General features: G+C 61.3%; 53 protein-coding genes and 2 pseudogenes (1 of these 55 cut by a window edge). 21 read left to right on the top strand and 34 right to left on the bottom strand.

Annotated features, from left to right (window positions below):
* Positions 1 to 996: the 3' portion of a YadA-like family protein gene (locus HX811_RS04785; protein WP_177044991.1), read on the top strand. Its footprint begins 4149 nt before the window's first position; the window shows 996 of its 5145 coding nt (coding positions 4150-5145); the start codon falls outside the window, past its left edge; its stop codon occupies positions 994 to 996.
* Positions 997 to 1154: 158 nt separating this feature from the next.
* Here the strand turns inward: HX811_RS04785 and HX811_RS04780 are convergent, their stop codons facing one another.
* On the bottom strand, positions 1155 to 2366 hold the full coding sequence (locus tag HX811_RS04780) for an SIR2 family protein (protein ID WP_177044989.1): 1212 nt from the start codon (positions 2364 to 2366) through the stop codon (positions 1155 to 1157).
* 410 nt (positions 2367 to 2776) lie between these two features.
* Between HX811_RS04780 and HX811_RS04775 the strand changes: the two genes are divergently transcribed.
* A complete protein-coding gene (locus HX811_RS04775) occupies positions 2777 to 3076 on the top strand; it encodes a hypothetical protein (protein ID WP_102606381.1) in 300 nt (99 codons plus the stop codon).
* A 468-nt stretch (positions 3077 to 3544) separates the two neighbouring features.
* Here HX811_RS04775 and HX811_RS04770 read toward each other — a convergent pair.
* Positions 3545 to 3694, bottom strand: a pseudogene (locus HX811_RS04770) (YeeE/YedE family protein); the annotation flags it as partial.
* A gap of 328 nt (positions 3695 to 4022) precedes the next feature.
* Here HX811_RS04770 and yiaY point away from each other — a divergent pair.
* Positions 4023 to 5171 (top strand): L-threonine dehydrogenase, encoded by a 1149-nt coding sequence (gene yiaY / locus HX811_RS04765; RefSeq protein WP_177044987.1) that lies wholly within the window; start codon positions 4023 to 4025, stop codon positions 5169 to 5171.
* Positions 5172 to 5312: 141 nt separating this feature from the next.
* On the opposite strand, the pseudogene HX811_RS04760 reads toward yiaY, so the two are convergent.
* From HX811_RS04760 to HX811_RS04720, 9 genes and pseudogenes are all read right to left on the bottom strand, one after another.
* A pseudogene (locus HX811_RS04760) lies at positions 5313 to 6110 on the bottom strand (methyl-accepting chemotaxis protein); the annotation flags it as partial.
* A 283-nt stretch (positions 6111 to 6393) separates the two neighbouring features.
* Entirely contained in the window at positions 6394 to 7287 is an 894-nt protein-coding gene (locus tag HX811_RS04755) for a LysR family transcriptional regulator (protein WP_003209726.1), read from the bottom strand.
* Positions 7288 to 7369: 82 nt separating this feature from the next.
* Positions 7370 to 8422: an alpha/beta hydrolase gene (locus HX811_RS04750; RefSeq protein ID WP_177044985.1), complete on the bottom strand. Its 1053-nt coding sequence runs from the start codon at positions 8420 to 8422 to the stop codon at positions 7370 to 7372.
* A 48-nt stretch (positions 8423 to 8470) separates the two neighbouring features.
* Positions 8471 to 9415 (bottom strand): alpha/beta fold hydrolase, encoded by a 945-nt coding sequence (locus tag HX811_RS04745; RefSeq protein ID WP_173406085.1) that lies wholly within the window; start codon positions 9413 to 9415, stop codon positions 8471 to 8473.
* A 121-nt stretch (positions 9416 to 9536) separates the two neighbouring features.
* Positions 9537 to 10310, bottom strand: coding sequence for a carboxymuconolactone decarboxylase family protein (locus HX811_RS04740; RefSeq protein WP_177044983.1), 774 nt, complete (start codon positions 10308 to 10310; stop codon positions 9537 to 9539).
* Positions 10311 to 10538: 228 nt separating this feature from the next.
* Positions 10539 to 11006 (bottom strand): cupin domain-containing protein, encoded by a 468-nt coding sequence (locus tag HX811_RS04735; protein WP_008432610.1) that lies wholly within the window; start codon positions 11004 to 11006, stop codon positions 10539 to 10541.
* Positions 11007 to 11068: 62 nt separating this feature from the next.
* A complete protein-coding gene (locus tag HX811_RS04730; protein ID WP_008432612.1) occupies positions 11069 to 12061 on the bottom strand; it encodes an aldo/keto reductase in 993 nt (330 codons plus the stop codon).
* A 24-nt stretch (positions 12062 to 12085) separates the two neighbouring features.
* Complete coding sequence (locus tag HX811_RS04725; RefSeq protein WP_102605912.1) at positions 12086 to 12676, bottom strand: flavodoxin; 591 nt, start codon at positions 12674 to 12676, stop codon at positions 12086 to 12088.
* Positions 12673 to 13662: an aldo/keto reductase gene (locus HX811_RS04720; RefSeq protein WP_003209745.1), complete on the bottom strand. Its 990-nt coding sequence runs from the start codon at positions 13660 to 13662 to the stop codon at positions 12673 to 12675. Before HX811_RS04720 ends, HX811_RS04725 begins: the two co-directional genes overlap by 4 nt.
* A 316-nt stretch (positions 13663 to 13978) precedes the next feature.
* On the opposite strand from HX811_RS04720, the gene HX811_RS04715 reads away from it, so the two are divergent.
* Positions 13979 to 15292, top strand: a complete 1314-nt coding sequence (locus HX811_RS04715) for a phospholipase D family protein (RefSeq protein ID WP_177044981.1) — start codon at positions 13979 to 13981, stop codon at positions 15290 to 15292.
* Between the two features lie 217 nt (positions 15293 to 15509).
* On the opposite strand, the gene HX811_RS04710 is transcribed toward HX811_RS04715, so the two are convergent.
* Complete coding sequence (locus HX811_RS04710) at positions 15510 to 15839, bottom strand: DUF6124 family protein (RefSeq protein ID WP_032899015.1); 330 nt, start codon at positions 15837 to 15839, stop codon at positions 15510 to 15512.
* A 358-nt stretch (positions 15840 to 16197) separates the two neighbouring features.
* On the bottom strand, positions 16198 to 17424 hold the full coding sequence (locus HX811_RS04705; RefSeq protein WP_003209751.1) for an MFS transporter: 1227 nt from the start codon (positions 17422 to 17424) through the stop codon (positions 16198 to 16200).
* Positions 17425 to 17743: 319 nt separating this feature from the next.
* On the opposite strand from HX811_RS04705, the gene HX811_RS04700 reads away from it, so the two are divergent.
* Complete coding sequence (locus HX811_RS04700; RefSeq protein ID WP_177044979.1) at positions 17744 to 19003, top strand: serine hydrolase; 1260 nt, start codon at positions 17744 to 17746, stop codon at positions 19001 to 19003.
* 135 nt (positions 19004 to 19138) lie between these two features.
* Here HX811_RS04700 and HX811_RS04695 read toward each other — a convergent pair whose 3' ends face one another.
* The 3 genes from HX811_RS04695 to HX811_RS04685 all read right to left on the bottom strand — a co-directional run bounded on the left by HX811_RS04695 (position 19139) and on the right by HX811_RS04685 (position 21458).
* Positions 19139 to 19948 carry an AraC family transcriptional regulator gene (locus HX811_RS04695; RefSeq protein ID WP_177028427.1) on the bottom strand — a complete coding sequence of 270 codons (810 nt, stop codon included), beginning with the start codon at positions 19946 to 19948 and terminating at the stop codon, positions 19139 to 19141.
* A 5-nt stretch (positions 19949 to 19953) separates the two neighbouring features.
* The gene (locus HX811_RS04690; protein WP_177008666.1) at positions 19954 to 20493 is read right to left on the bottom strand and encodes a YbhB/YbcL family Raf kinase inhibitor-like protein; all 540 of its coding nucleotides are present in this window, start codon (positions 20491 to 20493) and stop codon (positions 19954 to 19956) included.
* Between the two features lie 101 nt (positions 20494 to 20594).
* Positions 20595 to 21458, bottom strand: a complete 864-nt coding sequence (locus HX811_RS04685; protein WP_177019879.1) for a LysR family transcriptional regulator — start codon at positions 21456 to 21458, stop codon at positions 20595 to 20597.
* A gap of 114 nt (positions 21459 to 21572) precedes the next feature.
* On the opposite strand from HX811_RS04685, the gene HX811_RS04680 reads away from it, so the two are divergent.
* Entirely contained in the window at positions 21573 to 22181 is a 609-nt protein-coding gene (locus HX811_RS04680; protein ID WP_087694681.1) for a LysE family translocator, read from the top strand.
* A gap of 17 nt (positions 22182 to 22198) precedes the next feature.
* Here the strand turns inward: HX811_RS04680 and HX811_RS04675 are convergent, their stop codons facing one another.
* Together HX811_RS04675 and HX811_RS04670 are read right to left on the bottom strand one after the other, a co-directional pair.
* Positions 22199 to 22771: a helix-turn-helix domain-containing protein gene (locus HX811_RS04675; RefSeq protein ID WP_008434733.1), complete on the bottom strand. Its 573-nt coding sequence runs from the start codon at positions 22769 to 22771 to the stop codon at positions 22199 to 22201.
* Positions 22768 to 22983 carry a hypothetical protein gene (locus tag HX811_RS04670; protein WP_177044977.1) on the bottom strand — a complete coding sequence of 72 codons (216 nt, stop codon included), beginning with the start codon at positions 22981 to 22983 and terminating at the stop codon, positions 22768 to 22770. The genes HX811_RS04675 and HX811_RS04670 overlap by 4 nt, the downstream gene beginning before the upstream one ends.
* 97 nt (positions 22984 to 23080) lie before the next feature.
* On the opposite strand from HX811_RS04670, the gene HX811_RS04665 reads away from it, so the two are divergent.
* Complete coding sequence (locus HX811_RS04665) at positions 23081 to 23944, top strand: sensor domain-containing diguanylate cyclase (protein ID WP_008434731.1); 864 nt, start codon at positions 23081 to 23083, stop codon at positions 23942 to 23944.
* On the opposite strand, the gene HX811_RS04660 is transcribed toward HX811_RS04665, so the two are convergent.
* Entirely contained in the window at positions 23941 to 24567 is a 627-nt protein-coding gene (locus tag HX811_RS04660; protein WP_177019880.1) for a LysE family translocator, read from the bottom strand. The genes HX811_RS04665 and HX811_RS04660 overlap by 4 nt on opposite strands.
* A gap of 95 nt (positions 24568 to 24662) precedes the next feature.
* Positions 24663 to 25289 carry a glutathione S-transferase family protein gene (locus tag HX811_RS04655; protein WP_102368774.1) on the bottom strand — a complete coding sequence of 209 codons (627 nt, stop codon included), beginning with the start codon at positions 25287 to 25289 and terminating at the stop codon, positions 24663 to 24665.
* Between the two features lie 145 nt (positions 25290 to 25434).
* On the opposite strand from HX811_RS04655, the gene HX811_RS04650 reads away from it, so the two are divergent.
* A complete protein-coding gene (locus HX811_RS04650) occupies positions 25435 to 25596 on the top strand; it encodes a DUF2986 domain-containing protein (protein WP_008434728.1) in 162 nt (53 codons plus the stop codon).
* Positions 25597 to 25642: 46 nt separating this feature from the next.
* Entirely contained in the window at positions 25643 to 26176 is a 534-nt protein-coding gene (locus HX811_RS04645; RefSeq protein WP_177044975.1) for a hypothetical protein, read from the top strand.
* On the opposite strand, the gene HX811_RS04640 is transcribed toward HX811_RS04645, so the two are convergent.
* Complete coding sequence (locus tag HX811_RS04640) at positions 26171 to 26611, bottom strand: helix-turn-helix domain-containing protein (RefSeq protein ID WP_177044973.1); 441 nt, start codon at positions 26609 to 26611, stop codon at positions 26171 to 26173. The two genes, HX811_RS04645 and HX811_RS04640, sit on opposite strands and share 6 nt — an antisense overlap.
* A 109-nt stretch (positions 26612 to 26720) precedes the next feature.
* Here HX811_RS04640 and HX811_RS04635 point away from each other — a divergent pair, with 109 nt between their 5' ends.
* Positions 26721 to 27500, top strand: coding sequence for an SDR family oxidoreductase (locus HX811_RS04635; RefSeq protein ID WP_177044970.1), 780 nt, complete (start codon positions 26721 to 26723; stop codon positions 27498 to 27500).
* Between the two features lie 9 nt (positions 27501 to 27509).
* Here the strand turns inward: HX811_RS04635 and HX811_RS04630 are convergent, their stop codons facing one another.
* The 4 genes from HX811_RS04630 to HX811_RS04615 all read right to left on the bottom strand — a co-directional run bounded on the left by HX811_RS04630 (position 27510) and on the right by HX811_RS04615 (position 32095).
* Positions 27510 to 29075, bottom strand: coding sequence for a DHA2 family efflux MFS transporter permease subunit (locus tag HX811_RS04630; protein WP_008434720.1), 1566 nt, complete (start codon positions 29073 to 29075; stop codon positions 27510 to 27512).
* A complete protein-coding gene (locus tag HX811_RS04625) occupies positions 29072 to 30181 on the bottom strand; it encodes an HlyD family secretion protein (protein WP_008434719.1) in 1110 nt (369 codons plus the stop codon). Before HX811_RS04625 ends, HX811_RS04630 begins: the two co-directional genes overlap by 4 nt.
* Before the next feature lie 22 nt (positions 30182 to 30203).
* On the bottom strand, positions 30204 to 30725 hold the full coding sequence (locus HX811_RS04620) for a helix-turn-helix domain-containing protein (RefSeq protein ID WP_177044968.1): 522 nt from the start codon (positions 30723 to 30725) through the stop codon (positions 30204 to 30206).
* Positions 30726 to 30910: 185 nt separating this feature from the next.
* Positions 30911 to 32095, bottom strand: a complete 1185-nt coding sequence (locus HX811_RS04615; protein ID WP_177019885.1) for an MFS transporter — start codon at positions 32093 to 32095, stop codon at positions 30911 to 30913.
* Between the two features lie 94 nt (positions 32096 to 32189).
* Between HX811_RS04615 and HX811_RS04610 the strand changes: the two genes are divergently transcribed.
* The 4 genes from HX811_RS04610 (at position 32190) to HX811_RS04595 (ending at position 37402) form a co-directional block, all read left to right on the top strand.
* Positions 32190 to 33083 carry a LysR family transcriptional regulator gene (locus HX811_RS04610; protein ID WP_177044966.1) on the top strand — a complete coding sequence of 298 codons (894 nt, stop codon included), beginning with the start codon at positions 32190 to 32192 and terminating at the stop codon, positions 33081 to 33083.
* Positions 33084 to 33333: 250 nt separating this feature from the next.
* Entirely contained in the window at positions 33334 to 33789 is a 456-nt protein-coding gene (locus tag HX811_RS04605) for a (2Fe-2S)-binding protein (protein ID WP_003215609.1), read from the top strand.
* Positions 33789 to 36041: a molybdopterin cofactor-binding domain-containing protein gene (locus HX811_RS04600; protein ID WP_177044964.1), complete on the top strand. Its 2253-nt coding sequence runs from the start codon at positions 33789 to 33791 to the stop codon at positions 36039 to 36041. The genes HX811_RS04605 and HX811_RS04600 overlap by 1 nt, the downstream gene beginning before the upstream one ends.
* A 17-nt stretch (positions 36042 to 36058) precedes the next feature.
* Positions 36059 to 37402, top strand: a complete 1344-nt coding sequence (locus HX811_RS04595; protein WP_177044961.1) for a cytochrome c — start codon at positions 36059 to 36061, stop codon at positions 37400 to 37402.
* 139 nt (positions 37403 to 37541) lie between these two features.
* Here HX811_RS04595 and msrA read toward each other — a convergent pair whose 3' ends face one another.
* From msrA to HX811_RS04560, 7 genes are all read right to left on the bottom strand, one after another.
* On the bottom strand, positions 37542 to 38048 hold the full coding sequence (gene msrA, locus HX811_RS04590) for a peptide-methionine (S)-S-oxide reductase MsrA (protein WP_102605137.1): 507 nt from the start codon (positions 38046 to 38048) through the stop codon (positions 37542 to 37544).
* Entirely contained in the window at positions 38045 to 39532 is a 1488-nt protein-coding gene (locus HX811_RS04585; protein WP_177044959.1) for an MFS transporter, read from the bottom strand. The genes msrA and HX811_RS04585 overlap by 4 nt, the downstream gene beginning before the upstream one ends.
* A 200-nt stretch (positions 39533 to 39732) precedes the next feature.
* A complete protein-coding gene (locus tag HX811_RS04580) occupies positions 39733 to 40203 on the bottom strand; it encodes an Lrp/AsnC family transcriptional regulator (RefSeq protein WP_003215617.1) in 471 nt (156 codons plus the stop codon).
* Between the two features lie 27 nt (positions 40204 to 40230).
* Positions 40231 to 41538 (bottom strand): FAD-binding oxidoreductase, encoded by a 1308-nt coding sequence (locus HX811_RS04575; RefSeq protein WP_177044957.1) that lies wholly within the window; start codon positions 41536 to 41538, stop codon positions 40231 to 40233.
* An 83-nt stretch (positions 41539 to 41621) separates the two neighbouring features.
* The gene (locus HX811_RS04570) at positions 41622 to 42461 is read right to left on the bottom strand and encodes a transporter substrate-binding domain-containing protein (protein WP_003215621.1); all 840 of its coding nucleotides are present in this window, start codon (positions 42459 to 42461) and stop codon (positions 41622 to 41624) included.
* 74 nt (positions 42462 to 42535) lie between these two features.
* On the bottom strand, positions 42536 to 43300 hold the full coding sequence (locus HX811_RS04565) for an amino acid ABC transporter ATP-binding protein (protein WP_023658742.1): 765 nt from the start codon (positions 43298 to 43300) through the stop codon (positions 42536 to 42538).
* 15 nt (positions 43301 to 43315) lie between these two features.
* Positions 43316 to 44281 (bottom strand): amino acid ABC transporter permease, encoded by a 966-nt coding sequence (locus HX811_RS04560; protein WP_008434702.1) that lies wholly within the window; start codon positions 44279 to 44281, stop codon positions 43316 to 43318.
* A 772-nt stretch (positions 44282 to 45053) separates the two neighbouring features.
* On the opposite strand from HX811_RS04560, the gene HX811_RS04555 reads away from it, so the two are divergent.
* From HX811_RS04555 to HX811_RS04540, 4 genes are all read left to right on the top strand, one after another.
* Positions 45054 to 47111 carry a methyl-accepting chemotaxis protein gene (locus tag HX811_RS04555; RefSeq protein ID WP_177044955.1) on the top strand — a complete coding sequence of 686 codons (2058 nt, stop codon included), beginning with the start codon at positions 45054 to 45056 and terminating at the stop codon, positions 47109 to 47111.
* 69 nt (positions 47112 to 47180) lie between these two features.
* A complete protein-coding gene (gcvA, locus tag HX811_RS04550; protein ID WP_177044953.1) occupies positions 47181 to 48086 on the top strand; it encodes a transcriptional regulator GcvA in 906 nt (301 codons plus the stop codon).
* Between the two features lie 75 nt (positions 48087 to 48161).
* A complete protein-coding gene (locus HX811_RS04545) occupies positions 48162 to 48989 on the top strand; it encodes a DMT family transporter (protein ID WP_177044951.1) in 828 nt (275 codons plus the stop codon).
* A 43-nt stretch (positions 48990 to 49032) separates the two neighbouring features.
* Positions 49033 to 49794 carry an SDR family oxidoreductase gene (locus HX811_RS04540; RefSeq protein ID WP_003215653.1) on the top strand — a complete coding sequence of 254 codons (762 nt, stop codon included), beginning with the start codon at positions 49033 to 49035 and terminating at the stop codon, positions 49792 to 49794.
* A gap of 61 nt (positions 49795 to 49855) precedes the next feature.
* On the opposite strand, the gene tkt is transcribed toward HX811_RS04540, so the two are convergent.
* Positions 49856 to 51916, bottom strand: a complete 2061-nt coding sequence (gene tkt / locus HX811_RS04535; protein ID WP_177044950.1) for a transketolase — start codon at positions 51914 to 51916, stop codon at positions 49856 to 49858.
* 189 nt (positions 51917 to 52105) lie between these two features.
* Between tkt and HX811_RS04530 the strand changes: the two genes are divergently transcribed.
* The gene (locus tag HX811_RS04530; RefSeq protein WP_177044948.1) at positions 52106 to 52345 is read left to right on the top strand and encodes a DUF465 domain-containing protein; all 240 of its coding nucleotides are present in this window, start codon (positions 52106 to 52108) and stop codon (positions 52343 to 52345) included.
* A 125-nt stretch (positions 52346 to 52470) separates the two neighbouring features.
* On the opposite strand, the gene HX811_RS04525 is transcribed toward HX811_RS04530, so the two are convergent.
* Positions 52471 to 53838 carry a VOC family protein gene (locus HX811_RS04525; RefSeq protein ID WP_177044946.1) on the bottom strand — a complete coding sequence of 456 codons (1368 nt, stop codon included), beginning with the start codon at positions 53836 to 53838 and terminating at the stop codon, positions 52471 to 52473.
* 38 nt (positions 53839 to 53876) lie between these two features.
* Here HX811_RS04525 and HX811_RS04520 point away from each other — a divergent pair, with 38 nt between their 5' ends.
* Both HX811_RS04520 and HX811_RS04515 read left to right on the top strand, forming a co-directional pair.
* On the top strand, positions 53877 to 54074 hold the full coding sequence (locus HX811_RS04520; protein WP_177044944.1) for a hypothetical protein: 198 nt from the start codon (positions 53877 to 53879) through the stop codon (positions 54072 to 54074).
* A complete protein-coding gene (locus HX811_RS04515; RefSeq protein WP_177044942.1) occupies positions 54034 to 56649 on the top strand; it encodes a glucosidase in 2616 nt (871 codons plus the stop codon). The genes HX811_RS04520 and HX811_RS04515 overlap by 41 nt, the downstream gene beginning before the upstream one ends.
* Positions 56650 to 56677: the final 28 nt, after the last annotated feature.

Genomic DNA, 56677 nt, shown 5'->3' with positions numbered 1-56677 from the left:
AACGGTGCCGAGGCTCAGTTGATCAAGGTCGACTCCATCGGGCAGGCATTCGGTCTACTCGATGACCGTATGGTGGCTACCGACGACCAATCGAATGCCATCAATGCGCAAGCCGAGACACTGCGCAAACAGATGGACAACGGTGAGGTGGGGCATGTACGCCAGGATCCGGTTAGTCGTGACATACAGTTGGCCGGTATTGCTGATGGCGCCCAGGTCGCTATCAGTGGCAGCCAAGGCTCGCGCACGTTGGGTGGCGTTGAGGACGGCGAGGTTAGTTCCACCAGCCTCGATGCTGTCAACGGGCGCCAACTTGAGGCAGTGAATCAGCAGGCCAAACAATTGGGCCAGCAGTCTTCCGGCATTGCCGTGGATGCGAGCGAAGCCGGCGACAACGTATCCACGCGTCCGGATAGCCAATCGGTTGCGCTCGGGGCACAGACTCAAGCCGAAGGCGAGCGCAGTGTCGCCACCGGTGCTGGCGCAACTGCTCAGGCGAAACAGAGTACTGCGGTGGGTTCGCAAGCAGGCGCCAACGCGACAAATAGCGTGGCGCTGGGGCCGGGGTCCCAAGCCACACGTGCCAGTAGCGTGGCAGTCGGTGCGTATGGCGCCGAGCGTCAGATCAGCCATGCAGCAGAGGCTGTGCAAGGCACGGACGCTGTCAATTTCCGCCAGGCAACTCGGCTTTCGAACCAAGCCGCCAATCGATCGCTAACTGAGGCCAACGATTATACCGACCGCCGCGTCGGCAGCCTGCGGCAGGACGTCTACGCCGGTATTGCGGCTGTGATGGCCACCGCCGGGTTACCTGTTGCGTCGTCGTCGGGCAAGTCGATGGTGGCTATGGCAACGGCTGTGTACGAGGGTGAGCCCGCTTTGGCCATCGGGTTGACGGCGCGCTCCAGGGGGGGGAAGTGGACCTATCGTGCGACAGGTGCGGGCACCGCGCAGGGAGATTTCGGACTTACGTTGGGGCTTGGTTATCATTGGTAGTGCACTAGCTGCCAATATGGCACAGCGGTAGCTTCCGGCCATAAGCTACCCGTCACGACGGGTGCTATCGATCCTTACCGGACGTGTGTGTATTCGCGACAACCGACAGATCTGCCGTGCAGGGTAGAGACGAATGAGCGATGGAGAGGCTCAGGCTGTCAGGCCTGAATCTCTTTTAGTACTTGGGCAAACGTCGCCGGGTTCTCAAGGAAGTCGTAGAAACCCTTCGCATAAACCGCTGCCTTGGTATCGCCGTTGATCGTCCAACCTGGATAGGCCTCGAACCGCATCTTGTGTCTACTACCAATATCGATTCGCAGGTCATGGACCATAGCTATTGTCTGGTCAGTTATCTCGCCCCTCAAAGCTTCCCGCAGATCCCCACCCTTCCACCAACCTACGTAAACAATTGGGGTTGGTGGGTGAGTTCTTCGCGCCTGTAAGAGGCAAGAGTTGAGGTGTAGATCTCCTAACCCGCTCCCCAACACAATTATTAGATCAGCCTCAATGGCTTCACGCGTTAACCCGCCGTAATAGGAGAGATAGGGCGCTTGCTGCAGTCGGCCGAGCTTATCTAAACCGGTGATGATCGCGCTTCTTTCCAGTTGTGTGCCATCCAAGCGTGAACTACCTGACCCGCCGCCACGCGCGTGCCTTATCGCCTCCTCCTTGCTTTCATACCATCCTAGATCACCTATTCCAACGTCAGGATCTCGCTTGATGCTCAGAGGGAAACCAAAGTGAACTGAACCGTGAAGATGGAAAAGCCCAGGTGTATCCCACTGCTCCCAATAGTCCTTTGGGCTGAAGAGGCTGTATTCGTCCCTTTTATTTGTGAATCCGGTGAACAATCCTGGACAAGCCTGCGAGAAAAAATCGTCGTAGTTTGTCGTGTATATCCTGGGCACCCCGTGATTCTTTAGTCCTTCAATAAAGGCGCTGAGTGGTGCCAGACTGAGCTTTGGAGTGTTGGATGATGTAGACGCGATTTTGTAAATGGCCTCCAGCATCGCGTTAGCTGCAGCTCGTAGGGCCTCGTTTGTATGGTCGTGCTGCGGTCTCAAAAAGGGGTAGAGGACAGGCTTGTACTTCGGCACGGCTCCATCGATGTGGTTCATCGCTGCCAACTCGTGGAGCGAATGGTAAACGCGCTCAAAATGAGCCTCCCACGGCTCTGCACCGTAATACTCCTCAAGCGTACTTTTCACCCATTCGTAGGCCTTCAATCCCCCCGTTTTGACGCAATATTGGTTGTTCCTAAGCTCGTTTTCGAGAGCTGCTGTAAAATCTCTGGTCTGAGGAATACCGAAATCGACAGAGGCCCCGGCGCCGACAAGAACTAGAATTCTTTTTTTCCAAAACGTTGTCATTGATATCTCTTACGCGTAGGTAGTTTTCGCCAGCTTGTTCAGCAGGTATGGCTGCACGTGTCGCAGAGTCCGGTACTGAAGATATATCAATTCATGCTCGGTCGAATGGCGGCTTTTGGCCGATAGCAGCCGGTCGTTCCGTAGGCTGCGCGCCATGTGTGAGCTGGCAGTATCGGCCCGAGGAGGGGAGATCAAAGTTGATCCAGGCGCGGCCATTTGCATGTGGAACAGCAGGATCAGTCATGTGATGGCCCTTATCGGCTCGTACTGTGCATCTTCAATCGTCAATTGTCCTGGTTCTAACCGGGACGTGCTTAACCACCATTAGCCCGGTTGAACTGCCAACGCGTGGAACGACCCGCTATGCCGGTAAGTCTACCTGTATCTACTCATGGGTAAGGTACAGCGCAATGGATAAGACAATCACCGTCGATCAACTAGAGACAACCGACCTTCGATCAATCAACGAAATATGGCTTGGCGAGACGCATACCCAGCTATGCCTATGGCGTGGCGAACAGGTCTTCACCCACGAGATGATGAGCGAGGGCACCCACGATCAGAATGTCCAACGCTTGTGCTTGCAGTTGGTCAACCCTGACGATCAAACCGCCGTAGCCAGCGTCGAGGTAATTGTGCGCGAACGGCTGAAAAAAATGGGGAAGGAGGGCGAGTTTTATCCCGCAGAGGAGGCTGATACTCATCAATAAGAAGAGGAGTATCGGCCATTTATGGGGAGTCAATCCAAGGCCTGTGCTAGATGAGCAAGCCCCGCGCTACAACACTGGCGATGAAGACCTACAAGCACGGGTTTGCGCAGCCGCACAGGCGATCTCCGGTCGGACGCATTTGTAGCTCCGTTATGTGGAATGAGCTCCGTGCGCAGTAAAAACTGAATAGCCCCTGATTTCATAGACGCGTTCCAGTGTTTGCGGCCACATCAGGTCCTGTCTGACCGCGTGAGCGTCATGCAAGCGTCCACAAGTAAATCCTGAAACTGTGGCTGCATCTCGACGTTGGACACGGTGAGGATATAACCGTCCGCATCAATGCCACGAGGTTGGAGTCGTTCCATGAAGCCGTGCGTGAGTTGTTGCGCGCCCAATTCATCGGAATAACCTCCACGGCGATGGCCCCGACCATCACCAAGGCGAGTGACGGGTTTCAGGCCCCGGTCACTGTGCCGTGATCTCGATCTGTGGCAAGACGCTAAACAGCCCCCGCAGCAATGGCGCAATCACCAGGCCAAGCAGAAACAACGCTTTCTCGCCCCAGCCCTCACTGCCAAACCGCATCACGCTGCCCAGCAAGCCGCTGATACCTGCGACAACTTGATCCAATCAATGCTCATTTTGCAGTTCCTGCACAGGAGAGTAGGTGAGGGCTGTTGATCAGCGAACCATCATAACCATCCGTGCGGGTCGGGGTCTGCGCAAGTCAGATTTTGCTGCCGCTCCCCATGGAATGGGTGAAGCCCTGCTTCCAGTACTAAAGGAGGTGTCAATGCCCGCTAAAGGACCATTTCGGTCTGACGCCATAGGTTTAGGCTCAGCTTTGTGATCGTCAACGATGACAACAAGACGCGCCGCATCACCTGCGAGATGAGTAGAAAACCTCACTGACTCCCGTGTCTCCATAATAAAAAGAGGATTTATCATGAGTAGCACCTTCTTCATTCCTTCCGTGAACATGATGGGCATTGGCAGCCTCGACGAGGCGATGCTCGCAATCCGCAAGTACGGATTCCGCAAAGCCTTGATCGTCACCGATGCCGGCCTGGCCAAAGCCGGCGTGGCGGCCAAGGTCGCCGGCCTGTTGGCCCAGCAAGACATCGACTCCACCCTGTTTGACGGCGCCAAACCGAATCCGACCGTCAGCAACGTGGAGAGGGGCCTGGAACTGCTGGCCCGCAGCGACTGTGATTTCATTATTTCCCTGGGCGGCGGTTCACCCCATGACTGCGCCAAGGGCATTGCCCTGTGCGCCGCCAACGGCGGGCACATCAGCGACTACGAAGGCGTGGACCAATCCGCCAAACCACAAATGCCACTGATCGCCATCAACACCACCGCCGGCACGGCGAGTGAAATGACCCGTTTCTGCATCATCACCGACGAAGTCCGCCACGTGAAAATGGCCATCGTCGACCGCAACGTCACCCCCCTGTTATCCGTCAACGACCCTTCGCTGATGGCCGCCATGCCCAAGGGCCTGACCGCCGCCACCGGCATGGACGCACTGACCCACGCCGTCGAAGCCTACGTGTCGACGGCGGCCACGCCGATCACCGATGCCTGTGCACTCAAAGCCATCGAATTGATCTCGGCCAACCTGCGCACCGCCGTTGCCCAGGGTGACAACATGACCGCCCGGGAAAACATGGCCTACGCGCAATTCCTTGCCGGCATGGCCTTCAACAATGCTTCGCTGGGTTATGTACATGCCATGGCGCACCAACTGGGCGGGTTCTACGACCTGCCTCACGGCGTGTGCAATGCGATCCTGCTGCCCCATGTGTCGAGCTTCAACGCCAGCGTGTGCCCGGCCCGGTTTAAGGATATTGCCCATGCAATGGGGGTTGAGACTCAGCAACTGGATGCGGAGAAGGGTGCTGCGGCGGCTATCACGGCCATCCGTAAACTGTCTGCGGATGTGGGGATTCCGAGCGGGCTCGTTGAGTTGGGTGTAAAGGCTGACGATATTCCGACACTGGCAGCCAATGCCATGAAAGATGCCTGCGGTTTTACCAATCCGCGTCCTGCCAATCAGGATGAGATTGAGCAGATTTTTCACACGGCGATGTGATTGATGTGAAGTGAGGTAAGAGAGAACACCCCGCCTTTGGTTGAAGTGCGGGGTGTTTTGGTTTTACTCATCGATAGGGTCGAAGTGGCTCAATGGCTTGGCTGGAAGTGGTCTGTCATGAGCGGCTACTGTCGGCCATTAGTCCATGCGCTGCATGGAACCGGTCATCTGGGTGATTTCCGCCAGTTGGTGGCGCGCGCCTTTTTCCAGGGTGCCGCTGGCGTGAGCCAGCTCCTGACCGAGTTGGCCGAGGCCGTGGGAGTCGCGGGCGACGCCGTCGATCAGGCCGGTGATCTGGGTCAGAAAGTGATCGAAACGGGTGGCAAGGGAAACATGGACTTTTTCCGGACTGCCTTTGACGGCCTCACCGCTGAACTGCGTGGTGACGGCGAGCATTTTTTCGAGCATTTCCTGGCTTTCTACCGCTTCTGTCTGGCTGTGCACCGCGAGGTAGAGCAGGGCGACCGTCTCCATCACCACGTAGAACGCGTGGACGAAAATCATGCTCCAGCCGCCGTGATGCTCCATCACAAACACCGGGAAACCCTGGTGCTGCAAGGCATGAAACACCACGTGGTGTACCGCGATGGTGACAGCGGCCACCAGGATAGGCAGCCAGTCGCGGTAGAACGTCAGCACCGCCAGCAGCGCGAAGATACCGAAGTGCGATTCGATGACACCCTGGGCCTGGTTGATGTGCAACGCCGCCATGACCATCAGGCCGACGCCAAGGGCGCAACGCATCAGGCGGGTGCCGCCGATGACGCGATAGGCCAGGGTCAGCACCACGCTGGTGCCGGCGCCTATGAAGAGCGCTTGAAGCAGCGTGTCGTGCCAGAACGCCAGGCCCAGGGAGAAGAGGGTCATCAGCCAGATCAGGGCGAGCATGATGCGGTCGGCTTTGCGGTAGTGCTCGATGAAACGGGCTTGGGCAGGCATTCACTCGTACTCCATGTGGACGGGCCGGGGTGAGGCAAGCATGCGACGTGCCATACGAGCATGCGGGGAGCGAATCGGGTGTAGGGGAGCGGGGGTTGATTGATGGTAGGAGGTTATCGGCGTTTTTGGGTGGGGCTTTAGGGGGGATAAGCCAGAAGCTGCTTGTTACGAGGGGCAGCAATCGGCTTGCAGCCGGTCGCGCCCGACGCAGTCGATCAAAATCATCTGCTCATTCACGGTTTGAGGGGGCGGGAAAAATTCAGACGCCTTGAAGGTCGATGACTCAGCTCTTGTAGAGTAACGCCTCAACTACAACGCCAAACGCTGACGAATGTTCACGGCGATTGGGGTAGTAGAGATGGTAACCGGCAAAGGGTTGGCACCAATCTTCCAACACCCGCACAAGGCTACCGTCGGCAAGCTCCTTCGCCACCATGTCCTCTGGCAGGAAAGCCAAGCCACATCCCGCCACGGCCGCACGCAGAATGGGCACGCTGCTGTTGAATGTCCATTGGCCTTCGACGCGGGCCTTGAGTTCGTGGCCATCCTTTTCGAAATCCCATTGCATCAGGCTGCCGTGAGTCGGCAGGCGCAGGTTGATGCAGTTGTGCGCCGCCAGATCTCTCGGTTCCATCGGGTAAGGCCGCTGCTGGAAATACTGCGGTGAGCCGACAACGGCGATGCGTAACGATGGCCCGATCGGCACGGCGATCATGTCCTTGGCCACCTGGTCACCCAGTCGAACACCAGCGTCATAGCGCTGCGCGACGATGTCGGCGAGGGCGTAATCGACGGTGATTTCGACCTTGATGTCCGGGTAGTCGGGCAGCACCTTCAGCAGCTTCGGCCAGAGAATATTGTTCGCCGCATGCTCGGACGCCTGAATCCGTACATTGCCGGCGGGGGTGTCGCGAAACTCGCTGACGGCAGCCAGTTCCAGTTCAATTTCTTCAAAGCGCGGCGCCATCGCTTGATACAGGCGTTGGCCCGCCTCCGTTGGTGAAACACTGCGCGTAGTCCGCGTCAGCAAGCGCACGCCCAGCCGGGTTTCCAGTGCCCGCAGAGTGTGGCTCAGCGCTGACTGCGAAACGCCCAGTTGCGCGGCAGCACGGGTAAAACTGCCTTCGCGGGTGATGACCACGAAGGCTTGCAGGTCGTTGAGATTGGGGCGGGACATTTGATGAAAACCTCTCATGAGGAGCGCGTGATTATTCCATGAAAGCAGGTCGCGCACGGATGCGCGACCCTTGGTGCGCTGATCACAAGGTGCGTGAGTAAAAATCCGTCAGTTTGTCGATCGCCGCATCGACATAACGCGGCACCCAGTAGGTTTCAATGTGGGTGGCGCCATCGAGGATGAACACTTCCTTGTCGGTGGTGCCGGTGGCTTTGGGGAACGCATCCTGAGTCATGTACAGGCTGTCGGCCTTGCTGCCGGCGATCATCAGCAACGGTTGATTGATCAACTCGATATGGTCGGTGGCGTCGAAACGCATCAGGTCAATAAGGCTGCTGGTGGTGTATTTGAAGGTCGAGTTCGGGTGCGCGTGGGTTTTCCAGTAGTACTCATAACCTTGGCGATACAGTTCGAAAGGCAGTTTGGCAATCTGCTCATCGGTGAGGTTGGCATCCCCCGAATACAGCACCGCGCCCCGCGCTGCTTCTTGCGCGCGGGCTGCTGATGCCTGTTGCAAACGTTGCTGGATGCTGTCCATTTGCGAGTCGTTGTAGCCGTTGCGGCGTACTCGACCCGAGTTGAACATGCTCACCGTCGCCAGGGATTTGAAGCGTTTGTCGGTTTGCGCCGCCGCCAACGAATAACCACCGCCGCCACAAATGCCGAGCAGGCCCAGACGATTGTCATCCACGCCAGCGAACTGGCTGATGAAATCGGCCATGCCGTGAATGTCTTCGATGCGATACGCCGGTTTATCGATGCTGCGCGGCTGACCACCGCTGGCGCCCTGATAGGCCGCATCGGCCGTGATGGTGATGTAGCCCTGTTCGGCGAGGCGCTGGGCATACAGACCGGCGACTTGCTCTTTTACGCCGCCATTCGGATGCGCAATCACCACGGTCGGGTAGGTCTTCTTCGCGTCGTAGTTGGCAGGCGTGTAGACGTTGGCGGCGATGTCCAGACCGTTGAGCTTATAGCTGACCGGGTGGATGTTGACCCTGCCCGGTTCGTTGCGGGTGATCGCGCCGTCGTAGGCGAGGGTGAATGGGTTCTTCTTGTAGTCGGCGGCCAAGGCTTCGCCTGCCGAGAGGCCGACCAATGCCGACATGAACGTGGCTTTGAGGGTGTTCTTCACGTGAAGCTCCTGAGCAAAAAAAGGACGGCAGTTGCGAAAGTATTTGGGTCAGTCCAGCTGTTTTTCTTTGAGGAACTGCGCGACCAGGTCAGCGATCTGCACGTTGTTCAGATCCGACATGGGGAAATGGGTATTGCCGTGAATGCCAATCTCCGGCAGGTGTATCAGTCGCACATCACCGCCATGGCGATTGACCGCGTCACGCCAGAGCCGGGCCATTTTCAGGCGTGCGCGCCAACTGTCCTGAGCGGGCAGATCGACTGCCTGTTCCGGGATGTTGTCGCCGTACAGGATCAGAATCGGAATGCGCGTCAGTGCCATGAATTGCTCCATCGGCACCGCTGCGCCTTGCACCGTGTCGAACGCGCTGGGGATCGGCGCCGGCACTTCACCGTCAGCAAACACGAAACTGCTGCCCGGTTCGAACGCCACGATGGCTTTGACCTTGTCGTTCTTGATCGCCGTCAACCAGCCCGGCCCGCCGCCCTGAGAATGGGTAAACAGGATGCCGGGGCCGATTTTGTCGAACAGCGCCGACACACCATCGGAGACCACGCCCATGTCAAACGGCCCGGTGTTCGGTGTCATAGCCCTGAAAAACTGCTCGCGGGTCTGGGCGTCCTGTGCCACTTGCACGCCGTTGAAGTAGCGGGGCCAAAGGCCGATACGGAACTGGTTGAACCACAGTTGTTCGTCCGGCACAGGCTTGATGGTAGTCTCGACCATGCTGCGCCCGGCATCACCACGCCGGGGTTGATCGATCAGATAGACGCCGTAGTGGCGGCGCAGAAAGATGTTCTGAAAACCCTCGCGACCATCGGCGGTGGTTTCCCAGGTCTTGGAAAACTGACCTGCGCCGTGCCACATGACGATGGGCAGTTTTCGCGCGTCCACCGGGATTTGATAGAAGGCGTAGGCGTGGTCACCGTGGTAGGTCTGACCGTTGGGCGTCATCGGTTGGCGCGGGTTGAAGGTGCCCGGTGCCGTGGTCATCGTTCCGCCGGCGGCGAAGCTGCCTTGTTTCTGGATCAGCAGCGGGCCTTCGGAGTGGTTCGCGCAGGCCGCCAACAGGCTCAACAGCATGACGATCAGCAGACGTTTTGCAGTTCTCATGTCACTTCCTCGACGCCGCGAGGGCTTGGACCAGCGCTGCGTTGGCCCGCTCGGCAGTCTGTGCATCGCCATGCTTTTTCAGCAGTTCGGTGACTAGGTGCAACTGTGCTGCGCTGAGCCCGACGCGCAGGCTCGCCGCCATGTGCGAGCGCAACTGAGGCTCGACCCCCGGCGTCGCTGCCAGCGCTCCGACAGTCGCCAATTCGCGACTTTGCCAGTCGAGGTTGTCGCGCTCGAAGATGTCGCCGAACAGGTGCGTTTGCAGGAACTGGTTGATCACTGGGGCGAACTCGAACACCGGGCCTTTGACCGGGGCGCCGGAGATTTTCGTTTGATTCGCCGTACCCGCTGCCAATAGCTCATCCCCCACCGGTATCACCCGGCTCGGCTCACGCCCCGGCGCATCGTCAAGGCCGCGTTGTTTGCGCGCCTGCACCACGGTCATCAATTCATTCAAGGCGTTGAGGCTGCGCGGGAAGCCGACGTAGGCGTAGAGCTGCACGAGGACTTCGCGGGTTTCGCTAATGGTCAGGCCGGCATCAAGCCCTTGGTTGAGCGCCGTGTTGAGGTTGGGCATGTCGCTGGTCGCCATGAACGCCGCGATCAGTGGAATGGCTTGTTGCTGGCTCGACAAGCTGGCTGCGCTGGCGGGTGTGCTGGTCATGGTGGGCGAAGCCTCGGCTGCTTGAGTGGTGACGCTGAACATCGCCCCGACGCTCAGGCAGAGCGCCATGAGTGTGGGGAGGGCAGTGCGGTTGCGGGTGTCAGTGATCATCGTGAAGGGCTCCATCCATTGCGGGGCGCTGCGGTGTTGCTGGATCGTAAGGAGGATGGTTGTGGCGATTAACCCCGAAATAGCGCATGGACTCATGAGCAGAACTCATGAGTCGACGTGCGATAACCGCTGGAATCCCGATGCGGGCAGGTTGTTACGGGGCATTGAGGTTACGTGGCGGTTCGCCGCGAACGTGCCGGTCGAGCAGCTTCGACACATTCCGTAACTTTATTGGCCGGCGTATTGCGCCTCCGAGACCTGCTCCGCCCAGGTGACGGTCTTGCCATCCTCGGCTTCAGCGATGGCGATGTGGGTCATGCCGTTGCTGGCCGTGGCGCCGTGCCAGTGACGGGTGTTCGGTGGAATCCAGACAGTGTCGCCCGGATGGATCTCCTGACGCGCGCCACCCTCTTGCTGCACATAGCCGACGCCGGCAGTGACGATCAGCGTTTGTCCCAGCGGATGGGTGTGCCACGCCGTGCGTGCGCCGGGTTCGAAGGTCACCGTGCCGCCACCGATGCGCGCGGGCGCTTCACCTTTGAACAGGCCATCGACGCGTACAGAGCCGGTAAAGTTTTCCGCTGCGCCCTTGATCGAAGGCTGGGATCCGTTCGGCGTAACGCGGATTTCGCTGGCGGCCTGGGACTCTGCCGCCATCAGTGACAAAGCAACGAGTGGCGCAATCAATCGGTTCATCGGATGAGTTCTCCGGTCAGACAGAGAAAGCGACGCCGCACATGGCGCCGCGTCGGGCAGACTCAGAGTCCGGTCATTTTCAGTGCCGACTCCGGCAGACGTTCGCCGTGCACCCGAATCTGTGCCATCTGTTCGTTGATCACGCGCAGATCGTCGCCGTTCAATTGCAGCTCGACCGCGCCCAGGTTTTCTTCCAGGCGATGCTGTTTGGTCGTGCCCGGTATCGGCACAATCCACGGTTTCTGTGCGAGCAACCAGGCCAGTGCCACTTGCGCCGGCGTGGCGTGTTTGCGTTGCGCGACGGCTTTCACCACATCGACCAACGCCAGATTGGCCCTGCGCGCTTCAGGGGAAAAGCGCGGGACGAAATTGCGGAAATCGCTCGCGTCGAACTGCGTGTTCTCGTCGATCTGACCGGTGAGGAAACCGGCGCCCAGCGGGCTGAACGGTACGAAGCCGATCCGCAGTTCTTCCAGCACGGCTAGCAGTTCCAGCTCCGGGCCACGCCAGAACAGCGAATATTCGCTTTGCACCGCCGTGACCGGTTGCACCGCGTGGGCCCGGCGAATGGTTTCCACACCCGCTTCAGAAAGGCCGAAATGCTTGACCTTGCCCTCGGCGATCAGATCCTTGACGGTGCCGGCCACGTCTTCGATGGGCACCTGGGGATCAACGCGGTGCTGATAAAACAGGTCGATGCAATCGGTGCGCAGACGCTTCAACGCCGCTTCGGCCACGGCGCGTATATGCTCCGGGCGGCTGTTGGTGCCGCCGCCACGTGCGCCGGTGATCAGGTCGATATCGAAACCGAACTTGGTGGCGATGACGACCTGCTCGCGGATCGGCTGCAAGGCCTCCCCCAGCAGCTCTTCATTGGCGAACGGGCCATACGCTTCGGCGGTGTCGAACAAGGTGACGCCTTGCTCGTGGGCCGAACGAATCAGCTTGATCATGCTGGCTTGGTCGGCTGCCGGCCCGTAGGCCGACGTCATGCTCATGCAGCCAAGACCCAAGGCGGACACTTCCAGGCCATTACCCAACGTGCGGATTTTCATGGAGTTACTCCGTACAGAATTCGATTAGTGCGTGAGAGGGTGATCTTTCAGCCAGCCGTTCACGCGTTCCATGGTCTTGCGCTCCTGCTCACCCTCCATCACAAAACCTTCCAGCACTTTGGCCTTCGGCGCATGCTTGACCAGCACACGGCGGCTGTTGCCCAGGCCATATCCACCATGGGTGTTGAAGGGGATGAGGGTCTTGCCGGTCAGATCGTGGGCGCTGAGGAATGCGCGCACGATCGGCGGGGCGGTTTCACCCCAGATCGGAAAGCCGAGATAGATCGTGTCGTAGTCGCTGAGGGCGTGAACCGTGTTTTGCAGCTCGGGTTCGAAGCCACTGTCACGTTCCTGGCGCGCCTGTTCCACGGTTTGCAGATAGTCCTCGGGGTAGGCGTGGGCGGGGCGAATCTCGAACAGATCGGCACCCAGTCCACGCTGGATCAGCCCGGCGACCACGCGGGTATTGCCCGAGCGCGAGAAATACGCGACCAGAATCCGCGAGCCCGAACGCGGTGTTTCACTGGCGCCTTGCGCGTCGGCGAGCGACAGCAGCGGGGCGCTGGCCAGTGCGGCGATGACCGTGCGCCGCAGCGGATCGTGATCGGTACTCATCGACCGACGCGCGCCTTGAGAGCCTCGGGATAGCGCTCGCCTTCGATGCGGATCTGCGCCAGCGCGGTATCAATGGCCTTGAGTTCGGCAGCGTCGAGGGTGATGTTCGCGCCGCCGAGGTTTTCTTCCAGGCGATGCAGTTTGGTCGTGCCCGGAATCGGCACAATCCACGGTGCCTGCGCGAGCAGCCAGGCCAGCGCGATCTGGGCCGGTGTCGCTTGTTTCTGCGCAGCAATCTGACGGATCAACACCACCAGACCCTGATTTGCCTGCAGCGCCGACTGGCTGAAACGCGGGACGATGCTGCGGAAGTCGTCACTGCCATAAGTGGAATCGGCCGACACCGTGCCGGTGAGAAAGCCTTTACCCAATGGACTGAACGGTACGAAGCCGATGCCCAGCTCCCAAAGGGTCGGCAGGATTTCCAGCTCAGGCTCGCGCCACCACAGCGAGTATTCGCTTTGCAGCGCCGTGACCGGCTGTACCGCATGGGCGCGACGAATGGTTTGCGCGCCTGCCTCCGACAGGCCGAAGTGCTTGACCTTTCCTTCGCTAATCAGGTCTTTCACCGCCCCGGCAACGTCCTCAATCGGCACGTCCGGATCGACGCGGTGTTGGTAGAGCAAATCGATGTAATCGGTCTTCAGTCGACGCAACGAACCCTCGACCGCTATTCGAATACGTTCGGGCCGGCTGTCCAGAGCCTGTTTTGTATTGTCGGTGCCGACGGCGAAGCCGAATTTTGTAGCGATCACAACCTGGTCGCGAACTGGCGCCAGCGCCTCGCCGACTACTTGCTCATTGATATAGGGGCCGTAGAATTCGGCGGTATCGAAGAACGTGACGCCTCGTTCAACGGCTGAGCGGATCAGTGCGATGGCTTGCTCGGTATCCGTGGCCGGGCCATAGCCATGGCTCAGACCCATGCAGCCGAGGCCGAGGGCGGATACTTCGAGTGAACTGTTGCCGAGTGTGCGTTTGTGCATGTTGATCTCCCGTTGGGCGTGGGGAGACAGTAAGCGCGCTAACGACTGAGGACTAGACGGGTAAATCGGCAAGGCTTCATGAGGTTTGCTCATCAGTCCCGGAAGAGGGGCGGTGGCGACTGTCGAATGAAGGCTTGCCTCACGGTAGGCCATCACCGCTCGTACACAAAAAATCTGACACTCTCTTGATCGTTCGCTTTTGGCTGTTCTCTGCCGATCAAGGTTACAGCCTGTGATGGTCAGCTGCGCCGGCGGTATACTGGAGGGATTCCAATATACCCCGCGCCTCGCGCCCAGGCAGACCAGGGACGGTTGAATGATCCGCATCAGAACCAATTTGGCTCCTCGATGGAATCGGCAGATCCGAGAAGCCACCACGCCTCTGACAGTGCTGTCCCCCTACATCACAGAAAACAGCACGCTTAAGCTCTTGGCCAACAAGCAAGCAACGTTTTACACACGGTTCGAGGTAAGGGACTTCGTCTGTATGGCGTCAACAATCGCTGCCTTCAAGCTGTTGCTCATCAACAAGTGCACGGTTTACGAGGTGAAGGACCTTCATGCGAAAGTCATCATGGACGAGGCTGACTTCGTCACACTTGGCAGCCAGAACCTTACCTTCAGGGGGGCCTCGAAAAATAAGGAGTTGAGTGTTTGTTTCGATAACAGTAAAGCCAATTCTTGTGAGCGAGTTCGGAGCGTGGTCAATGATTGGATTGACGACCCGGATCTGGAATTGATCGACTGGGCCAGGGTGTTGCGGATGGAGAAGGATGTTCGCTTAGCCAAAAAGGCTTTCGAAGAGTTCAACGAAGCGATGTCCAAGATTCAGGGTAAAGCCGATACCTACCAAGCCAAGCGAGTCCAGGTTGCTCGGGATCAGCAGGAACAAGAGAGAGCTGCACGAAAGGCTAAGAACCTAGCTGCAATTGGTGCTGCCGTTCGGTCTGGCGCACCTTCCGGCACGAAATACGCCGGAACAGTAAAGCCATCTGAGGGCTCTGCACGACTGAAATTTGATGCGAAGGTTGACCTGCTCCAGTGGACCAGGAAGAACGGCATCGTGCTCCCCCGGATGATTAAGTCGAGCCGTTGCCTATGCGTGCTCAATCAACAGAAGGTCGGCTGGGCAAGGCTTGCGAGCCAACAAATCACGAAATTCGCTCAAAGCATGACCATTGGTGGGATTCTGCCTAAACCGTTCGATCGGGTGGATGTGACACTCTCCGTCACCCCAAAAGATCTTGCTCGGGCGCCTTCCGACACGACTCTTGTTGCCATCTTGAAGAACGAGAACGGGACCGAACTGTGCATGGTCCCGGTTCTCTACTCAATCGACGAGATCAGCGTTCTCGACACGCTAGGACCCAAGCGAAAGCCGTCGGGTAAAAAGCTCAAGCCAATCGAGCAGCTCAGAACCGATCTGAAGAGGTGGATTGATAGCAATAGGGCTGACTTTGAAAGCCTACTGAGCCGCCACATCACCAGTACTACCCCTCTGAAGAAACGGCTCGATGGGGTCAACGCGGATGTGTTTTTTGAGGGAATGGATACGGTGGTCGATGTGACAATGGTCTTTAAAGGGCGCAACGGTACAAAGCCCATTCTTGTCGCGACCACCAGAAGCTGAAATCCCACACCTGCCTGACATCAGTGGAGTGTCCGTTTGGAGTCGAAAACGGCGTTTCGTAATGGCGGCAAATGGCCTGAAACCGCTATTGAGCGCAGCATGAGCGGCGACTTACTCAACTAAAGCGGCATCGTCGTCGCTGAGCCGCCGTAGATGCCTACAGCGCCTCGGCGATCAGTCGATTGAGCTAGTTGAGTAGCCTGGACAGCGTCCGGTTTCAGCTAGACGGCACCTCCCGATCCATCAACTTACCCATCAACAGCACCCCCAACTCACTGAGTTGATGAATAGCCAACGCCACATCACGGTCTTTCCCGCTCAGCTCGTCCGACAGATCAAGCAGCAACGCGCTGACCGAGGCAAAGGTTTCATAGCTATTGGTAATCAGACTTTCACTGCTGGCATCAGCAGCCACACTGAACAGCGCACCCGACGGCGGGGCGGTTTTGGCGGAGGAGGGATTGAGATAGTGATCCAAGGCACGTTGCGCGGCTTGGTTGAGTTTCAAATCGGGAGATCCCGGAGGATTCGGCGTTACCTTGAACATATCAGTAGTTTTCCTGAGCAGGGCCCTCACCACGTCGCTACTAAACGAAATGGGGTGGCGGCTGTACGCAGGTTAGTAGACCGGGGAAACTACAAAAGCCGGCGCGTCCGAAGACGCCCTGCGCACAGCCACCATCAAGCACAGACAAGAAGGTCTGATAGATGCTGCTTATGCACTTGCAGTTAACCTCGGGCTACTAAACCCGATCACTGAGGTTTCAGCGACCGAGCAACCTTAGAGACGCCAACCCAGGTGCACAAGCCGGCGGATTCTGACGCAACTGTAGGCAATGGAGCAAGGTGCGGTGCTCACTACCTCCAGCCACGGGACTGAATTCAATCAGTCCCGTTTTCCTCGATTAAGCAGGCTGGGCCGCCAGGCTATTACTCACCTTGCGCCCCAACACCAGCACCGTCACAAACCCGGCGCCCACCAACGCGGTCGCCAAACTCAACAGCACCGACGTCCCCATCTTGTCGACGATCTGCCCACCAAAGAACGAGCCCACGGCAATGATCACCTGAAACAACGCGACGAACAGCGGCATGCCACGTTCAACATCCTTGGGCGCAACCACGAACATCCAGATACTCGCGCACGCCGGGAAGGCACCGAAAGCAAAGCCCCACAGGGCGATCAGCATCACGGCGCCGCTCATGCCGGTGGCGAAGTAGGGGAACAGGGCGGTGCTGGTGCCGATCATCAGCGCGACCAGCAGCAAGGTGTGGCGCACGCTGCGGTTGGCGGCGAAGCCGGCGAAGACGTTGCCCATTACGCCGGCCACGCCGTAGAGCAGCAGCAGCGAGCCAATGGTCGGGCCGTCGAAGCCGGAGCTGTTTTTGAAGAACGGCGCGACGTAGGTGTAGGCGGCAAAGTGCGCGAGGCCGATCAGCAGCACGGCGATCAAGCCAACCCGGGCTTGTGGGTTGATGAACAGGGCCGGCAGGTCGGCGATGCGAATGGCTTTTTCCGGTTCGAGGCGGGGCAGCAGGAACATCTGTGCCAGTAGTACCGGGATGCCCACCAGTGCGGTGACGAGGAAGGTCATGCGCCAGCCCATCAGGCCGCTCAGCCAGGTGCCGACGGGTACGCCGAGCACGGTGGCCAGGGTCACGCCCATCATGATGATCGAGGTGGCCTTCGCTACGCCCACGCCTTTGGGCGCCAGGCGGCCGCTGAGGGCGATGGCGGTGGCCCAGAAGCCGCCGATGCTGATGCCCAGCAGTACGCGGCCGAACAGCAGCAGGCTGAAGTCGCTGGCGTAGGCCACCACCATGTTGGCGATGATCATGATCAGGGTCAGGCCGATCAGCAGGTAGCGACGGTCCATGGCGCCAATGCCCACCGACAGCAACGGGGCGGCGAGGGCGGCCATGATGCCGGGCAGGGTGACCATCAGCCCGGCGTGGCCGGCGCTGATGCCGAGGTCGGCGGCGACGTCGTTGAGTACGCCTACCGGCAGGAACTCGCTGGTGACCAGGGCGAAGGCGCCCACGGCCACCGAGAGTATCGCCAGCCACTGCTGCAGGACGGTTTGTTGGTTATGTTCGGGGAGGCCGCTAGGGGCCCGGCTTGCGCTTGGCATGGTGTTGGGTTCCGGGAGGAGATTTCGCCTGCGGGCAGACGGGAGGGAGAAAGTGGAGGCGATTATAGGAATGGGTTTTGGTAAGCCAATAGGCGACCGGTTCGATAGTAATCATCAGTCTCGTTGATAAGACTGCCTGCGTAGAGCGTTCTCTTCCGTGTAGACCCTCGCGATTGCCCATGGCCCGACTCCGCGCGTAATCCGGCCCGATCCCGCGCGCCAGAAAAAATCCCCCGCTGCATCCTGAGCCTCGGCATGTCGGTTTTGCTGACGTGCCGAAGCGTTTCAAGGCCGATCAAACAATAATAAAGAGGTGCTTATGCCCGTGCTTCATCGCTCTTCATCCCCGGTTGAACGCAGCGCGCTTCATGTGTTGGTGTGTGCGTCGACACTTGCGCTGTCGTTAACCGCCTGCGCGGCCACCCCGGATCCCGCGAAGCCTTATCCCCATGCACAGGAACCGATCGGCGACGTGCAGGCCATCTATGACGGCAGACTCAGCGAGGACTTGGCCGTCACTACCTTCCGTAATACCGACCGGTTGTTCCCGACGCGCACGATCAAGGCGGGCGGCCATCCGTTCCCGTTACCCCGCAGCAGCCAGCCACTCGGGCCGGTTGCCTTTGACTATAAAGGCAAGCATTACAGCCTCGATGACTACGTGGCGATCAACCGGGTAACCGGGCTGTTGGTGCTCAAGGACGGCAAGATCGTCGATGAGCGTTATGAAAAAGGCAACACCGCCGACACCCGGTGGATGTCGATGTCGGTGGCCAAGTCCATCACCTCGACGCTGGTGGGCGCGGCGCTGCAGGACGGCGCCATCAAGAGCCTGGATGACAAGGTCACCCGTTATTTACCCGCGTTGGCCGGTAGCGGTTACGACCAGGTCACCGTGCGCCAGATCCTCTCCATGCGCTCCGGGATCAAGTGGAGCGAGCAATACACGGACCCTACCTCGGACGAGCGCCACTTGATCAAACTGCGTAGTGAACAAGTGCCCGGGTCGCTCCTCAAGTTCATGGCCAGCCTGCCCACCGCCGCGCCACCTGGCACTCGCACCAACTACAGCACCGGTGAAACTCAAGTGTTGGGGCAACTGGTGAGCGCTGCGGTGGGCAAGCCACTGACGCAATACCTGAGCGAGAAGATCTGGGCGCCTTACGGCATGCAAACCGATGCCAAGTGGTGGCTCGACGGCCTCAATGGCAATGAAGTGGGCGGCAGCGGTATCAGCGCGACGCTTGAGGATTACGGGCGTTTTGGGCAGTTCGTGCTCAGCGGCGGCAAGGCGGGAGGGCAGCAAGTGTTGCCTGAAGGCTGGTTGAGTTTTGCCAGCGCGACTACGGGTTCAGATGCGGCGTACGGTGACTTTGCGTCCATGTGGTGGCCAGGTTGGACCGACGCCTCCAAAGCGGATAAAGCCTTTACGGCGGCCGGTACGTTTGGTCAGTACCTCTACATCAATCCGACCAGGAATGTGGTGATTGTGGTGTGGCAGGCGCAGACCAAACCCACGGGTGGCAAGGTGATCGACGATATGTTTGCCTTTGATGCGGTTGCCAAAGCGCTTCAATAACCGCGAAGTACCTGTGGCGAGGGAGCTTGCTCCCGCTGGGGCGCGCAGCAGCCCCAAAAAAATGGGCCTGCTGCGCAGTCCAGCGGGAGCAAGCTCCCTCGCCACAGGTTATGGGCTACTCAGGTAGTGTGTACCTCACATCGCCGCCCGCAACGACCGCGGTGAAAGCCCATAATGTGACTTGAACCTCACCGCAAACCGCGACGCCGATGCATACCCGCACGCACTGGAAATCTCCCCGATGGAATCCCTGGAGGTTTGCAGCTGTTGCAACGCCGCCCCCAGCCGAACATTTTCCAGGATGGCCCTGAAGCTCGCATCCTCATTGGCCAGTTGCCGACGCAACGTCGATTCCCCCAGATTCAACTGCTGCGCGACCGTGGCAACGGTCCAGTCCCTGGACAGGTTGCTGCCGATCAACCGCTGCACGCGTTCACTCAAGGGGTCGTTGCGATCCATCAGCAACGGTCCCGCCTGGCCGGCCAGGCACAGGCAGAGCAACACGGCCTCGCCATAGTGGGTGCACAGGGCCGACGGGGCGCCGGTGCTCAGTGCGGTCAGCAGTTGGTCCCAGGCTTGTCGGGTCTGTTTGTCCAGGCGTACGCACAGGTCGGCATGCATGCTGCCCTTGAACTGCGCGCCATACCGGGCAACGAAGTTACGCAACACCGGCACCGGAAACGACACCACGTCGGCGATGTAGTCACCCTGGGCACCGGGAAAATTGGTCACCCCAAGCTCGCGGCCCGCCGGCAGTAGAATCAGGTGCTGTGGGCCAGCGCGCATTTCGCGCTCATCCCACTGCATCAGTTTTTGCCCCTGGCGCACGCGGCACAGGGCGGTCATGAAGATCGGCACGCGTTGCAGGGTATGGTGTTGCCGGGCCCTGATCACGCAGCTTTCGATGATGCTTTCCCGGTGCCGCAGACCTTCGTGAACATCCATCGTGACTAGCGTCCGTAAGGGGCCGTGATTGTGGCCTTGGCCAAGCTGTTGGCATTGAGCATGTAGCCGACCAGGGCGCCGCTGGATTGATTGTCGATCGGCAGGGTGGCGACTTTCAACGCCCACACGGTGAATTGATAGCGATGCGGTTTATCACCCACGGGCGGGCAGGCGCCGCCGAAGCCGGGTTGGCCGTAGTCCGTGCGGCCTTGCACTGCCCCGGCCGGCAGGTGGGTGCCCACGTTACTCGGCAGGCTGGAGACGGTGTCGGGCAGGTTCACCACCGTCCAGTGCCACCAGCCGCTGCCGGTCGGTGCGTCGGGATCGTAGACGGTGATGGCGAAGCTTTTGGTGCCCGCCGGGGCGTTGGCCCAGGACAGGGCAGGGGAGGTGTTGCCGCCGCTGCAGCCGAAGCCGTTGAATTCCTGCAGGTGCGTCAGCGGGCGTTGGTCGGCAATGTCCGGGCTGTTGAGTGAGAAGCTGGCGGCGTGTCCGCTGGCGGCCATGATCAGGGTGATCGCGGGGGCAAGTGCTTTGAGTTTCATTGCGGTGATGTCCAGGCGTGGTTTGAGCCTTGATCCTAAACAGCGCGTAGGCACGGCACTGCGCCGAAGCGCTCGATGATTGTGCCGAAACGCTCTGCCCTCTAAGGCTGAGCCCTCAGCGTTCGGATGATGAACGCATGCAGGCTATTGACCGCTTTGGACCCGCGGGACGCCCGGCTACGCAGAATCGAAACCTCCATGGGCTCAATGCTGCCCAAACCGTGCTCGTCACCGAGTACCTGAAGCGAATCCTGCACGGTGCATTGGGTAATCGCAGCAATCGCGAGCCCGCCCTCGACGGCGGCCACCTGGCCGGCAAGGCTGGAGCTGTTGTACACCACCTTGAATTCGCGGCCTTGCTGGGTGAGTGCGTTCACCGCATACCGCCGGGCAAGGCTTGCGCTTTCGTAGACGGCGATGGGGATCGGGTCGCGCCGCCACAGTTCGAACTGCGGTGAACCTACCCATACCATGGGCTCCTTGAACAGGAAGGTGCCGCTTTGGGGCGAGTCCCGAGACACCAGCGCCAGGTCAAGATCGCCGCTGCGCAACTGCGGGATCAGCGTGGTCGACTGTTCACAGGTCAGTTCGATTTCCACACCGGCGTAGCGCGGCGAATAGCGTTTGAGCAGCGGCGTGAGGTACCGGGCCGCGTAGTCTTCGGCAACGCCAAGGCGGATGCGCCCGGTCAGCTCTTCACCGTGAAATGCCGCCTGGGTTTCAGCGTGCAGGGCGAGCATGCGCCGGGCGTAGCTCAGCAGCGTCTGGCCATCGGCAGTCAGTTGCAGGTGCCTCGGGCCGCGACTCAAGAGCTGTCGCCCAAGGGCGGCTTCGAGTTTCTTCATCTGCATGCTGACGGCGGACTGCGAGCGGTTGACCTCGTGGGCGGCGCCAGACAACGAGCCGGCATCCACCACGGCCACAAAGCATTTGAGCCAATCGAGCTGCAAATCGCTGGCGGGCATCGCGCTGACCTCTATTCGTTAATCGAATGGCTAAGGCCTGAATTATGCGCTTTTCATGGACGCTTGTTCACCCGCAACATTCTGCCTTGAACCAACACCTTCTGGATCGGATCCATGCCCTTTGATACCTGGTTGCTTTACCTGGTTACCTGCTTCGGCATCTCGGTGGTGCCAGGGCCCAATGCGTTATTGGCGCTGACCCACGGTGCGCTTCACGGCAGCCGCAAAACGCTGTTCACCATCAGCGGTGGCGTGCTCGGTTTTGCGATTGTGCTGGCGCTGTGTGCGTTGGGGTTGGGTGCGCTGATCCAGGCGTCGGCCAGTTTGTTCACGGCCTTGAAGGTGGCGGGTGGGCTGTACCTGATCTGGCTGGGCTTCGGGCTGTGGCGGGCGGCACCGGTCAGCCTTGAGGCGACCGGCACTACCAGCTCGCGGAGCTGGCCGCTGTTCCGCCAGGGGCTGGTATCGGCGATCTCAAACCCCAAGGCCTTGCTGCTGTTCACCGCGTTTATTCCACCGTTCCTGGACCCGCACCGGAGCATCATCGCGCAGACGCTCACCATCGCCCTGACCTACGCCGTGGTGGAGTTCATCGTCGAGTACCTGGTGGCCAGCGCCGCGCACCGGGTACGGCCCTGGCTGGCGCGAACCGGGCGCCGATTCAATAAAGTCTGCGGCGGGTTTTTTGTGCTGTTCGGGTTGGCCCTGCCTATCCATGCCTGAGGGCACATCCCCGCGGCTTAGGGATGTTCGATCACCATCACCGCCGTGGTATCCGCCTCAAGTGCTTCGAACACATGGGGCGCATTCGCCAGGTAGCTGATGTAGTCGCCGGCGTGCAGCAGCACAGGCGCACCGGCCGGGCCGATATTCGCGCTGCCGCTGCACAGCAGCACGTGCTCGACGGTGCCGGCAGGGTGGGGCTGAGACAGGCGCGCTTCGCCCGGCTGTACCTTTAGCCGGTAGATATCGCGACGCACGCCCGCCGGGCAATCCGCAAGCAGTGTGGCCGCGTAGTGGCCGGTTTCGGTATAGGTGGTCAGGCCCTCGTTGGCGCGAATTACCCGCAGGTGTTGCTGGGGTTGTTCGAAAAAACGGGTCACCTGCAAGCCCATCGCCGTGGCCAACGACCACAGGGTCTCGATGCTGGGGTTGCCGATGCCGGACTCCAGCTGGGACAAGGTCGACTTCGCCACGCCTGCGCGTTTTGCCAGTTCAGTCAATGAAAGCCCCGCAGCCTGGCGTTCGCGCTTGATCGACAGGGCCAGCAGGTCGATTCGGCTTGGATTGAGATTGTTCGTTATGTCGGTCATTTGTTCTTCAAATCATCCATAAATGGGTTGAAGCTTTGTTGCTGGATGTTCAGCATAGCAATCATTCGTTCATTATAAAAACCGAGTGTCGAATGATCTGGTGCGTGTTCCACCTCTGCGACTATTGGCCGTGGCTGCTCTGGCGGGCGCTCTCCTACGACCTTGAAGGGTGGCGCAGCCTGCTGGTGGCGACGCAGTTGGCGCAGCAACATTGCCGGGGACTATTCTGCGGGCCGCTATGATTCCTTTTCGCCATCCTTCGGGATCGGGCTATGATCGCCCAATCCGAACCAGACGCTCCCCAGACTTATGCCCGTTGACCTGCAAGCCCTCTATCCCAAACTGATCCACTTGATGCTGGATACGGTGTTCGTGGTCGACAGTGAAAACCAGATCGTGTTTGTGAGTGATGCCTGCGAAGCGCTGCTGGGGTACCGCGCCGAGGAGCTGACCGGCACCCTGATCACCCACTACATGCACCCTGAAGACCTGGCCCGCACCCGGGCGTCGATTGTGCGGGTCATGAATGGCAAGCCCCACGTCGACTTCCGCAACCGCTATATCCGCAAGGATGGCAGCGTGGTGCACATTCTGTGGGCGGCCTTCTGGTCCGAGGAAGTGGGGGCGCGGATCGGTGTTGCGCGGGACGTAACCGCCCTGACGCAGGCGGAGGAAGAGCTGCGTTTCCTCGCCCATCACGACCCGTTGACGGCTCTCACCAATCGCTCGCTGTTCAATGACCGGTTGGACGAGGCCCTGCAAGCCGCCCACCACCACAAAAGTCCTCTGGCCTTGCTGTTTCTGGACGTGAATGACTTCAAGGCCATCAATGATGTGCACGGGCATGCCGTGGGCGACCGCGTGCTTTGCGTGATTGCACGACGGTTGGAAGGGTGTGTGCGTGAGAGCGACCTGGTGGCCCGGATGGGCGGGGATGAATTCACCGTGCTGCTGACGGATATTCAGTCACCGGAAGCCGTGTCGGCCAAAGTGCAGCAGATAGTTGCGGTGATGACCCAGCCCCTGAGCGCTGAGTTTGGCGCGGTCAAGATGCCATCCTGCAGTATCGGCGTAGCGTTTTACCCGGCGGATGGAGCAGATGCCGACAGCCTGCTCAGCCACGCGGATGGTGAGATGTACCGGGTTAAAAGACAGCGGTTTGCAACCGATTAACGCTGCTGGAAAGCAATCTTCAGCCCCAATCCCATGAACAACGTCCCAATGATCTTTCCCTCCCAACGGCGCAGCCTTGAAAGGCCCACCATCCATTGGCTCAACGGACGAATCGCCACCGAAATCAGCGTGGTGTACACCGCACTGAGCCCCGAGAAGATCAACCCCAACACCGCGAACTGCGCCAGGGAAGAACCCGATTCCGGGTGAATAAACTGCGGCAGGAAGGCCAGGAAGAAAATCGCGGTTTTCGGGTTCAGCACTTCGGCACCCACCGCCTGGAAATACGCCTGGGTCGAGGTCACGGTGGGCAGGTCTTTGCGCGTGGTTGCGCCAGGCTTGGCCATGAAGGCGCGTATGCCCAGGTAGATCAGGTAGCAGGCACCGACGATTTTGACCACGTTGAACGCCACGGCCGAGGTCATCAGGATGGCCGACAGGCCGAGCGCCGCGCACAGCGTATGGATCAGGTCGCCCGAGGCCACCCCCAGCCCGGTGGCAATCCCGACCTTGCGCCCACCCTGGAGGGTGCGGGTGATCACCAGCAGCACGGCTGGGCCGGGAATCAGGAAAAGGCCGATGACCACGGCGACATACGTCAGGATGGGGGCGAGTTCGAACATGCTGTGTTATCTCAATGCCGGATGCGCCCTACAGTAATCCTCATCCCGGGGATTAACGCAATACAGATGAACACCCGCCGGAACCGCCTGGCCTTTTACTTCGCGAACGCGTATGCGCCACCCTGTTCCAGCGCCTTGCGATACGCAGGCCGTTCCTGAAAGCGTTGCACCCACGCCGCCACATTCGGGTAGGCCTGCAGCTTGCCCTGAGCCCGGGCGATTTCGCCGATGAAGCTCATCTGGATATCCGCGCCGGTCAATTCGTCACCCACCAGGTACGGTGTGAGCCCCAGTGCGTTGTCCAGATAACCCAGGTAGTTCGCCACCTCGGATTCGATACGCGGATGCAACGGCGCACCCGCGTCACCCAGGCGCCCGACGTACAGGTTGAGCATCAGTGGCAGCATGGCCGAACCTTCGGCGAAGTGCAGCCATTGCACGTATTCGTCATAGGTTGCAGTGGCCGGATCCGGTTGCAGGCGGCCGTTACCATGGCGGCGAATCAGGTAGTCGATGATGGCGCCGGACTCGATCACCACGTGGGGACCGTCTTGAATCACCGGTGATTTGCCCAGGGCATTGATCGCCTTGAGTTCAGGGGGCGCGAGGTTGGTTTTCGGGTCGCGCTGGTAGCGCTTGAGCTCGTAGGGCAGGCCGAGTTCTTCGAGCAGCCACAGGATGCGTTGCGAACGGGAGTTGTTGAGGTGGTGGACGATGATCATGGTGGCTCCGCTGGGCGAGAATAGAGGCGTATAGGGACAGACCGCGGTGGCGCTGTGGAGTGCCGTGAATTAAATCTGCTTCGATAAAGGCATGAAAGATGGATAATCACGCCGGCAAGCACTGATTACACACCGGATAGAAAACATGAATCGTCAAAAAAAACTACAGCAGCTGTTCAAGGCCAAGGCCAAAAAGGCCAGCGCCAAATTGGCACCGGCCAAAAAGGATAAATACATCAGCAAAGCAGACCGATTGAAGCTGGCTGCCGAGTCCGGTGATGAGCCTGTTGTTACCTCTGAGAGCTGATCCAGAAGGCCTAAGCATTACCTGATAGGGAATCGACGGAAAAACCATGAACACTGCTCAACTCGCGATTCAGCACTACATACTCGCCAAGGACGGCAACCGCCCGCATTTGCTCAGCCGGGCGTTTGTTCCCGAGGCAATCCTGGACATGGTGGTGCGCACCGGGTCCATCTCGTTTCCGCCCCACGTCGAAGGGATGGGCGGCATCGGCGATGTGCTGGTGAGGCGGTTCGGGCAGACCTTTGAAAACGTCTATACGTTTTGCCTGGGGCAGCCACCGCAGGCGGGGGCCAAAACCTATCAGTGCAAATGGCTGGTGGGCATGTCCGACAAGAACTCCGGCGAAGCCCGGGTTGGGTGCGGGGTGTATGAGTGGCAGTTCAGTGTCGAATCGGGGCTGGTCGAAAGGCTGACGATTACCATCGAGCATATGAAGACACTGCCGGCGTCAGACCTGGGGAGCGTGATGAGCTGGGTGTCCGGCCTGAGTTACCCATGGTGCAGCCCGCAAGCCGCCGTGAGCGAGGCTCCCGATATTGACGGGATTGGAGAGGTGCTCCAGTACCTTGCGGCCTTATGACTCGGTGTTGCACCGTAGATCGAAATCCGCCCGTGCCTGTTCAATCTCCTCCAGGTTGTTTGCCGCCCAGACCCACACGCCACAAAAGGCGGCACCCAGCGTAAAGCCGAGGGTTGTCAGGCTGTATTCAACCTTCGGCGGTACGACGGGGTAGACCTTGCGCATCACCAGGCCGTCCCTCTCCATCCCCCGCAAAGTCTGCGTCAGCATCTTCTGGCTGATGCCGCCGACTCGCTCACTCAGGCGCGTGAAGCGCAGCGGCGCCGTCTCGATCAAGGCTTCAAGAATCAGCATGGTCCATTTGTCCGCAACGCGACCTATCAGGTCGGTCACCAGAGGCGCGATCCGTGGGTCCAGATCCTTCGGGGGTGTTTGCCGGGCATAAAACTGGGCGGCGGCAATCTGCTCGTCGGTAAAGCCAGGGTGTTTGTTCATTCGTTGGACGCTCTCTTTCAGGTGCGTATAGATCTTTTGGGTGCCTACTTACTTAAGGCCAGTGTATCCCTCAAGCTCCTTGCGTGTGACCCACCATTGGAGAGTTTCGATGAAGATGACCGGACGAACAGTGCTAGTGACGGGAGGTTCGAGTGGTATCGGGCTTGAGCTTGCACGCCAGCTTGTGGCACGAGGCAATACCGTGATCGTGACGGGCCGCGATCAGCACAGGCTGGACGAGGCGCGGCAACTGCTGCCGAGCCTGCACACGTTTCAAAGCGACGTGCGCGACCCCGCCAGCATCCAAACGCTGTTTGCGGCAGTCACCGGTCAGTTCCCTGGGCTCGATACGCTGGTGAATAACGCGGGCGTGATGCGCAATATCAAGCTGGCCGGAGAGCGGGCGCTGGCGGACGTGACTGAAGAGATCGAGATCAACCTGAACGGCCCGATCCGGATGATCCAGCAATTTCTTCCCTGGCTGCTCAAGCACCCGCGCGGCCTGATTGTTAACGTCTCGTCCGGGCTGGCGTTTGTGCCGTTTCCGGCGGCGCCCGTCTACAGTGCGTCCAAGTCCGCATTGCACGCTTACACCCAGTGCCTGCGGGCACAGCTTCAGCACAGCGCCGTCACCGTGGTGGAGCTTGCCCCACCCGGCACCGAAACACCGCTGCTCAGGGCCGAGTTCGCGGAAGAAATGAAGAACGAAAAAGGCATGGACCCGGTGCTGATGGTGCAGCACTGCATCCGGCAAATCGAAGCCGGCCAACTGGAAATATGCCCGGGGTTGAGCAAGGTGCTGAAGGTGGCCAGCCGGGTTGCGCCTGGCCTGATATTCAAACAGATGACCAAGCTCAGCCGGCTGGCGCCGGTGCGGCCTTCAACATGATCGGACGATTCAATGCGCATCCGCAGTCGGCTGCTTCGGCGGCTGCACCTTGCGCATCAACGGCACCAGCAACACGGCGACGATGAAGCACACCATGATCATCAGGAATGCGTCCGCATAGGTCAGCGTTTGCGCCTCGCGCCAGGTCAGCGCCCACAGCTGACTCAGCGCGAACTGGCTCGAATCCAGGCTGTTTTGCCCCAGCAACTGGGCATTCCCTGAAAGCTGGTCAAGCCAGACATTCATCGACTCGTTCCGGATGTTCAGGTGCTCGGCCAGGCGCAGGAAGTGCAGGTTGGTGCGGTCATTGAGCACCGTGGCGCAGGCGGCGATGCCGATGGCGCCGCCGAGGTTGCGCATCAGGTTGAACAGGCCCGAGGCGAGCTTCAGGCGGTCGGGGGCCAGTGCGCCGAGGGTCAGGGTGACCACCGGCGGCACTGCCATTTGTTGAGCAAACCCGCGTATGGCCTGGGGCAGCAGCAGCTCCTTGGCGCCCCAGTCATGGGTGATGGGGGAGAAGTCCCACATCGACAGGGCGAACAGCGATAACCCGAACATCAGGATCCAGCGCAGGTCGAAACGATTGGCCAGCAAGGCGTACACCGGGATCGCCAGCAACTGGAACACCCCCGTGGAAAACACCGCCAGGCCGATATCCAGCGAGCCGTACCCGCGCACCCGCCCGAGAAACAGCGGCGTGAGGTAGATGGTGGCGAAAATGCCGATGCCGGTGATAAATGAAAACAGGCAGCCCAGGGCGAAGTTCCTGTCCCGAAGCGCGCGCAGGTCGACGATCGGCTCCTTGATCTCCAGGCAACGCCAGATAAACAGCCCGCCGCTGATTGCGGCTATCCAGGCCGTGGTCGAGATGGTGCTGTCGCTGAACCAGTTCCAGCGCGGGCCTTCTTCGAGGGTGTATTCCAGGCAGCCGAGAAACACCGCCATCAACGCCATGCCGATATAGTCGGCGCCCTTGAGCAATGACGGGTTGGGGCGGTCGACCTTGACCAGCATCGGCACCGCAAAGGTCACGAAGAGGCCGGGCAGCAGGTTGATGTAGAACAGCCAGTGCCAGGAGGAGATGTCGGTGATCCAACCGCCCACGGCCGGGCCCAATGTGGGGGCCAGGGACGCGATGGCGCCGATGGTGGAGGCGGCGATCACCCGCTGCTTGCCGTTGAAGTACATGAACGCGGTGGTGAACACCAACGGAATCATCGAGCCCCCCAGGAACCCCTGCAAGGCGCGAAACGCGATCATGCTCTGGATGTTCCAGGCCATCGCGCACAGCAGGCTGGTCAAGGTGAACCCGGCCGCCGACGCCGCGAACAGCCAGCGCGTGCTCATCACCCGGGAGAGCCAGCCTGACATGGGGATCACGATGATTTCCGCGATCAGGTAGGCGGTCTGCACCCACGCCGTATCGTCCGCGCCGGCAGACAACCCGCCGCCGATGTCCTTGAGGGAGGCGGAGACGATCTGGATGTCGATCAAGGCGATGAACATGCCCACGCACATGGTGGCGAAGGCCGCGACCTTTTGTGCGGTGCTGAGGGCGGGCAACGGGCTGTTCATAGCTGGGCCTTGAGGGCGCTGGCCTGGTCCTCGAACGCCTCATCGGTGTTGACCTTCGCCATCACCGACAGGCCCGGACGCAGGGCGCCGAAGTCGGCGTCATTGCTGTCGAGGCGCACGCGCACCGGCACTCGCTGCACGATCTTGGTGAAGTTGCCGGTGGCGTTTTCCGGCGGCAGCACACTGAATTGCGCCCCGGTGGCAGGGGCCAGGCTCTCGATGTGCCCGTGGAATTCACGGCCGGGGAGGATGTCGGCGCGGATGCTCACGCTTTGCCCGACCTGCAGGCGCCCCAATTGGTCTTCCTTGAAGTTGGCATCCACCCACAATCCTTTCGCGGGCACCACCGAGATCAGTTGGCTGCCGGCCGCGGCGTAGGCACCTACCCGGGCGCGGCGGTTGCCCACGTAACCATCCACCGGCGCCCGCAGTTCGGTGTAGCTGATGTTCAATTGCGCCTGGTCGCGTTCGGCCTGCGCCTGTTGCAACGCGGCACGCGCCTGGCCGCGCTGGGTTTCAATCACGTCGATTTGCCGGCGCGCCGCCATCAACCCGGCCTGTGCCCGGGAGTGGTCGGCGCGGGCGGTCTTCCATACGGCGCTGACCCGCTGTGCGCTTTCGACCGATACGGCCTGGCTGCGCACCAGGTTCTGGTAACGCGTTTGATCGTCGCCGGCCCGTTGTGCTTCGGCATCGGTGGCGTCGATCTGTGCCTTGGCCTGGTTGATCACGGCCAGTTGCAGTTGTTCGGTGGCGTCGAGGTTGGCGAGCGAGGCCTGTTGCGCGGCCACGGCGCCGTCGGCCTTGGCCAGGGCCGTGCGGTAGTCGCGCACATCGATGCGCGCCAGTACGTCGCCGGCCCGTACGAACTGGTTGTCCTGCACCGTCACTTCGCTGATATAGCCCGGCACTTTGGCGCTGATCACCGTCACATCCGCCCCGACATAGGCGTCGTCGGTGTCTTCGATAAACCGGCTGACCAGCCACCAGTGACTGGCGTACCACACGCCGCCCGCCACGGCCAGGGTCAGCAGCCCCAGGCGCAAAACCTGTTTGCGCCGGGATGGTTGGGTGGGTTCGGGCACAGCGCTGACTGGAGCGTCCATGACGAAATGACCTCGTTGAATATTAGTGGGGGAAGGGGCTGACCAACTGGTCTTTTTCGGCGTAGGCCCGGCCGGTTCGTGCGCGCCACAGGGTCAGCGGTTCGGCATCGGCGCTTACATGTACGCGGTGGCCCGCACGGGTGATGGGTTTGCCGGTGTTGGCATCCATCAACGCCAGCACCACCGGGCGCCCGGTGGCCTCATCGGCGAGAAACACCTTGGTCGAGCCCTCGGCATGCCGCGCGCCCCAGGCCATCAGCGTGAGGATGACCTGGCGCAAGTCCCGGCCCGCTTCGGTGAGGTGGTACTCATGGCGCGGCGGGTTGTCCTGGTACGGGCGCCGTTCCAGCAAGCCGCCGGCCACCAACGCATTCAGGCGGCGGGTCAGGGTGTTCGAGGCGATCCCGAGGCTCTGCAGGAACTCGTCGAAACGGCGCAGCCCGTAGAACGCATCACGCAGGATCAACAGGCTCCAACCATCACCGATGTGCTCCAGGGCACGGGCGACCGGGCAGCACATGGGTTGGAAGCTGGCTTTCTTCATGAGGGACTCCGGGAACTGTTGCTAAATATTACGTAAGTAATATTGCACAGTGGATTTCATAATGAAAGTCACTAGTTGAAATTTTTTGCAGCGATGGATGGCGGCCAGGCAGACGCAAAAAAGCCCCGGGATTCGGGGCTTTTCAGAGGGGAGGGTGCAGGGGGGCCGTGTGAGCGCGGCTGTCCTTACGCCTGCGCCGGTTCCTGGCAGATACGTGAACCTGTGCGCCGCGAACGCCAGCCGAGGCCCAGCACCATCAGCAAACCCAGGGCCGCCATGATCGCACCAGCCAGCGAAATGGCCGGGTAGCCCAGCCCTGCGTTGATCACTGCTCCCCCCAGCGCCGCGCCAATGGCGTTACCGAAGTTGAACGCACCGATGTTCATCGCCGAAGCCAGGTTGGGTGCATCCTTGGCGGCTTCCATCACGCGCATTTGCAGGGGAGGTACCAGCGCAAAGCTGGCGGCGCCCCACAGCAGGATCGACAAGGCGGCGGGCAGCGGCCATTGCATGAGCACAGAGAAGGCCAGCAGCACGGCAATCAGGACCACGAGCGACGTTATCAGGGTGCGGTCCACCGAACGGTCCGCAGACCTGCCGCCCCAGACGTTGCCGAGGGTCAGGCCGATCCCGAACAGCACGAGCATTGCGGTGACGAAGTTGGTCGAGGCGTGGGTGACATCCCGCAGAATCGGCGCGATATAGGTAAACACCGTGAACATGGCGCTGGACCCCACCACGGTCAACGCCAGCGCTGCCAGTACCGGCCCGCGGCCCAGTACGCGGATTTCGGCCATCAGGCTTGCCCCTTTTGGAGCGGGCGTATTCGGTAGCGCCCACCACAGGGCCACCATCACGAACGCCCCGAGCCCGCTGATGCCCCAGAACGCCGTACGCCAGCCGAAGTTCTCGCCGAACCAGGTTGCCAGGGGCACGCCACCGATGGTCGCCAGGGTCAGCCCGAGGAACATCGCGGCGACGGCCCCCGCGCGTTTGTCGGGCGCCACCACACTCGCTGCCACGATGGAGCCGATGCCGAAGAATGCCCCGTGATTCAGCGATGTCACCAACCGGGCGACCATCAGGGTCTGGTAGTCGGTGGCCAGGGCGGACAGCAGATTACCCAGGGTGAAAATGGCCATCAGGCCCACCAGCAGATAACGGCGCGCCACCCTGGCTGTCGCGAGGGTCATGATCGGGGCGCCGATCAGCACGCCCATGGCATAGGCGCTGACCAGCAGCCCGGCGGCGGGAATGGAAACACCGAGGTCGGCGGCGATCCCGGGCAACATGCCCATGGGGGCAAACTCGGTGACCCCGATGCCGAAGGCGCCGATGGACAGTGCTACAAGGGGTGGGTTGATACGCATGGGTGACTCCTCATCTTTGTATCAAATGCTACAATCACGACTTTTCAGGCGGTAGCCCTCGGCAGGGCACTACAGCTTTGCGTGGAGATCACAAGTGGACATAGGCGGTCGGTCGGGGGAGATGGCGGTGTTCGCCAGGGTCGCGGAGCAGGGCAGCCTCTCGGGGGCGGCTCGGGTGCTGGGCCTCACGCCGTCATCCATCAGCCGCATCATCACCCGCATCGAGGGGCGCATAGGCACCCGCCTGCTGCTGCGCACCACCCGGGCGATCACGCTCACCGCCGAAGGCGAAGCGTATTTGCGCGGCGCCCGGCGGATCCTGGCGGACATGGCCGAAGTCGAGGATGCGATCACCGACCAGGGCGCGCCACGGGGGCGGCTGAGGGTCAGCGCGGCGCTCGCACACGGGCGGCTGTCGATCGTGCCGCTGGTTGCCGCGTTCAGCGCGCGCTACCCGGCCATCGTGGTTGAGTTGCGGCTGGAGGATGAGGTGGTGGATATCCTGAGCGGGCAAGCGGACGTTGCAATCCGCTTCGGTCAATTGGCCGACAGCCCCTTGACCGCTCGCCTTATCGGCTCCATCGGCGAGGTGATCGTGGCTTCCCCGGACTACCTGGCGCGTCACGGCACGCCGCAGGTGCCGCAGGATTTGCTCAACCACAACTGCCTGCGTTTCAACTTCCGCCGGGCAGCGCCCGACTGGCCGTTTCACGTGGACGGGCGCGATTTTTCGCTGCAGGTGTCGGGTACGATCGAGGGTAACAGCGGGGAGGTATTGTCCCAGCTGGCCAAGCTGGGTGCCGGCATCGCACGCATTGGCGCATTCAGCGTGGCAGATGACCTGGCCAGCGGTGATCTGGTGCCGTTGCTTGAAGCGTACAACCCCGGAGACCAGGAGCCGATTCACGCGGTGTTCGTCGGCGGCGCGGCGATGCCTGCGCGGGTCAGGGCATTTGTCGACTTTCTGGTGGAACACCACCCGGCGTGACCGCCACTGACACCACAGGCCGCTCCCCCTGACGCAATCCTCTTGAATACTTGCCTAATCCTGCGATCTTGCCCACCCCTGCATAGCGCCTTGATGAACCAGGGTCTAAAGTCATTCCCATCGCCCGCTAGACTACTCAAACCACGCGCGCGCGAACCAGACGGGCCATCGATGCCCAGCGGCGAGGCCCCGTCTTGCCGTCTAAAAATACTAAAAAATGCAACACCAACCGATGATCAGCGGGTGAGCCATGGAATTACGAATTAACCAGCAGACCCACCAAGTCGACGCCGAACCCGACACGCCTCTGCTCTGGGTCATCCGCGACAACCTGGGCATGACCGGCACCAAATACGGCTGCGGCCTGGCGCAATGCGGTGCGTGTTCGGTGCTTGTGGACGGCAATGTCGTGCGTTCCTGCGTCACGCCCGTTTCCGGCGTGGTCGGCCGCGAAATCACCACCATCGAAGCCATCGAGTCCGATGACGTCGGCAAGCGGGTCGTCGCCACCTGGGTCGAATACCAGGTCGCCCAATGCGGCTACTGCCAATCCGGCCAGGTAATGGCGGCCACCGCGCTGCTCAAGCACACGCCCAAGCCCAGTGATGCGCAGATCGAGGCGGCCATGGTCAACCTCTGTCGCTGTGGCACCTATAACGCCATTCATGCCGCCGTGCATGACCTTGCGCAGAAGGGAGAGGCCTGATGAACATTCGCATTGATCCCACTGCGCTGCCCTTGGTCGCGGCGCTGACTGACCCGGTGAACCTGTCCCGCCGTCGCTTCCTGGCCAGTACGGCCGTGGGTGCGCTGGTGATCGGTTTTGGCCTGCCGCTGGGGTCTGGCCGAGTGCAGGCGGCCACCGCCGCGGCCACGGCCGAACGCGGTACGCAGGTGCCGGCCTTCCTGGAGATTCGCCCGGACAACACGATTCGTTTGCTCAGCCCGTTTATCGAAGGCGGCCAGGGCACGTTCACCGCGATGGCGCAGATTGTCGGCGAGGAGTTGGACGCCGACCCGGCCACGTTCCTGGTTGAGTGTGCCCCGCCCGGTGAAGCCTTTGTGGTGATGGAAAACGGCATGCGCATCACCGGCGGCAGTATGTCGGTGCGGATGAGTTACCCCACGATGCGCCGGCTGGGTGCGCTGGCCCGGGCGATGTTGCTGGAGGCCGGGGCGCAGGCGCTGAAGGTACCGGTGAGCGAGCTGTCGACCGAGCCGGGCAAGGTGGTACACGCGGCGTCCGGGCGTTCCCTTGCGTATGGCGAGTTGGCCGGGCGGGCGATGGACCTGCCGGTACCGGATGTGGCCAGTGTGAAGCTGCGCGACCCAAGCCAGTTCCGTTGGATCGGCAAGCCGGTGAAGCGTCTCGATGCGTATGACAAGTCCACCGGCAAGGCGCTGTACAGCATTGATATGAAGGTCGACGGCATGCTCCATGCCGCCGTGCAGCATGCGCCCCGGCTCGGCATGACCGTGGGCAGCCTGCGCAACGAAGACCAGGTCAAGGCCATGCCGGGCGTGCATTCGGTGCATCGCCTGCCCGGTGCGGTGGCGGTGGTGGCCGAGCGTTGGTGGCATGCCAAGCGTGCGGTGGAGTCGATTCAGGTCGACTGGCTGGAGCCGACGGCTGATTCCAAGGTGCGCGGGATGCCGAAGGACTTTTCCAGCGACGAGCATTTCAAGCGCCTGGCCGCAGAAACCGGCCCGGCCCGTGATGATGAGAACGAGGGCGACGTGGCCGGCACGCTGGCCAATGCCAAGACCAGGGTCGAGGCCACTTACCACAACCAGTACCTGCACCATGCCCAGTTGGAGCCGCCTTCGGCGCTGGCGCGCTTCAACCCTGACGGTTCGCTGGAGATCTGGCTGCCGAATCAGGCGCAGGACATGTTCCTGGCCGATATCGCCAAGCGCACCGGCCTGGCCCCGGAGCGTATTACCCTGCATTCGCCGTTGTTGGGTGGTTTTTTCGGGCGGCACTTCCTGTATGACTCGGCCAGTCCTTACCCGCAGGCCATCGAGTTGGCCAAGGCGGTGGGGCGCCCGGTGAAGTTGATCTGGAGCCGCGAAGAAGAATTCCTGCGGGATGTGCTGCGCCCGGTCGCAGCGGTGAATTTCCGTGGGGCGCTGGACAGCGACGGCTGGCCGGTGGCGATTGAAGCGGTGAGCGCCACGGAGGGACCGACCGAGGCCCTGGCGGGCAAGCAGGGCGAGAAGCTCGACCCGACGGCACTTGAGGGACTGTCCGGCAAGTCCTATGCGATTCCCAACAAGCGTATCGCGCAGATCTATGTGAAGGGCCCGGTGATGCTGGGCTACTGGCGTTCGGTGGGCAATTCGCTGAATGACTTTTTCTACGAATCCTTCCTGGATGAACTGGCCGACAAGGGGGGCAAGGACCCGTTCGAGTTGCGCCTGCATTTGTTGCGGGATAACCAGCGGCTGACCACTCTGCTGAAGGCGGTGGGCGAGTTGTCGGGTGGCTGGAAACGTGGGCCGTTTGTTGCCGAAGACGGCAGCAAGCGCGCACGCGGGGTGGCGATGGCGTCACCGTTCGGCACCCAGACGGCGGTGATTGCCGAGGTGTCGATCGAGAACGGCCAGGTCAAGGTGCATGACATCTGGCAGGCAGTCGACCCGGGCAGCATCGTCAACCCGGCGATTGTCGAGGCGCAGGTGAATGGGGCGGTATCGCTGGGCTTGTCCCAGGTGCTGTTGGAGGAAGCGGTGTATGTGGACGGCTTGCCTCGGGCGCGTAACTACGATTTGTACCCGGTGCTGCCGCCTTCGCGGATGGCCCGGGTGCACGTGCGCGTGATCGAGAGCGGGGAAAAAATGGGCGGTATTGGCGAACCGCCGCTGCCCGCCGTGGCGCCTGCCGTGGCCAACGCCGTCGCGGCGTTGACCGGGCAGCGCGTTCGCAGCATGCCGTTAAGCCGCCACTCCTTCACCTGACCGGGGCCTGAGCACTTATGAACAACCGTCGATTCGCAAGAACCGTTGGCTGGCTGGCGCTGCCGTGCCTGGTCGCCGCAGGCCTGCTGGCCTGGTATGTCACCCGCGAGCCTGTCTCGCCGCTGGGGGCCGAGCCCGTCGCCACGGACCCGGCGCTGGTCGCCCGAGGCGAGTATGTCGCCCGGCTCAGCGACTGTGTGGCGTGCCACAGCGTGCCCAACGGCAAGCCCTTTGCCGGTGGCCTGGAGATGGCCACGCCGCTGGGGGCGATCCACGCCACCAACGTCACGCCAGACCCGGAAACCGGTATTGGCAGCTACAGCCTCGCCGACTTCGACCGCGCGGTGCGCCAGGGTGTCGCGCCGGGTGGGCGCCGCCTGTATCCGGCGATGCCGTACCCGTCCTATGCCAAGCTCAGCGACGATGATGTGCGCGCCCTGTACGCGTTCTTCATGAAGGGCGTGGCGCCGGTGCAGCAGACCAATATCAAGAGTTCGATCCCGTGGCCATTGAATATGCGGTGGCCGATCGCGCTGTGGAATGGCGTGTTTACCGACAGCAAGCCGTATGTCGCGAAGGCCGGGAAGGATGAACTGTGGAACCGGGGCGCCTACATCGTGCAGGGCCCGGGGCATTGCGGCAGTTGCCATACGCCACGGGGCCTGGCCTTCAACGAGAAGGCACTGGATGAAAGTGGCAAGCCGTACCTGGCCGGTGGCTTGCTCGACGGCTGGTACGCACCGAGCCTGCGGGATGATCCCAACACCGGCCTGGGGCGCTGGAGCGAGTCGGAAGTGGTGCAGTTCCTCAAGACCGGTCGCAACAAACATGCGGTGGTTTATGGCTCGATGACCGAGGCGTTCAACAACTCCACGCAGTTCATGAGCGACGATGACCTGGCGGCGATTGCACGCTATCTGCGGTCATTGCCGGGCGACGAGCAGCGCGACGGTGCGGCCTGGCAGTATCAGGCGGTGTCGGCTGCGCAACGCCTGGATGCGCCGGGTGCGCATACCTATGTGACCCGCTGCGCCTCGTGCCACGGGCTGGAAGGCAAAGGGCAACCGGACTGGATGCCGCCGCTGGCGGGCGCCACCTCCGCACTGGCCAAGGAGGACGCCTCGGCGATCAACATCACCCTCAATGGCTCGCAGCGCGTAGTGGCGGCCAATGTGGCGGACGCTTATCGCATGCCGGCGTTCCGTGAGCAGTTGTCGGACCAGGAGATTGCTGAAGTGCTGACGTTTGTGCGCGGCACCTGGGGCAATCAGGGTGGGGCGGTGGATGCCAAGGCGGTGGGCAAGTTGCGTGAGCACACGGGCCCGGCGAGCAGTAGCCCGATCATTCTGCAAATGCGCTGAGGGAAATGCGCCTTGTGAGGGAGGCGCTTTGTGTAGGAACTGCTTTATGTGGGAGCGGGCTTGCTCGCGAAAGCGGTGGGTCAGTGAAGAACTTGCTGACTGACACACCGCCTTCGCGAGCAAGCCCGCTCCCACATTTTCAACCGCGTTTCGGCAGCTTCCAGTTGGGTCGGATGAAGTGGCAGGTATAGCCATTCGGAATCCGCTCCAGGTAATCCTGATGCTCCGGCTCCGCTTCCCAGAACGGCCCCGCCGGTTCGATTTCCGTCACGACACGGCCTGGCCACAACCCCGAGGCATCCACATCCGCTGCGGTGTCTTCAGCGATGTCGCGTTGCTGTTCGCTCAGGTAATAAATCGCCGAACGGTAGCTGGGGCCCAAGTCGTTGCCCTGGCGGTTGGGCGTGCTGGGGTCGTGGATCTGGAAAAAGAACTCGAGGATCTGCCGGTAAGTGATCACCGTCGGGTCGAAGACGATCTCGATGGCTTCGGCATGGTTGCCGTGGTTGCGATACGTGGCATTCGGCACATCGCCGCCGGTGTAGCCGACCCGCGTGTGCAGCACGCCGGGGTAGCGGCGCAGCAGGTCTTGCATGCCCCAGAAGCAGCCGCCGGCGAGCAGGGCGGTTTCGGTCGGGTTGGTCATGGTCTGTGCTTCCCCTTGTTGGATACCTCGCTAGTTATGGGGGCAGGTTGGACGATTCCAAGGTCGAGGGGCGCGCCTTCGATCGGCTTTGTCCGCGTTGCCCGCAGCGCCATCAACAGCGCCAACACGGGTGCCAGGGTAAACAGCGCGAACAGCCAGCGCGCGGCATGGGCGATTCCGCCATTGCCCGCCACTTCATTGATGCCCGCCATGTTCGAGATCACCCCCGCCAGCGCCGCGCCCATGGCCATGGCGAACAGTTGCAGGGTGGTGATCGACGAAGCGGCCGTGTCCTTGTCCTGTTCCGAAGCCACTTGCAGGATGCGCGTCAGCAGGTGCGGCCAACCCAGGCCGATGCCGAACCCCACCAGGAACAGCCCCAGGCAGATAGGGGCCAGCAATGTCCATTCGCCCTGGCTGGCGATGGGCGTAGTGATCGCCAGCATCATCAAGCCCGCCACGATAAACAGCGGCCCCGCGATGATGGCGCGATGTGGACCGCGGCCGGTCCAGCCGGAGCTGATGATTTCCGAGACCGTCCAGCCGGCCGCCATCAGCGCGGCCATGTAACCGGCGATCAGCGGCGACTGGCCATGCAAGTGCTGCAGAAAGTACGGCATGAAGATCTCGCTGCTCATGCCGATCACCAACAGGCAGGTGGTCGCATAAAGCGCGCAGAGCGGGGTGCTGAACTTCAATGCATCCCGGGGCAAAAGACGCACGGTGGCGCTGGACTCCTTGCGGATCAACAGCACCACCAGCACGACGCAGGTGGCGATACCCAACAGGTTCCAGCTCGGCAGCGCCGAGACGCTGCCGGCACACACCGCCAGCACCGCGCCCGCCAGCAGCACCAGTTGCGGCACCGGCAAACGAGCGGTGGCGGTCGCCGTGGTGTCGCGCGGGGGCAGGGCGCGGCTGGTGAGTACCATGTACGCCAGGCTCACCGGCACCATCGAGCCGAAGGCCAGGCGCCACGCGTCCATCTCGGCAAACACGCCACCCACCGCCGGCCCGACGAGCGTCGCCACGCCCCACATCCCCGACACCAGTGCCATTGCGCGCGGCCACAGGCGCTCTTCGAACACCAGTTGGATCATCGAGTAACACAGGGCCAGCAAGACCCCGCCGCCCAGCCCCTGGATGGAGCGCCCCGCGAGCATCACCGGCATGTTCGGCGCCAGGGCACAGATCAGCACGCCTACCATGAACACCAGTGTGGCCAGCGCATACGCCAGCCGTGGACCGGTGCGTTGCAACAGCTTGGAGGTGAGGGCGGAACCGAGGATCGAGGCCACCACGTACAGTGTGGTGCTCCACGCATAAAGCGTCAGGCCGCCGATTTCGGCCACCACCGACGGCAGGATGGTGGTGGCGATATAGGTGTTGGTGGCATACAGCGCGATGCCGCCTGAAAGGGCAATGGAGCGCGTGGCGTTCTTGCCGCTAAGCAACTCGCCCCAACTGCTGTCTTGGGTTTGCATCAACGATTCCTTGTAATGCGTTCGCGGTATGGAAGCCGGCGAAGGGCTAAGCGTCAGGCTTGAGGTAATTAACCAAGCAATTGCTTTTAATATTGCGCTGAGGCGAATTATTTTGCAAGGAATGACTTGTCAGGTGGCTGAGTCGCTATGGCAGCCGAGGCGGAGCGTGAGACGCGCGGTTTCCCAAGGCCGGCAGCACTTCACACCATCAGTTTCCGGCTGAACTTGGTTTCCATCACGATATGCGAAGCGGTGTGCGCCACCCCTTTGATCATGTTGATCCTGATGAGCTCGGCATTGAGTTCACTCAGGGTGGCGGTGGCCAGGTGAATGATGAAATCGGACTCCCCCGAGACCGCGTAAACGGCCTGCACCGCTTCCATCCTGCGCAGCGAGGTCATCACATCGGTGTAGCTCTTGTTGGTGCAGGAGGTCATGGTAAAGCAGGTCACCGTCTGCTGAAGCCGGTCCTGGTCGATGCGCACGCTGTAGCCGGTGATGACGCCGGCCTTTTCCAGGCGGGTAATCCGCTCCTGCACCGCAGAGCGCGAGACCCCGAGCTTGCGGGCCAATGACGCGGTGGGTTCGCGTGCGTTGGCTTGCAGCAGGCCAAGCAATTGCCTGTCCTTGTCGGTGAGGTTAAACAGTGGACCGGGATTCTGCGTATCCATGGACACGTCCTTGACCCTCGCTGGGGTTCAGTTTTTATGAGTCGCCCTGTGTTGCGAGCGCTTTTCCTGAAACATATCCATCATTTTCAGGCCGGCGTAAACCGTTTGTGCGGCCGCCGGGCCCAGGGGGCCGCCATTCCATTCCAGGCCGTAGGCATCGAACAGGCGGTAGCGATCGGTTTCGCCGCAGATCGCCTCGGCGATGACGCGTGCGCCGATCGGCGCGGTGTTCATACCATGGCCACCAAATGATGTACACGCCCACAATCCCTGCCCCAGCGGGCCAATGTGCGGCATCTTGTGCCGCGCATAACCCATCAACCCGGACCAGGCCTTGTCGATCCTGATGCCGCGCAGTTGCGGATAAACGTCGAGGATATCCTGCGTCAGCAATTGCCCCAGGCGTTTCTCATCCTGCAGGTTGTGCGTGGTAATGCGGCCGCCCCAGAGCAGGCGGTCGCCCTCGACGATGCGGTAATAGTCCGAGGCCCGGCGGTTATCGCCCACGGCATCGGAGGTACAGACCGCCTCGGCCAGGCGATCGCCCAGGTGCTCGGTCAGCACTGCATAGGTCGCGATCGGCAGGAAGGCGCGGCGTAATTTGCCGAACTCAGGCCCCCCATAGCCGCCGCAGCAGTACACCACGTGGGCACAATCGACAGTGCCCTGATCGGTGATGACCCGGTGTCGCCCGTTGCGGCTTTCGACGGCGGTCATGGGCGAGCGTTCATGGATTTTGCCACCACTTTGCTCGATCAGTCGGGCCAGGCCGAGGCAATAGTTCAAGGGGTGGAAGTGAAAGCCATGGTTGTCGCGCAGCGCCTGGAAATACCGCTCGGTCTTGAGCTTTTCGCGCACCGCCTGGCGATCCAGGTAGTCGAGGTGAAAGTCGAAATCCGCGGCCATTTTGTCCCGCACGCGCTGCAGGTTGTCGCCATCTTCGTAGCGCACCACACTCAGTTTCCCCGGGGTTGGCGTGCAGTCGGGCAACTGATGACCGGCGATCATGCCGCGAACAATTTCGACGCCTTCAAGCGACAGTTTGAACAGCGCGGCGGCTGTAGGTTTGCCGCAGCGTCGCTCGATGGCGGCCAACCCTTCGGACCAGCCCTGGAGCACGAAGCCACCGTTGCGCCCCGACGCTCCCCAGGCCACGCGACCGGCATCCAGCAGCACCACCGACTGCCCGCGGGAGACCAGCTCCCACGCCGTGCTCAGCCCCGCCAGCCCGGCGCCGATCACGCACACATCGGCCCGGGCGTTGCCACACAGCGCCTGGCGTTCAGTCGTGTCGCGCATCGTGGCGGTGTAGTAATTGTTGTTATAGGTGTACATGAAGTCGGTCGTCCTTTTTTCGCGGCGCAGGCATACAGCGCGCCGCGTCGGGGACGGGGCGCCTGTACGGCCTGTGGGGGTTTTTACTGCACCTGGGTAAGGTCGGCGCCGTACCATTTCTCTGACAATTGCTTGAGCGTGCCGTCGGCTTTCATGTCGGCGACGATCTTGGTCAGCGCGCTGTTGAACGCCTCATCGCCCTTGTCCACGGCGATGGCCAGGGGTTCGTAGTAGGCGGGTTTGCCTTCCACCCTGACGATGGGGTAGCCATTCTTGACGGCGGCGACGATGGTGGGCAGGGCGGACAGGGTTGCGTTCAGGCGCACCCCGTCCCCCATGCGCAGGTCATCCAGCGGGCCCATGCTGTCGCCGTACGTGCGAACCTCGCCGGGGGTGACTTCGTAAGTGAAAGGCGGCACATCGGCGGCGTCGATCTTGAGGCGGCGGTTGATATAGTCCTCCGAAGTCGTACCGGCTTCGACGCCGATGATCTTGCCGTTCAGGTCCGCCACTTTGGTCTCGGCCGCGTCCTTGTGCACCGCGAATACATACGGCGTGTAGTAGTAGATCGCGGGGAAGTCGAGCACCCGGGTGCGCTCGGTGGTAGGCGTCATGGAGCCGACCGACAGGTCCCAGCGACTCGACCAGCGCCCGGCGGTGATGATCCCGTATTCGGGCGTCACGAAGTCGACTTTGCTGCCCAGGCGTTTGCCGATTTCGCTGGCGACGTCGATATCGAAGCCTTGCAGCTTATTGTCCGGGCCCAGGAACGATTGCGGTGGCCAGTTGGCCGACGTGGCCACCTTGATCACCTTGGTTTCATGGATGCGGTCGAGGGTCGAGCCCGCCCAGGCCGCACCTGTGAGGCTGGTGAGGGCGGTGGCGACAGCGGCTGCGGTGAAGAAGCGAGTGAACGAGATCATGGGTAAGCCTCCAGTATCTTGAGTGCGGTGCCTGTTGTTTTTATCGGTGACTTCGCAAGGTTCGACGGTGCTGCTCAGTGGCTGAGAATCTGCGACAGGAATTCCCGGGCACGCTCGTGCTGCGGGTTGTCAAAAAACTCGGTGGGTTTGGCTTGCTCGATGATGCAGCCCTGGTCCATGAAGATGATCCGGTCGGCCACCCGCCGGGCGAATCCCATCTCGTGGGTGACGCAGACCATGGTGATGCCGTCCTGGGCCAGTTCGCCCATCACGTCCAGCACTTCCTTGACCATCTCGGGGTCAAGGGCCGACGTGGGCTCGTCGAACAGCATGATGCGCGGGCGCATGCACAAGGCCCGGGCAATGGCGACGCGCTGCTGCTGGCCGCCCGAGAGCTGGCTGGGGTATTTGTCGGCCTGGTTCCCGATGCGCACTCGGTCCAGGTATTCATAGGCCAGCTCGCGGGCCTGGGGCTCGCTGAGCTTGCTCACCAGACGCGGTCCCACCATGAGGTTCTCCAGCACCGTCATGTGCGGGAACAGGTTGAACTGCTGGAACACCATGCCGACCTGGCGCCTTATGCCCGCCACGCAGGCGGCATCACGGGTCAACTCGGTGCCCTCGATGAACACGTGGCCTTTCTGGAAGTCTTCCAGCAGGTTCAGGCAGCGAATCAACGTGGACTTGCCGGAGCCCGACGGCCCGCAGACCACCACGATTTCACCGCTGGCAATGTGCAGGTCGATGCCCTTGAGCACATAAAAATCGCCATACCATTTATGCATGTCCTGGATCGATATTGCAGGGTATGGAGCAGGGACTATTGAGGGCTGATTCATCGTCATGCTCCTGGTTCAGCGATGGGCGCGGTTGAAGTGCTTTTCCAGGCGGGCCTGGACGGTTTCCAGCACGATCGACAGCAGCCAATACAGCACGGCGGCGGTGATCAGCATTTCCAGGTGCCGGAACTCGGCGCGTCCCTGGGTTCGTGCCAGGAACATCAGCTCCCAGACGCCGATCACCGACACCAGCGAACTGTCCTTGAGCATCGAGATGAACTGGTTGCCCGTTGGCGGAATGATCAAGCGCATGGACTGCGGGAGAATCACTCGGGTCATCGTCTGGAACGGGTTCAGGCCAATCGCCCGCGAGGCTTCCCACTGGCCCCGCGAGATGCTGCTGATACCGGCGCGGAAGATCTCCGTCATGTAGGCGCCATAACACAGCGAGAGCGCCAGGATCCCGGCTGGAACCGCCCCGACCACATAACCCAGCTGAGGGATGCCCAGGTAAATCAGATAGATCTGGATCAGCAGCGGGACGCCGCGGAAAAACGAGGTGTAGAAGCTCGCAATCGCAATCGCGAAGCCGTTGGAAGACAAGCGCGCGGTGGCGCCCAGCAGCGCCAGGACGAACGCAATCGCAATCGAAATCGCCGACACGTAGACGGTGGTGAACACCCCCTGGGTGATCATGAAGCCGATTTTGGTCGCGATGAAACTGTAGGAAAGGTTGAAGGTGTCGAAGAACAACAGGAACAGCACCAGCAACTCGCACCAGACCGTGATGATCTGCGCGCGCAAGGGAAAGCGGCCAAGGATGAACAGGTTCAGCACCACCGTCAGGGTGAACGTGCCGCCCACTGCAATATCTCGTGCCAGTGGTGCCTTCAGGTCGAGAACGATGGGGCCCATCAAGTGGGAGAGGCGGCCTTCACCGACGCCGCAGGCGAGCGTGATGATGAAAATCACCACGGCCACCGCGCCCATGAATACCGCGCTGTCCGTCATGCGGGTCTTGACGATATGGTCTCTGTACATGGCTTACGCGCCCCGGGGTGAGCCCCTTTATTGTTGTCAGTCCATTATGGGTTGACGAAATGCCGGGCGGCACCCTGCGTAATGTTGGGATTTGCGGTTTTTATGAGCGTATGAGGGGAGGGGAACCCTACATCTGCCGGAATCTTCTGGCACAGCAAGCGCATTCCACCGAAGAATAGTTCCTATGCTTTTAGCCTCTCTACTGCCGCACCCTGCAAAAAGGAATGCTGGCCTGGCGATTAAAACCGGCCGTTCAAGCGTCCCCAATCCCAGGAACTGAACATGACTCTTCAAGCAAAACTCGATGCATCCAAGGCTGACTTCGTGGCCGGTAAACCACCGTATAACGCGCCGTCCATTGGCACTCCTGATTCAGCAAGCACTCACCCTGTGGCGAGGGAGCTTGCTCCCGCTGGGCTGCAAAGCAGCCCTAGACCCTGCAATCGATATCGACCTGACGGAACACCAGTGCCTGTTTTGGGGCCGCTTCGCAGCCCAGCGGGAGCAAGCTCCCTCACCACAGGTTGTCGTCTGCCCTTACGCTTGCGGTATTGGTCAGACGGTTACCGTTCTGCCACCGGCGCTGAGTGTTTTCGCCCCATTTTCGCGCACGGCATCGCGTTTTTTGAGCGACGCCCCGCGTATCTGCGGGCCTACCACCAGCGGTCCGTTTCTTGCTAGAACCAGCTTAATCAATGACATGGCATTTTGCCGTCAATCATTTCAAAGCTTGATTCGCTGTAGAGGCGAGTGGTTCTAGGAGTAGTCGGACATGCAAAGTGTGTTGTCGCCAGGTATCCGCCTGCTCGGACGTTTTGGATTCGCGCGCAAGTTCCAGATCCTGTTTTTCCTGTTCATGCTGCCCCTGGCGGGCAGCCTGTGGATGATCGCGCAGGAGTACCGCACCAAGCTGACGGTGATTTCCAATGAGCAATCCGGGGTGCGCGAACTGCTGGCGCTGGATGCCCTGGACGCCCAACTGACCGCCCAGCGCAACCTGGCGGCGCGCTGGAAAGCCGCCGACATCCTCCACGACCAGACACCCGCGGCCAAGGCGGCCATGACTGCGGTCGATACCAATTTCCCGCTGATCCTGCAAAGCGTGCAGGCCCTGGGCGAGGCCCTCAAAGCCCAGAACGCCCGCCCGGATATCCTTGCACGTTTTGAGGCATTGCAAGCCTCGGTCACGGGCATGGATTCCCAATCCCTGCGCACCGTGGGCTGGTGGCCGGATGGTTATGACCGTTTCACGTCTGCGCTGAGCGCGATGCAAACCCTGCGCGAACAGATCACCATGGACACCGGGTTGATCCTCGATCCGTGGCTTGAAACCTATTTGCTGATGCAGATTTCCACCCAGCAAACCCCCGACCTGATCGAGCGTATCGGGCGTATGGCGAGCGTCGGGCAGTCATCCATCGCATCGGGGCAGTTCACCCTGCAAAGCCGTTTGCAGATGCGTGATTTGCGCGGTCGCATCGGCGACGCAAGGGACCAGTTGGTCAAGGCCGCCGCATCCCTCAAGGCCAAGCAATACCCGGGGCTGCAAACCTGGATCGCGCCATACGACGACAGCTTGCAACTGCTGGACAACGAACTGAAGACCCTGGACGAAGGCGTGTTCGGCGGCACCATCAAGCTCGATACCACCGGCTTCGAACGCAGTGTGGATGGCATGCTTGGCGCCCTCGGCGCGTTGCGTAAACAGTCGCTGACCTCGCTGGACGCGCGCCTGGGTTACTACCGCGACAGCTCGCTCAAGCAATTCATCCCGGTGGCGGTCACGTTCAGCGTGCTGGCGCTGGCAGCCCTGTACCTGTTCGTGTGCTTGCAGGCATCGATTCGCCGCAGTGCCAGCGGCATCACCACCCTGGCCGAATCCCTGCGCGACGGTAATCTGTGCGTTGAAGTGGCGGTGGAAGGGCGCGATGAACTGGCGGCCATCAGCACGGCGCTCAACGTGGCGGTGGTGCAGTTGCGCACCAGCCTGCTGGGGGTCAATCACGAGACGCAGCAGTTGGGCTCTGCGGTGCTGACACTCAATTCGCAATCGGGCAGCACGCTGACCGAAGTGGAAGACCAGCAACAGCAGATCAGCCAGATTGCAGCGGCCGCCACACAGTTGGCCGCGACCTCCATGGGCGTCGCCAAGAGCTGCGAGCAGGCCTCCGGCAGCGCGCAGAAAACCCGGCAGATTGCCGAGGACAGCAGCCGCGACAGCCAGCGCACCACCGCGAGTATCCAGCAACTCAACCAGCGCTTGACCGACACCTCCGATGCATTGGAGCGCGTCAGCCAGCAGGGCCAGCAGATCCAGTCGGTGGTCGACACCATTCGGGGTATCGCCGAGCAGACCAACCTGCTGGCGCTGAACGCTGCCATCGAGGCTGCGCGGGCCGGTGAACAGGGCCGGGGATTTGCGGTGGTGGCCGATGAAGTGCGCAGCCTGTCGCAACGGACCCAGGCCTCCACGGCGCAGATCGCCGGCACGGTCGACAGTTTGCGCGCGACGGTGAGCCAGGCGGTCACCCTGATGGGCGTGGCCTGTGAGCAGGCGGTGACCGATGCCGAGTCCGTCACGGGCCTGGGCCATCGCCTGGGGGAGATCGCCAGCGCGGTGCAGAGTGTTACTGACACCCTGGCGCAGATCGCCACGGCGGTTGAGGAACAGGCAGCGACGGCGGATGAAGTGAGCGGCAATATCCAGCAGGTTGACCAGGCCGCCGGGCGCTTGCTCGACGGCGCGCGGGCGGTGAACCAGGCGGCGGATAGGTTGAGCAAGGGCAGCCGGGCGTTGAGCGACAACACGGCGCGGTTCCAGCTGGGTTGAGGGCGGCCTACAGCGCAATGGATAGATGTTCTATCATGAGCATCTATTCATAAACGGTGAAGCAATGCCATGAGAGACTTGCCACCCACCTCGACATTGCGCGCCTTTGAGGTTGCCACACGCCACGCAACCTTCACCTCGGCTTCAGAAGAGTTGCATGTCACCCAGAGTGCCGTCAGCCATCAGCTCAAGCACCTTGAAGAACTCTGGGGATTGCAGTTGTTCCAGCGGGGCAAGTCACTCAGCCTGACGCCTGCCGGAGCAGCCCTTGCGCCGATCGTGCGCGAGTTTTTCATGAACCTTGAGGCGACACTCGCGGACCTGCGCGAGCAAAAAGGCAGGGTCCGGCTCAAGGTCAGTACCACCTATTCCTTCGCGCTGAAATGGCTGCTGCCCCGACTGCCGGGCCTGGCCCAACGGCACCCTGAAATATTGGTCACCCTGGACTCCAGCGACAAGATCATCAACTTTTCAAGCGTGGAGGCTGATGTTGCGATCCGCCTGGGCAACGGGAATTACCCGGCGCTGTACTCGGAGTTCCTGTTCCGCGAGCAGATTTTTCCGGTGGCCAGTCCCGATCTGTTGAAACGCTTTGGCCGGCCACACACACCCGCCGAATTGCTGCGCTATCCCTTGCTGATGCGCGACGGCGCCGACCTGGTGCCGAAGTGGGAAGTCTGGTTCCAGCACGTCGGGCTGGCGATTGCGCCGCTCAAGGAAAGTGTCAGGTTTGCGGATACCAACATGACGATCGAGGCGGCTTTGCTCGGCCAGGGCATTGCATTGGCGCGCAGTGGGCATGTGGAGTCAGAGCTGAGCGATGGCAGCCTGGTGAGGCTGTTCGATGTGCCGTTCCCGTCACCGGTCGCTTATTACTTTGTCTGCCCCAAAGGCATCGAGTCCCAGCCGCATATCGTCAGCTTTCGTGATTGGCTGATGCAGGAAGCCGTAAACGCCGGACTGGCTTACGAATAAAGCATGAGGATTTGCTCATTCTTCAATGAGCAGACTTCGCTTCAGTTAAGGCGCCGGTTTGCTTAGGATGGGCGCATGCCTTATCCCATTATTCTCCTGGTCCTCTTCGCTGCCTTACTGCACGCCAGTTGGAATGCGCTGCTGCGTGGCGGCGCCGACCGACTCTGGTCGATGACGGTGATGTGCCTGGCGGTCGCTATCGCCAGTGGCGGCGTTGCGGTGTTCCTGGACCCTCCGGCGCCAGCCAGCTGGTTTTATGTGGTGCTGTCAGCGGTGCTGCACGTGGGCTACAACCTGTTCCTGGTGCGTAGCTACAAAGTCGGAGACCTGGGGCAGACCTATCCGATTTCACGCGGCTCCTCGCCGGTGCTGATCACCCTGGGTGCCGCGGTGTTTGCCGGGGAGAGTGTCTCGGCCAGCTCGCTTCTGGGCATTGCCCTGGTGTCGGGCGGCATCATTTCCCTGGCGTTCAGGGGGCGCCGGCTCGCCGTTCCCAGCCTGCCATACGCCCTGGGCACCGGCTGTTTCATTGCCGCCTACAGCGTGACAGACGGCATCGGCGCGCGCCTGTCGGGTGCGCCGATGGCCTACACGGTATGGATGTGCGCCTTGTGGGGCGTGTTGATGCCGGCGGTGTATATCGGCCTGCGGGGCCCGAAAAGTCTGTTCAGCGTGCGGCCCGGGTTTTTCACGGCCTTCGCCGGTGGGCTGGTGTCGCTCCTGGCCTACGGAATCATTATCTATGCCATGGCCGGTGCGCCCATGGGCGCGGTCTCGGCCTTGCGCGAGACCAGCGTGCTGTTTGCGGCACTGATCGGCTATTTCTTCCTGGGCGAGACACTGACGGTGCGCAAGGTGCTGGCGTGCGTGGTGATTGCTACGGGCACCATCCTGATCGGCTGACAGCAGGCAAAGCATTTTCCACCACCACATGAAGGTTCGCGCAATGGATACCGTCCCGCAGGCACCGCTGATTCTGATAACAGGTGGAAGTCGTGGCGTTGGCGCCGCCACCGCGCGGCTGGCCGCCGCACAAGGTTATGACGTGGCGATCAGCTTCGTTTCCGATGAGTCTGCCGCCCTCGCGGTGGTGGCGGATGTAGAAGCGGCAGGGCGCCGGGCGTTGGCCGTACGCGCGGACAGCGCAGACCCGGAGCAGGTCGTCCAGTTATTTGCGGCGATAGATCGGACGTTCGGGCGCATCGATGTGCTGGTTAACAACGCCGGGATCAACGCGTTGCAGTCCCGGGTCGAAGACTTGCCGTTCGAGCGGATGCAGCGGATTTTCGCGGTCAACGCGATCGGGCCGATGCTGTGTGCCCAGCAAGCGGTGAAGCGCATGTCGTTTCGTCACCAGGGACGGGGTGGTGCCGTGATCAATATCTCGTCGGCATCCGCCCGGCTGGGCAGCCCCAACGAATATGTCGACTACGCCGCATCAAAGGGGGCTCTCGAGACCTTCACCATCGGGTTTGCCAAGGAAGTGGCCAGGGAGGGAATACGCGTCAACTGCATCCGCCCGGGGCATATCTACACCGACATTCACGCCAGTGGCGGGGAGCCAGGGCGGGTTGATCGCGTAAAGGATTCGATTCCCATGGGCCGCGGCGGCCAGCCTGAAGAAGTGGCTCGGGCGATCCTGTGGCTGGCAGGCGCCGAGGCGTCCTTCATCACCGGTACGTTCCTGGATGTCACCGGCGGGAAATGAGCAGCAGGGCGTGGCGCCGAGGTTTCCCTCGGTAGGCCACGCCCGGCATGCATGCACTGGGTCAGCTGTTGAGCCTGACTTGCTCCTTCGCCAGCTTCACCACATTCTGCAGGGTAAAGCCGAACTGGGCCTGCAACTTGGCCAAGGGTGCCGAGGCGCCAAAGCTGTTCATCACCACCTTGGCCCCGGTTTGCCCCACGTAGCGGTCCCAACCCAACGGGCCGGCCTGTTCCACCACCAGGCGTGCCTTCACTGCGGGTGGCAGCACGCTGTCGCGGTAGGCCTGGTCCTGTTCTTCGAACAGTTCCCAGCTCGGCATCGACACCACTTGCGCCGCCACGCCCTCGGCCTTCAGTTGCTCATAGGCGTCTACCGCCAGGCTGACTTCACTGCCGGTGGCCATCAGGATCACCTGGGGCTTATCGGCGCCGGCCAGCACATACGCGCCACGGGAAGTGCCCGACGCCGCTGCGTATTTCGTGCGGTCCAGGGTCGGCAGGTTCTGCCGCGACAGCACCACGCAGGTCGGCCGATGGGTCTGGGCCAGGGCAATTTTCCAGGCTTCCAGGGTTTCATTCGCGTCGCCCGGGCGCAGGGTCAGCAATCCCGGCGTCGCCCGCAACTGGGTCAGGTGTTCGATGGGCTGGTGAGTGGGGCCGTCTTCGCCGACACCAATCGAGTCATGGGTAAACACGAACACCACCGGCAGTTCCATGATCGCCGCGAGACGAATCGGCGGTTTCATGTAGTCGCTGAACACCAGGAAGGTCGAGGTGTAGGGCCGCAGGTACGACAGCGCCATGCCGTTGGCAATCGCGCCCATGGCATGTTCACGAATGCCGAAGTGCAGGTTGCGCCCGCCGTAGTTCTCGGCGCTGAAGCGCCCGGCGTCGTCGAACGTCAGGTTGGTCTTGGTGGACGGCGACAAGTCGGCCGAGCCCCCCAGCAGCCATGGGATCTGCTTGGCAAACGCATTCAACACCTCGCCACCGGCGGCACGGCTGGCGACGCCTTTGGCATCAGTGGCAAAGCTCGGCAGTTGCTCCTGCCAATGCTCGGGCATCTCGCCGGCACGCATGCGGCGCAGTTCATCGGCCAGTTCCGGTTCGTACTGTTCGAGGTGGGACAGGGTTTCAGTCCATTGCTCATACAGCGGCTTGCTGCGCTTGAGCAGTGCATCCCGCAGGACCGTGCGCGCTTCATCCGGCACCAGGAAGCTTGAGTCTTCGGGCCAGCCGTACGCGGCTTTGGTCAGGCGGATTTCTTCATCGCCCAAAGGCTCGCCATGGGCCGACGCGGTGTTGTGTTTGTGGGGCGAGCCATAGCCAATCACGCTGTCGACCACGATCAGCGTCGGTGCCCCGGTGTTTTTCTGGAAGGTGCTAAGCGCGTCGCTCAAAGCCAGCAGGTTGTTCGCATCGGTGACGTGCAAGGTGTGCCAGCCATAGGCCTGGAAACGCTTGATCACGTCTTCGCTGAAGGCCAGTTCAGTGTGGCCTTCGATGCTGATGGTGTTGTTGTCGTAGATCCAGCACAGGTTCTCCAGCTTCAAGTGCCCGGCGATGGACGCGGCTTCGCTGCTGATGCCTTCCATCATGTCGCCGTCGCCGCACAGGGTGTAGACGTTGTAGTCGAACAGCACCTGGTCGTCACGGTTGAAACGCTTGGCCAGCCAACGCTCGGCCATGGCCATGCCGACGCTGTTGGCACACCCCTGGCCGAGGGGGCCGGTGGTGGTTTCCACACCGGTGGTCATGCGGTATTCGGGGTGGCCGGGGGTTTTTGAGCTCATCTGCCGGAACTGCTTGATGTCGTCCAGGCTAATGGCCGGTTGGCCGGAGCGCTTGCCGTGGGCATCAATCTCCACCACGCCTGCCAGGTGCAGCAGCGAATACAACAGCATCGAGGCATGGCCTACCGACAACACGAAACGGTCACGGTTGGGCCAGTCGGGGTGCTCGGGGTGATAGCGCAGGAAGCGGCTCCACAAGGTGTAACCGACGGGCGCCAGGCCCATGGGCGTGCCGGGGTGGCCGGAGTTGGCCTTCTGCACAGCGTCCATGGCGAGGGTACGAATGGTGTTGATGCACTGGGTGTCGACAGCGTTGGCAGCGTGATTCATGGAACCTGTTCTCCATCGGGTGACGATCTACAGTGGAGGGCAGCGTGCGCCAAAGGTTTTATGAAATCGTCTGCCCCGCGACGAACGGGGACGCAAACGCGACAGGTTGATCTCAAACATGACAAGAGCCCGCCGGATGGGCTAGCTTCAAGGGGCATTCAGTCAATGATCAACTTGCGGAGGTACTCCATGCCAGTGAAACACGACCTGTATCAGGACCTGACTTTCACCAGGGAAGACATTCAACAGCGCAGGGCGGGCGACAATTACCTGGATTCGCTGCTCCACCAATATGACAGCGCCGACAAGGAGGTGCTGGAGCTTGAGTCCGCAAGTGGCGGTGACGAGGAGCTGGAGAAATTGAAGAAGAAACGCCTGTTGATCAAAGACAAGATCGTCGAGCAGTTGGAGAAAGCCGCGGCCAAGTAAAATATTTGTTCAGAATTGCCTGAAAGACAGCGACCCCGTCGCTGCCTATCATGCCAACCGTTCGCCCGGCACTGGGGCTCTTAGACGGCGCATGGAATGCGCTGTGGCCGGGCGAACTCTCTCTTTCAAGCCAGCAGCGCGCGCTTGCATTCGTCAATCGAGCGCTGCTGGGTTTCACCGTACAACGTCAACTCGTCGATAGTCTGGCGACCCAGGGCCTTTTCAAACTCGGCCTGGTTGGAGTTGGCCGCGTAGTGACTCTGCGCCGCATCCCCCAGGTTCGACTGGAAAATCCCCGCCGCACTCACCGGCAGAAAATCTTCGTACACCAACGGCTCCAAGTCCACGTGGCCGGCGGCGATCAGTTCGTCCAGGGTTTTAAACTTGTCCTGGGCGGCCAAGCCTTTCTCGGTTACGAAATAGCGGAAGTACGCCAGCTCCTGCTCACGCATCTGCTGGTAATTATCGGGAAACGCCTGGAAGTGCTGCTCCATCAATTCGGTGTAGCGCCCGGCATTGGCCTCATTCGGAAACGCGCCCAATTCATCCCGTGCAGCATTCAGCAGTTGGTCGTACAGCGCGCGACCCTTGGGGGTCAGCGCCACGCCACGTTGTTCGATTTCGCCGAAGCGCGCGCTGTGGCTGCCTTTGGCATCGGTAAAGGCGATTGCCTCGTCGAGGGCCTTGAAGCTGGTCTGGCGCAGCAGGATCGGGCACTGGCGGCGGGGCGGGCCTTCGATCACGGCCTTGGGGGTGATGTCTTTGCCGGGCATCGCGGCCTGCACCTGGTCAATGTCCAGGGTGCGCGGTGTCAGGTGGTTGATGTGCGGGCCCTTGAAGGCGACCACGTCGGCGATCAGCCGGTGCTGGTCGCTCAGTTGCTGGTATTGCGCGGCCGTGACGGTGGCGGTGTGGTGCCAGCGGAAGGTTTCCAGGGCTTGCTGGATAAACTCTTCGGCATGGGCGGCGTCGAGGCCGCCGTCGGCTTCGGCTTGTTGGATCAACTCAAGGGCGCGTGGGGTGAAGATCGAGCGCTTGGCCAGGGCTGACTGGGCGAAGGCCCGCAGTTCCGGGTTTTCGATCAGCTCCAGGCGCAGCAGCGAAGTGAACACCCGGAAGGGGCTGGTTTGCAGGGCGCTTTCATGCACGGCGCGAAAGGCGGTGGAGTGCACCGGTACCCCGGCCGGCGTGAGGTCGTAATAGCCCACCGGCTGCATGCCCATCACCGCAAACAGGCGGCTGATGGTGGCCAGTTCTTCAGCGGTGCCCAGGCGGATGGCGCCGTGGCGCTCCCTGTCCAGGCGCTGGATTTCCCCGGTGCGTTGCAGTTGATGAGCCAGCGCGGTGTCGGTTTCCAGCACCCGGGAATTGGTCTCGGCCACCAGTTCCATCAGTGCGCCATACAGCGGCACTTCATCGCGGTACATGTCAGACATGGCCTTGGAGAAGCCTTTGCGAATCTCGTCAGGGCTGACTGGGCGGGCGGTGGGCATAGAAAAATTCCTGGCGGCTATAGAGAGGAAAAGCACGGATGCCTGATTTTGTTGGGCCTGCCGGCGCCTTGCAAACGAAGATTCCTCTGGACTTCATTCTGCAAATGAATGAGCGGGATGACGTCAGCTTCACGTGCATCTCACCGTCGAAGGGCTCTACACTGGCCGTCACCTCTGAACGCGACGGAAGACTCGATGACGGCACAGCCTGCGACGAACATTCTGGAAACGATTGAAGGCCAGCGCCTGGCCAAGCCTGACGGCGAGCGCTGGCGTGACTGGGGCCCCTACCTGAGCGAACGGCAATGGGGCACGGTGCGCGAAGACTACAGCGCCGACGGCGATGCCTGGCGCTACTTCCCCCACGAGCACGCCCGCAGCCGCGCCTACCGCTGGGGCGAGGATGGCCTGGCGGGCTTCAGCGACAAGGCCCAGCGCTGGTGCCTGGGCCTGGCGCTGTGGAACGAGCGCGACGCGATCATCAAGGAGCGCCTGTTCGGCCTGAACAACGCCGAGGGCAACCACGGCGAAGACGTCAAGGAACTGTACTTTTTCGTCGATGGCGTGCCGAGCCATGCCTACATGCGCATGCTCTACAAATACCCTCACGCGGCCTTTCCCTACGATGACCTGATCACCGAGAACGCCCGCCGTGGCCTTGGAGATGCCGAATACGAGATCCTCGATACCGGGGTTTTCGAAGACAACCGCTATTGCGATGTCACCGTCGAATACGCCAAGCACCAGCCCGATGATGTATTCATGCGCATTACCGTGCACAACCGTTCGGACCAACCCACACGCCTGCAGGTGTTGCCGCACCTGTGGGCGCGCAACGACTGGAGTTGGACCCACGATGCCCCCAGGCCCGAGTTGCGCCTGGAGGGCGAACAGGTGGTGGCGCGGCACCATGAGCTGTTCGATCGCCACCTCAGTGCCTGGGGCCAGGACGGGGTGGAATGGCTGTTCTGCGAGAACGAAACCAACTACCCCAGGCTGGACGGGCAACCGGCGCCGGGGCCGTTCAAGGACGGGATCAACGACTATGTGACCACGGGGGCGCAAGCAGCGATTCGCCGGGACTCGGGGACCAAGGTGGCTGCGCGTTTCATCCTCGAGCTGGCGGGCCAGGAAAGCAAAACCCTGTACCTGCGCTTCGCCCCGGTGGAGGCGCCGTGGATCAATGCGCGCAAGCTGTTCGAAGAACGCCGTCAGGAGACCGATGATTTCTATGCGGCGCTGCAACAGGGCATCGCCGATGAAGACGCGCGCAACGTGCAGCGCCAGGCCCTGGCGGGGTTGCTGTGGTCCAAGCAGCTGTATTACTTCGACGTGAATCAATGGCTCGACGGCGACCCGGCCCAGCCCGCGCCGCCGCCCGAGCGTTTGCATATCCGCAATACCCATTGGCGGCACTTGTCGAATTTCGACATTCTCTCGATGCCCGACACTTGGGAATATCCGTGGTATGCCTCCTGGGACCAGGGGTTCCAGGCGGTGGCCGTTGCCCTGATCGACCCCGGTTATGCCAAGCAGCAACTGTTGCTGTTGGTGAAAGACCGCTTCATGCACCCCAACGGTCAGTTGCCGGCCTACGAGTGGCGTTTTGACGACGCCAACCCGCCGGTGCATGCCTGGGCCAGTTGGCGGGTGTATCAGCAGGACAAGGCGCTGAATGGCGTGGGCGACATGGATTTCCTGGAGCGGATCTTCCACAAGCTGCTGCTGAATTTTTCCTGGTGGGTCAACCGCAAGGACGCCGAGGGCCGCAACCTGTTCCAGGGTGGGTTTCTCGGGCTGGACAACATTGCGCTGTTTGATCGCTCGGCTGATTTGCCGCCGGGTTATCAGTTGGACCAGGCGGACGGTACGGCGTGGGTAGCGGCGTATGCGCTGGACCTGATGCGTATCGGTCTGGAGTTGGCCAAGCGCAATGTCGTGTATGTGGATATCGCGGTGAAGTTCTTTGAGCACTTCCTGTATATCGCCGGGGCGATCAACCGCGTTGACGATGGCGCCGAAGGCTTGTGGGATGAGCAGGACCAGTTTTTCTATGACGTGCTGCATCGGCCTGGCGGTGAAAGCGAACCGGTGCGCCTGCGCTCCATCGTCGGCCTGATGCCGCTGTTTGCGGTGCTGGTGCTGGAGCAGCGCGAGCATGAAGGGCTGGAGGGTTTGCGCGAGCGATTGCTGGGGTTTATGAAGCATCGGCCGGACCTGGCCAAGTTGGTGTCGCGCTGGAACGAGCCGGGGCAGGGTAATCGCCTGCTGCTGGCGCTGTTGCGGGGGGAGCGGACCAAGGATTTGCTGCGGCGGATGCTGGATGAGTCGGAGTTTCTCTCCACCTTTGGGGTTCGTTCACTCTCGAAAGCGTTCGCCGAGGAACCGCTGGCGCTGAAGATGAATGGCAATACGCTGTGTGCCCGTTATGAGCCGGCAGAGTCGGATTCGCGGTTGTATGGGGGTAACTCCAACTGGCGTGGGCCCTTGTGGATGCCGGTCAATTACATGCTGATTGAGTCGCTGCGGGAGTTTCATCGGTACTACGCGGATAATTTCTCGGTGGNNCTGGCGTCGTTGGAGGAGGTTGCGCAGGGGCTGAGCCAGCGGTTGACGAGCCTGTTTCTGAGGGATGAGAACGGTTCAAGGCCGTCGATGGTGGGGTATGCACAGTTGGAGGCGGACCCGGCGAGCCGCGACCTGGTGTTGTTCCATGAGTATTTTCATGGCGAGACCGGGCGGGGGTTGGGGGCTTCGCATCAGACGGGGTGGAGTGCGTTGGTGGCGCTGTTGTTGCAGCCAAAAACCTGAAAACAGCACAATCAAAATGTGGGAGCGG

Origin of the sequence: Pseudomonas sp. F8002 (genome assembly GCF_013385495.1) — a bacterium.
In the GTDB taxonomy this organism is placed as follows: domain Bacteria; phylum Pseudomonadota; class Gammaproteobacteria; order Pseudomonadales; family Pseudomonadaceae; genus Aquipseudomonas.
The sequence above is the reverse complement of the archived record's forward strand: the minus strand, read 5'-3'. Positions and strand labels throughout refer to the sequence as shown.

Coding starts and splice junctions, on each gene's coding strand:
- HX811_RS04615 (WP_177019885.1), bottom strand. CDS start 32,095: ATGCGTATCAACCCACCCCTTGTAGCACTGTCCATCGGCGCCTTCGGC.
- HX811_RS04780 (WP_177044989.1), bottom strand. CDS start 2,366: ATGACAACGTTTTGGAAAAAAAGAATTCTAGTTCTTGTCGGCGCCGGG.
- HX811_RS04585 (WP_177044959.1), bottom strand. CDS start 39,532: ATGCAAACCCAAGACAGCAGTTGGGGCGAGTTGCTTAGCGGCAAGAAC.
- HX811_RS04745 (WP_173406085.1), bottom strand. CDS start 9,415: ATGACCACGGCACCGGGCACCTTCAACCCGCGCCAACCGATGACGCCC.
- HX811_RS04725 (WP_102605912.1), bottom strand. CDS start 12,676: ATGAGTACCGATCACGATCCGCTGCGGCGCACGGTCATCGCCGCACTG.
- HX811_RS04740 (WP_177044983.1), bottom strand. CDS start 10,310: ATGATCACTGACACCCGCAACCGCACTGCCCTCCCCACACTCATGGCG.
- HX811_RS04545 (WP_177044951.1), top strand. CDS start 48,162: ATGCCTTATCCCATTATTCTCCTGGTCCTCTTCGCTGCCTTACTGCAC.
- HX811_RS04755 (WP_003209726.1), bottom strand. CDS start 7,287: ATGTCCCGCCCCAATCTCAACGACCTGCAAGCCTTCGTGGTCATCACC.
- msrA (WP_102605137.1), bottom strand. CDS start 38,048: ATGACCAACCCGACCGAAACCGCCCTGCTCGCCGGCGGCTGCTTCTGG.
- gcvA (WP_177044953.1), top strand. CDS start 47,181: ATGAGAGACTTGCCACCCACCTCGACATTGCGCGCCTTTGAGGTTGCC.
- HX811_RS04700 (WP_177044979.1), top strand. CDS start 17,744: ATGCCCGTGCTTCATCGCTCTTCATCCCCGGTTGAACGCAGCGCGCTT.
- HX811_RS04735 (WP_008432610.1), bottom strand. CDS start 11,006: ATGAACCGATTGATTGCGCCACTCGTTGCTTTGTCACTGATGGCGGCA.
- yiaY (WP_177044987.1), top strand. CDS start 4,023: ATGAGTAGCACCTTCTTCATTCCTTCCGTGAACATGATGGGCATTGGC.
- HX811_RS04540 (WP_003215653.1), top strand. CDS start 49,033: ATGGATACCGTCCCGCAGGCACCGCTGATTCTGATAACAGGTGGAAGT.
- HX811_RS04705 (WP_003209751.1), bottom strand. CDS start 17,424: ATGCCAAGCGCAAGCCGGGCCCCTAGCGGCCTCCCCGAACATAACCAA.
- HX811_RS04575 (WP_177044957.1), bottom strand. CDS start 41,538: ATGTACACCTATAACAACAATTACTACACCGCCACGATGCGCGACACG.
- HX811_RS04565 (WP_023658742.1), bottom strand. CDS start 43,300: ATGAATCAGCCCTCAATAGTCCCTGCTCCATACCCTGCAATATCGATC.
- HX811_RS04580 (WP_003215617.1), bottom strand. CDS start 40,203: ATGGATACGCAGAATCCCGGTCCACTGTTTAACCTCACCGACAAGGAC.
- HX811_RS04690 (WP_177008666.1), bottom strand. CDS start 20,493: ATGAAACTCAAAGCACTTGCCCCCGCGATCACCCTGATCATGGCCGCC.
- HX811_RS04680 (WP_087694681.1), top strand. CDS start 21,573: ATGCCCTTTGATACCTGGTTGCTTTACCTGGTTACCTGCTTCGGCATC.
- HX811_RS04570 (WP_003215621.1), bottom strand. CDS start 42,461: ATGATCTCGTTCACTCGCTTCTTCACCGCAGCCGCTGTCGCCACCGCC.
- HX811_RS04715 (WP_177044981.1), top strand. CDS start 13,979: ATGATCCGCATCAGAACCAATTTGGCTCCTCGATGGAATCGGCAGATC.
- HX811_RS04530 (WP_177044948.1), top strand. CDS start 52,106: ATGCCAGTGAAACACGACCTGTATCAGGACCTGACTTTCACCAGGGAA.
- HX811_RS04685 (WP_177019879.1), bottom strand. CDS start 21,458: ATGCCCGCCAGCGATTTGCAGCTCGATTGGCTCAAATGCTTTGTGGCC.
- HX811_RS04720 (WP_003209745.1), bottom strand. CDS start 13,662: ATGCACAAACGCACACTCGGCAACAGTTCACTCGAAGTATCCGCCCTC.
- HX811_RS04635 (WP_177044970.1), top strand. CDS start 26,721: ATGAAGATGACCGGACGAACAGTGCTAGTGACGGGAGGTTCGAGTGGT.
- HX811_RS04650 (WP_008434728.1), top strand. CDS start 25,435: ATGAATCGTCAAAAAAAACTACAGCAGCTGTTCAAGGCCAAGGCCAAA.
- HX811_RS04730 (WP_008432612.1), bottom strand. CDS start 12,061: ATGAAAATCCGCACGTTGGGTAATGGCCTGGAAGTGTCCGCCTTGGGT.
- HX811_RS04655 (WP_102368774.1), bottom strand. CDS start 25,289: ATGATCATCGTCCACCACCTCAACAACTCCCGTTCGCAACGCATCCTG.
- HX811_RS04660 (WP_177019880.1), bottom strand. CDS start 24,567: ATGTTCGAACTCGCCCCCATCCTGACGTATGTCGCCGTGGTCATCGGC.
- HX811_RS04630 (WP_008434720.1), bottom strand. CDS start 29,075: ATGAACAGCCCGTTGCCCGCCCTCAGCACCGCACAAAAGGTCGCGGCC.
- HX811_RS04605 (WP_003215609.1), top strand. CDS start 33,334: ATGGAATTACGAATTAACCAGCAGACCCACCAAGTCGACGCCGAACCC.
- HX811_RS04595 (WP_177044961.1), top strand. CDS start 36,059: ATGAACAACCGTCGATTCGCAAGAACCGTTGGCTGGCTGGCGCTGCCG.
- HX811_RS04645 (WP_177044975.1), top strand. CDS start 25,643: ATGAACACTGCTCAACTCGCGATTCAGCACTACATACTCGCCAAGGAC.
- HX811_RS04620 (WP_177044968.1), bottom strand. CDS start 30,725: ATGAAGAAAGCCAGCTTCCAACCCATGTGCTGCCCGGTCGCCCGTGCC.
- HX811_RS04525 (WP_177044946.1), bottom strand. CDS start 53,838: ATGCCCACCGCCCGCCCAGTCAGCCCTGACGAGATTCGCAAAGGCTTC.
- HX811_RS04695 (WP_177028427.1), bottom strand. CDS start 19,948: ATGGATGTTCACGAAGGTCTGCGGCACCGGGAAAGCATCATCGAAAGC.
- HX811_RS04520 (WP_177044944.1), top strand. CDS start 53,877: ATGCCTGATTTTGTTGGGCCTGCCGGCGCCTTGCAAACGAAGATTCCT.
- HX811_RS04675 (WP_008434733.1), bottom strand. CDS start 22,771: ATGACCGACATAACGAACAATCTCAATCCAAGCCGAATCGACCTGCTG.
- HX811_RS04560 (WP_008434702.1), bottom strand. CDS start 44,281: ATGTACAGAGACCATATCGTCAAGACCCGCATGACGGACAGCGCGGTA.
- HX811_RS04775 (WP_102606381.1), top strand. CDS start 2,777: ATGGATAAGACAATCACCGTCGATCAACTAGAGACAACCGACCTTCGA.
- HX811_RS04670 (WP_177044977.1), bottom strand. CDS start 22,983: ATGTTGCTGCGCCAACTGCGTCGCCACCAGCAGGCTGCGCCACCCTTC.
- HX811_RS04625 (WP_008434719.1), bottom strand. CDS start 30,181: ATGGACGCTCCAGTCAGCGCTGTGCCCGAACCCACCCAACCATCCCGG.
- tkt (WP_177044950.1), bottom strand. CDS start 51,916: ATGAATCACGCTGCCAACGCTGTCGACACCCAGTGCATCAACACCATT.
- HX811_RS04555 (WP_177044955.1), top strand. CDS start 45,054: ATGCAAAGTGTGTTGTCGCCAGGTATCCGCCTGCTCGGACGTTTTGGA.
- HX811_RS04710 (WP_032899015.1), bottom strand. CDS start 15,839: ATGTTCAAGGTAACGCCGAATCCTCCGGGATCTCCCGATTTGAAACTC.
- HX811_RS04640 (WP_177044973.1), bottom strand. CDS start 26,611: ATGAACAAACACCCTGGCTTTACCGACGAGCAGATTGCCGCCGCCCAG.
- HX811_RS04600 (WP_177044964.1), top strand. CDS start 33,789: ATGAACATTCGCATTGATCCCACTGCGCTGCCCTTGGTCGCGGCGCTG.
- HX811_RS04665 (WP_008434731.1), top strand. CDS start 23,081: ATGCCCGTTGACCTGCAAGCCCTCTATCCCAAACTGATCCACTTGATG.